A 54,912-nucleotide genomic window follows, 5' to 3' on the forward strand; every position below is an offset into this window, starting at 1 on the left:
CGCGGATGCCACGCCATCGCCACATCGAAGCCGCGCACCGGAAACGGGCAGAGATGCACGTCCAGCGGCACGCGCGCCGCGGACACCAGCCGCTCCGGCATCAACGCGACGAAATCGGTCTGGGATACGATTTCCGGCACCAGCAGGAAAGACGCCACCGACAGCGCCACCCGGCGCGCCAGTCCCCGCTCGGCCAGGGCCACGTCCACCGCCGTGCCGAAATCGCCGCTGCCCAGCGACACCACCACATGCTCCTGCTCCAGATAGCGCGCCAGCGTGACCCCTTGCCGCCAGGCGGGATGATCCGGACGGCTAATCAACGCATAGCGGTCCTCGAACATCGCCTGGGTAAGCAGGCCTGGCGGCGCGCTCTCCTGGCTGATCAAGGCCAGGTCGACCTCGCCGCTTTCCATCTGCCGCTGCAGACGGACCGTCTCCAGATTCCGCACCGCTACCCGGATGCCCGGCGCCGCCACGCGCAACCGCCTGATCAGCGGGACCACCGCCACCGCCTGGGCATAGTCGGTGCACGCCAGTTGCAAGGTCATGCCGGCCGCCGCCGGATCGAAGTCCTGGTGCGTCATCATGGTTTCGCGCACCTGCCGCAGCGAGGCTTGCAATGGCGCCAGCAACTGCTCCGCCTTGGCGGTCGGCCGCATGCCGCGCTGCGCCGGAAGCAACAGCGGATCGCCGAACAGATCGCGCAGCCGCGCCAGTTGGGCGCTGACCGCGGGCTGGCTCAAGTGCAGCCGCTCCGCGGCGCGGGTGACGTTGCGCTCCTCCAGCAGCGCTTCCAGCGTTTGCAACAGGTTCAAATCCAGGCGTCTGGTATCCATGTATTCAATGGCTAGCGAGAAATCTATCGATTTCACTTATTTATCATGCCCGGACAGACTATGGCCATCTCAAACCGATGACGCCGGAGCCATTCATGAGCCGCACCGTCCTGCTGGTCTACGCCCAGCCCGAGCCCACCTCGCTGACCCGCAGCTTCGTCGACGCCGCCGTCGACGCCTTTACCCGCCAGGGCCACCGCGTGCTGCAATCCGACCTCTACGGCATGCGTTGGAAAGCGGTGCTGGACGCCGACGACTTCCCGCAACGCGCCGATCCGCAGCGGCTGTCCTTCATCGAAGAATCCGGCCATGCCTACGCCAGCGGCGCGCAGCCGCCAGACGTGGCCGAGGAGCAGCGCAAGCTGCTGGCCGCCGACGCGGTGATCTTTCTATTTCCATTGTGGTGGTATGGCGTACCGGCCATTCTGAAAGGCTGGTTCGAACGGGTATACGCCTATGGCTTCGGCTATGGCTATCAGGGCCAGGGCAACCGGCTGCGCTACGGCGACGGCGCGCTGAAGGGCAAGCGCGCGCTGCTGGCCGCGATGGTCGGCGGCGGCGAAAAGGATTACGGTCCGCGCGGCATCAATGGGCCGTTGAAGGAACTGCTGTTCCCGGTGGCCCACGGCTGCCTGTTCTACCCCGGCATGGACGTGCTGCCTCTGCACGCGGTGTATGGCGTCAACCGCCTCAGCCGCGAGGAGACCGCGCGGCAGCTGGATGGCTGGCGGCAGCGCTTGGCCGGGCTGTTCGACGAAGCGCCGATTCCGTTCCGCAGCCAGAACGGCGGCGATTATCCGAATGGCCATCAGCTGGCGGCACACGTCGCGCCGGGCGTCGAGGGCATCTGGGCGCATGTGGCCGCGCCGCGCCGCCATGCGCCGCAGCCGCCAGCCGCGGAGCGTGCCGGGCAATAAAAAACGGCGAGGAGACATGCTCCCCGCCGTTTTTGGCTTGCCGATTCAATCAGAAGCCGAAAGCCGCCAATTCCTCCGCGGTCAGATGCCGCCACTCGCCCGCCGGCAGATCGCCCAAGACAATCGCTCCCAGGCTTTCGCGGTGCAGCGCCTCGACGCGGTTGCTGGCCGCCGCCACCATGCGCTTCACCTGATGGTACTTGCCTTCGGTGATGGTCAGCACAATGGTGTGGGCGTCGATCTGTTCGACGCTGTCGGCGGCGAACTCGCGCGCTTCGTCGTTGAGGTAGACGCCGCTCTGCAGCTTGGCGATCAGCTCCGGCGTCGCCTCGTGCTTCAGCGTGGCGCGGTAAACCTTGGGCACCAGCTTCTTCGGCGAGGAGAGCGCGTGGATGAACTGGCCGTCGTTGGACAGCAGGATCAGGCCGGTGGTGTCCACGTCCAGGCGTCCCACCGCGCTGATGTCCAGATTGGAAAACTGGTCCGGCAGCAGCCGGTAGATGCTGGGGTGGCAGTTCGGCTTGTGCGAGGTTTCGTAATTGGCCGGCTTGTGCAGCAAGAGATATAGCGGTCCGCGCACCACCGGCCACGGCTCGTCGTCCACCGTCAGGCTGGCGATGTCAGCCAGCTCGAACTGGGCCCGGTAGTTGTCCACCACCTCGCCGTTCACTTCCACCAGCCCGTATTCGATCAGCTGGCGGCATTCCTTGCGGCCGCCGAAGCCTTGTTGTTGCAACAGTCGATAGAGTTCCATGGCCGGATGGTAGCACGCGCGCCGCGCGCCTGCCCGGCTTGCCTGCGGCGGCGCATGACGCCATAGTCATCGGGAGCGGACTGAACGAAAGACCCGGGCATGCCCTTCCCGAAATACGCGCTGCACAGCCTGGGCTGGATGCGCTATCAGCGGCGGCGCATCCAGCGCGCGGCGCTGTTCAGCGCATTGCTGTTCGCGCCGGCGGCGGCGCTGACCCTGGCCGGCCACGGCGCCGGCGTGTTCCTGTTCGCGCTGGCCGCCAACTACAGCGCGCTGTGCATGATGCTGGCGCGCCGGCTGCAGCCGCTGTCGCTGCTGGCGATACCCGGGCTCTACCTCGCCGGCCGCCTATGCGCCGGCCACCCTGCGGTCATGCTGGCCCTGCTGGCGGCGGGCCTGGCGCTGCAGGCGCTGAGCGCGCGCCGCGGCCTGCACAAGGGCGTGCAGTTCTGGCTGTTCGCGCTGCTGCTGGGAAACATGACGCCGGCGGCGGCGATTCCGCCGTGGCAGGAGGCCGCCTGGATGCTCGCCGGCGCCGGCTACGGCGGCGCGCTGGCCCGATTGGGGCTGCGGGACTGGTTCCGCGTGCTGCCGGCTGCCTCGTCCGCCGACGCGCGGCGCTACGCCTGGCATCTGCTGCCCTGGGGCATCCTCGCCTGGCTGGCCGGCGGCTGGATGCGGGGCGCGCACGCGTGGTGGCTGCCGATCGCCGCCGTCGCCATTCCCGACCCGTCGCCGGACCAGATGCTGTGGCTGGCGCGCGAACGCACGATAGGCACGCTGGCCGGCGCGCTGCTCAGCGGCCTGCTGTACTGGTCGCTGCGCGCGCTGGACGCGCCGCCCTTGTGGCACGTGCTGGCGCTGGCGCTGCTACAGATGGCGATGCTGATCGCGATGCGGCACAGCTTCCGCGTCTTCGTCGCGCTGCTGACCGCGCTGGTGCTGTCCCTGCTGCCGCCCGGCCAGCTGGCCAGCGGCGCGCTGGAACGGGTGGAGGACACCCTGGTCGCCGCGCTGCTGTTCGCCGCGCTGGCGTGGTTCCTGCGGCAACGCGCTCCGGCCGCACCGGACGGCAAGGGCTGAAGCCGGCTTCCGCCGCCTCGCTCGGCTAGCCCCCCGCGTCCGAGCGCTGATCCTCGCCCCGCAAATTCCCGCGCGCGCGCTCCAGCGCCTGCTCCGGGGTCCGGTCGCCCGCCCCGGCCAGGCACAGGCCCGCCCGCAACGCGAGGTAGGCGCCGTCGGGCAGGCCGGCCTCAATCAAGCCGGCGCTCAGCCGCTCGCGGATCCGCGCCAGCACCACCTGCGCCTCGGCCTCGCCGGTCTCGGGCAGCAACAGGCCGAACTCCTGCGGCGACAGGCGGCCGGCGACGTCGCTTTCCCGGATCGCGGCGGCGATGGACTGGGCGGCGATGCGCATCAGCATCTGGCTCACCAGCTGGCCGTAGGATTTGTTCAGCCGGCATAGATCGTCCACCTCCAGCAGCACCGCGGCCAGCGGCTTGCCCTGGCGCAAGGCCAGTTGCATGCATTTGGCGCCGACGTCGAAGAACATCTGGCGGTTGAACAGGCTGGAGGCCTCGTCCGACACCACGATGCGGTACAGGGCCTCGCTGCGGATATGGCGCGCGGTGGTGTCCTGTTGCAGCGCCGCGAAATGGCTGAGCTCGCCGCTCTCGTCGAACAGCGGCAGCAGATGCAAGCGGGCCCAGTACGGGGTGCCGGAGCGGTGGTAGTTGAGCAGCTCCACCGTGGTCTGCCTGCCGTCGCGCAGCGCGGCGCTCAGCTGCAGCAGCGCGGCGGGATCGGTCAGCGGCCCCTGCAGCACGCGCGGCGAGCGCCCCAGCAGCTCGCTGGCGTCGTAGCCGCTCATCCGGCACATCGCCGGATTGACGTAGACGATGATGGGGCCCGGCGGCTGCAGCGGCGCCACCTCTGTCACCATCACCGCGTCATGGGCGTGGTCGACTATCTGGCGGAACAGATTGAGTTGGAATGGCATGGCGGCGGCCCGCGTCGATTGGCGTCATGCTTTATTGATAGCAGCGCCGGCCGGCTCCGGCATCGCGCCGGCTTGTTTATATTATGAGAATCATCTGAACTGCCGGGAGACGGCATGCGCTATCCGGATTCGCACAAGGCCCAGACCCGCCGGCGCATCGTGGCGATCGCCGCGCTGCGCTTTCGCGCCGAAGGACTGGCCGGCGTCGGCATCGCCAACCTGATGGCCGACCTGGGTCTGACCCACGGCGGCTTCTACGCCCACTTTTCCGGCAAGGACGAACTGGTGGCCGCCGCCTGCGGCGAAGCGCAAAAGCAGATGGCGGAACAATGGCGGCCGCTGCTGGAAAACAGCGCGGACGGAGGATGCCTGGCCGCGCTGGCCGACCACTACCTGAGCCCCGCCCACCGCGACTTCCCCGACTCCGGCTGCGCGGCGGCGGCGCTGGCGGGCGAGATCGCGCGCCAGGACGCCGGCGTGCGCCGCGCGTTCGCCGCCGGCCTCGGCCCGCTGCTGGCGCAACTGGAAGACGCCAGGCTCAGGGACGGCGCGGGGCCATCGCCCGAGGCCAGCCTGGCGATGATGGTGGGGGCGCTGCTGCTGGCGCGGGCGGTGCCGGACGCCGAACTGTCGCAGCGGTTTCTGGACGAGGCGCGCGCCGCGCTGCGCGCTCAGGGCGAGTAGGCGCGCGGCTGCAAACAGGCTTCGCGGGTTTCCTGCAGCAAGCGGTCGAAGTCGCCGCTGTCCTGCAAGACCTTCAGGCCGCGGTTGAAGCGCTCCACCAGTTCCTTGCCCTGCGCGTGCTTGCGCCAGATCACCACATGCAGCGGCGCCGACCAGAACGAACGGTTCTGCGCCTCCAGCTGCGCGCCCTGGGCCGGCGGGAAATGATGGGCGATCAGGTAACGGCCCACTTCCAGATCGATGGGAAACAGATCGATGCGGCCGGCCAACAGCTTGCGCAGGTTGACCAGGTCGTCCGGCGCGCTGTCCACCGCCAAGATTCCGTTCTTGGCCTGGGCGTCGAAATCGTCGGAATAGTAGTTGCCGACGGTGATGCCGACGCGGGCGCCCCTGAGCTCGGCCCAGCGGCTCCAGTCCAGCTTGTGGCTCTTGCGCTGATAGAACACCATTCGCGCCGACAACACCGGCAAAGTGTACAGCAGGTCGCGCTTGCGCTCCGCGGTCGGCGCCCAGCCGAAGCTGCCGTCCACCTGGCCGTTGCGGGCCGACTGCAGCGTGCGGTTGTTGGGGTAATAGCGGAAGGCGACATCGACGCCGCCGCGGGCGAAGGCTTCCTTCACCAGCCGCGACAGAATGCCGTCGTAAGGCAGTTCCTGGCCCATGTACGGCGGCCATTCCTGATTGGAGAGAGTGATTTTGAGGCGTTGGGCAGCCTCAACCGGAGCCGCCAGCAGCGCGGCCCAGCTCAGGATACCCAGCGCCAAGCCGTGGTATCGCATCGTATTCCCGATCTTGCAAAATGCCCGGAGCCGTCCTTGTTTTATATGCTGCGGACAGTCTCCAGGCGAGCATAACCGTCAATGCGATATGCATCAATGCGAACCTTTTCGGTGCAATTCACACCGAGCCCGGTTTAGCGGCCTTTCGGCGGGCTGAACAGCGCGGGCTTCGACCCGGACGGCTTGGCGGCGCGACCGCCCTGGCCGGCGCCCTGACCCTGGCGCGGACCGCCGTTGCGGCCATGGCCGGCCGGCTTGCTTTCGGTCTGGTGGCGCGGCTTGGCCGGCGCGTTGCGCGACTGGCCCTGCCCCTGGCCGCGGTGTTGGCCTTGCCCCTGGCCGCCCCGTCCACCTTGGCCTTGTCCGCGGCCGCGCGCGCCGCCGCCCATCGGAATCGGCTCCGGCTTGACGTTGAGATCGGCCTCGAAGCCCGGCACCGTGAAGCGCTCGATCGACATCTTGATCAGCTTCTCGATGTCGCGCAGGAAGCTGAACTCGTCGACGCACACCAGCGACAGCGCTTCGCCCGGGGTGCCTGCGCGGCCGGTGCGGCCGATGCGGTGCACGTAGTCTTCCGATACGTTGGGCAGCTCGAAGTTGACCACGTGCGGCAGCTGGTCGATGTCCAGGCCGCGCGCGGCGATATCGGTGGCGACCAGCACCTGCAGCTCGCCGCTCTTGAAATCGGCCAAGGCGCGGGTGCGCGCGTTCTGGCTCTTGTTGCCGTGGATCGCCGCGGCCGGGATGCCGATCTTGTCCAGCTTCTCAGCCAGGCGGTTGGCACCGTGCTTGGTGCGGGTGAACACCAGCACCTGGAACCAATTCTGCTCGCGGATGAGGTGGATCAACAGATCGGTCTTCTTATCCCGGTCAACCAGGTGTACCTTCTGGGTCACCAGCTCGTTGGTGGTGTTGCGGCGCGCCACTTCCACCAGCTTGGGATTGTCCAGCAGCTTGTCGGCCAGCGTCTTGATCTCATCGGAGAAGGTGGCCGAGAACAGCAGGTTCTGACGCTTGGCCGGCAGCTTGGCCAGCACCTTCTTGATGTCGTGGATGAAGCCCATGTCCAGCATGCGGTCGGCTTCGTCCAATACCAGGATCTCGACGCCGGACAGGTCGACGGTTTTCTGGCCGACGTGGTCCAGCAGGCGGCCCGGCGTCGCCACCAGGATGTCCACCGGCGCGCGCAGCGCCTTGATCTGCGGATTGATGTTGACGCCGCCGAACATCACCAGCGACTTCAACGGCAGGTATTTGCTGTAAGTGCGCACCGACTCTTCCACCTGGGCGGCCAGCTCGCGGGTGGGGGTCAGCACCAGCGCGCGCGGACGGCCGGCATGATGGCTGGGCGAGCGCATCAAGAGCTGCAGCAGCGGCAGCGTGAAGCCCGCGGTCTTGCCGGTGCCGGTTTGGGCTGCGGCCAACAGGTCGCCGCCTTGCAGCACCTGCGGGATGGCCTGAGCCTGAATCGGAGTGGGCGTGGTATAACCGGTATCGGCGACAGCGCGCAGCAAAGGGTCGGCCAGGCCTAGGTCGGCGAAGGTAAGATCGGACATAATATGCTCCTGCGACGGCCTATCGCAGAACTGCGACCAATCCAGGCTGACGGGAAAAAGAAGTTGAACTCGGATGAGAAAGGCGCGCGGGACTGGTACTCGCGCGAAGCGTCGCAGTGTACAGCCAATCGCCGGCATTGGGAACTCGCCGCCGCGAATGGCTGCAGGAAGCCGATGACGCCGCAGCGTACGGCAAACCGGCTCGCTATAATACGTCGTATTCAAGGATAGATTATGCCCGTAGCCCCATCTCGGCTGATAGGCTTGTTTTTGCTGCTGCCCACACTGGCCATGGCCGCCAAGGGCGGCCATGGCCATGCCGGCGGAGAAGGCGTCCCGCCGGCGCCGCCAGCCGCCGTCTTGCCGCCGGTGGCCACCGACTTCCACTGCGACCAACCCGCCAATATGGTGGAAAGCATGGTGTGCCAGGACGATGGCCTGACCCGGCTCGACAACCGGCTGGAGAAAGTTTACGCCCAGGCCCTGAGCCAAGCCGAGCAAAGCCGCAGCGGCGCGCAGGCCAAGCTGATCGCAGAACAGAAGCGCTGGGTGAAAAGCCTGAGGGACTGCATGAAGGACGAAGATCCCCACATGTGCCTGGGGGACACCTACATCCTGCGCATCACCCAGCTGCAAGCCACCTGGAACCTGGCCCAATCGCTGACGCCGTTGCGCTACCTGTGCCGCGGCCAGCCCGGCGCCACCATCCTCGCCACGTTCTACCGCACCCACCCCGCCACCGCCAAGCTGGAGCGCGGCAACGCGCTGGTGATCGTCCACCAGGGGCTCAGCGGCAGCGGCTCGCGTTATCAGGGCCAGGGCGTAGAGTTCTGGATCAAGGGCCGCGACGCCAGCGTCAACTGGCGCGGCGAATCTCTGGAATGCACCAGCCAGCCCTCGCCTTGACGCCGGCCGGCGGTTAGAATCGGACGCCCTGCCGCAATGTCGCGCCGGGCGAACCCGATTCAGCGAAGATCCCCATGGCCCTGACCGCCACCATATACAAAGCCACCCTGACGCTGTCCGACATGGACCGCGGCTATTACGCCACCCACCCGCTGACGCTGGCCCAGCATCCGTCGGAAACCCTGGAACGGATGATGCTGCGCATCGCCGCCTTCGCGCTCAACGCCAGCGAGACGCTGGCCTTCACGCGCGGCCTGTGCGCCGACGACGAGCCGGAGCTGTGGCAGAAGAATTACGCCGACGAGATCGAGCTGTGGGTGGACCTGGGCGAACCGGACGAGAAGCGGCTGAAGAAAGCCTGCTCCCGCTCCGAGCGCGTGGTGCTGTACAGCTACGGCGGCCGCGCCAGCGAAGTGTGGTGGGGGCAGAACGAGGGCAAGCTCGCTCGCCTGGACAAGCTGGAAGTGTTCCGCATCGACTTCGACGCGCTGCAGTCGCTGGCCGCGCTCGCCACGCGCAGCATGCAGCTGACCGCCACCATCCAGGACGGCCAGCTGTGGCTCAGCTGCGGCGATCAGACCATCCTGCTGGAGCCGATGCGGCTGAAGTGACGCGCCAGCCAAGCGCCCAGGCGCCGCAGCAGATTGGAACGGGCAGGCTGGCAATGGCGGCCGGCTCTCATGCCCGCCAGCAGCCGGCGCTGGCGCAGCGTCTGTTCGCCGTCTTTTCTCGCGGGCAGGCGGCTGAGGATCGCCACGCCGGATGCCTCGCGGCAGCTGCGGCGCAGCGCGGTTCTGACGGGTATGGCCATCCAACGTTTCTCCATGCGGCGGAATCACCCGTCCATGCTAGGCGGCCACGGCTCAATTTCCGGCAAAAATCGCCCGCCTCCGCATAAACAAAACCTAAATCTCCATCCTGCGATATGCTGTTCCACGTGAAACCCGCCAAGGAACAGCCCGATGCTCGCCCTCCGCCCGGCCCATGCCGACGACGCGCCCGCCATCGCCGCTCTGCACACCGCCAGCTGGCGCGCGAGCTACCGCGGCATCCTGCCGGACGATTATCTGGACCAGCGCGCCGCTGACGAAAGGCTGGCCTTGTGGCGCAGCCGCTTCGACGCGGCCTCTCCGCCCTGGGTGCGGCTGGCCTGCTGGAATGGCGAGCCGGTCGGCTTCGTCTGCCTGCTGCCAGAGGAAGCCCCCGAGCTGGGCGTCTACCTGGACAATCTGCACGTGCTGCCCGGCCAGCAAGGGCGCGGCATCGGACGCGCGCTAATGGCCGCCGCCGCGGCCGAGGCCTCGCGGATCGCGCCCGGCCGGCCGCTCTATCTATGGGTGTACGAGCGCAATGCCGACGCCTGCGCCGTCTACGGCAAGCTGGGCGGCGAAGTGATGGAGCGCCGCGAGGTGGACACCCCGGCCGGCACCCGCGCCGCCGCGCTGCGCTACAGCTGGGCCGATCCCGCGCGCCTGATCGCCGGCAAGGCTTGAGCGGCGGCAACACGCATCGCCGCCGCGGCCTTACAATATCCCCATGCCCACTCTCAAATACCTGCCGCACTACCCGTCCGCCCTGGTGCAACAGGCGCAGGCGCTGTTCGATTCCGGCGAGCTCGGCGCCTTGCTGCGCAGCAAGTACCCGGACGACCACGACGTGCAGACCGATAAGGCGCTGTACCAGTTCGTCTCCGCGCTGAAGCAGCGCCACCTGAAAAACGCGCCGCTGCCGGCCAAGGTGCTGTACGACAACCAGCAGCATCCGCTCAAGGGCACGCTGGGCACCAATACCACCATCTCCCGAGTGCAGGGAGGCCGGCTGAAGAGCAAGAGCGAGATCCGCATCGCGTCGCTGTTCCGCGAGCTGCCGCTGCCCTTCCTGCAGATGATCGTCGTGCACGAGCTCGCCCACCTGAAAGTGCGCGATCACGACAAGGCCTTCTACCAGCTGTGCTGCCACATGCAGCCCGACTACCACCAGCTGGAGTTCGACCTGCGGCTGTGGCTGAACTGGCGCGAGCAGCGGCTGGATTGAGCAGCCGCGCCATTTATGGCGCAAAAGAATAACAAAACAATTCATTATTATTTTTCAAGCTATTCCGGCCGCGCTACAGTCAGACCATCGTCTCCCGCGAGTCCGCCATGTTCGCCACCCTGCAGCCGTTCGACCTGATCATCCAGCCCGGCTGGAACAATTCCGGGCCGCGCCACTGGCAAAGCCACTGGCAGCGCCGATTAGGCGCCCGGCGCGTCGACAACGCCGACTGGACCCATCCCCTGCTGGACGACTGGCTGGACGGCCTGGACGCGGCGCTGGTGATCGCCCACAGCCTGGGCTGCATCGCGGTCGCCCACTACGCGCGCCAGCGCCCGGAGCGCATCGCCGGCGCGCTGCTGGTGGCGCCGGCCGACGTCGAGCGCGCCTTCGTGCCCGCCGAGCTGATGAATTTCGCCCCGGTGCCGCGCCAAGCGCTGCCGTTCCCGGCCAAGATCGTCGCCAGCAGCAACGACCCGTTCTGCAAGACCGCCCGCGCCGCGCGGCTGGCCGGCTACTGGCAGGCGCCGATCACCTGGCTGCAGCATGCCGGCCACATCAATGTCGACTCCGGGCACCAGCAGTGGGAAGAAGGCTGGCCGCTGCTGCGCCAGCTGGCCTGGCGCGCGCAGCGCCATCTCGAGTCCAGGACAGTCGCAACCGCGACCGGATGAGCTAGACTGATACCAGTCCGACTCCATGCCCAACCCGCCATGCCCCGCATTCCGCTATTCAGCCTCGCCCTGCTCGCCAGCTCCGTTCCCGCCGCCGCCGCGAATCTGTCCCGGATCGGCATTTCGGTCGGCGCGCTGGACAACCCCTTCTACCAGGCGCTGGCGCGCGGCGCGGTGCAGGCCGCCCACCGGCTCAACCCGGCGGTGCGCATCACCTCGCAGTCGGCCAATTTCACGCTGGAGCAGCAACAGGAACAGCTGCGCCGGCTGATCGCGCAGAAAGTGGACCTGATCTTGCTGGGCGCGGTGGACAGCCGCGCGGTGGCGCCGCTGGTGCGCCAGGCGCGCGCCGCAGGCATCACCGTGGTGGCGGTGGATGTCGACGCGCCCGACGTCGACGGTACCGTGAAGTCGGACAACCGCCAGGCCGGCGAGATCGTCTGCCGCTACCTGGCGCAGCGCCTGAACGGCCGCGGCACGCTGGTGGTCCAGGGCGGACCGCCCATCACCTCGGTCAGCGACCGCGCCGCCGGCTGCCACGCCGCGCTGGCCGCCTTCCCCCGCATCCGCGCGGTCGACGACGGCGTCAACGCCCAGGGCTCCAGCCTGGGCGGCCAGCGCGCGATGCAGCAGGCGCTGCTGCGCTGGCCCGATCTGGCCGCGGTGTTCGCCATCAACGACCGCCAGGCGCTGGGCGCCGAGAAAGCCTTGCGCGCGGCCGGCCGCAAGCAGGCGCTGATCGGCTCGGTGGACGGCTCGCCCGACATCGAACGCGCGCTGAAGCTGTCGGGCCAGATCGTCGCCTCCGCCAGCCAGTCTCCATACCTGATAGGCCGCGAAGCGGTGAAGCTGGGCGCCAGGCTGCGCGGCGGCGGTGCCACCACCCGCCAGGTGACCGTGCCGGTGGGGCTGGTCACCCGCGACAACCTCTCCCGCTACCAGGGCTGGCAGGCGGCGATGCCGGCCGGTGCCCAGCCCTGACCGCATGGGCTTTGACCTGGGCACCGGCCGGTGTCACACTGCCGGCTCGACATCCATTACCCGATCAAAGGATTTGCCATGTTTGCTTCCCGCTCGATCAAGGCCGGCATCGCCGCCCTGCTGCTGACCATGCCGCTGCTGGCTCACGCCGACGCCGCCCAGGAAGCCGGAGCCAAGGAACTGGCCGCCACCCTGAATCTAGACAATATGCTGCCGGAACTGGCGCAGCGCACCTCCGCCAGCGCGCTGCCGCTGTTGCAGGAGTACTTCGTCAAGAACAAGATCAAGCTGACCGAAGCCCAGCAGAAGAAAGCGCAAGCCGGCCTGAAGGGCTACGGCGACGGCATCCAGAAACTGGCCGCCGACTACTTCGGCTCCGCCGCGGTCAAGACCCAGTTCGAACAGACCGTGGTGAAGAACTTCAGCGCCCAGTTCACCGCCGACGATCTGAAACAGATCAACGCCTTCTACAAAACGCCGGCCGGCCAGAAGATGCTGAAGCAGCAGCCGCAAATCATCAACGGCATCGCCGGCGAAACGCTGAAGTCGGCCGAAAAGGCGTTGCTGCCCAAGATGCAGGCCTCCGCCGAAGCCTACGGCAAGACCGTCGCCAAGAAGTAATCCGTCCGCCTCAGACCAAGCCGGCGCGCGCGCTCCCGCGCAGCGCCGGCTTGGTCTTGTTCATCCCGCCAGACTCATCGCGCGTTCCGCCCCCCAGGGTCGCCCGCGCCGCCTCCGCCGTCTCCTTCGCCAACGCAAAAGCCACGCCACCGGCCACGCGCTATAACGATGGTATTCCTCTCTCGGAGCATGACCGCGATGCGCCAGTCCATCGCCCGCCGACTGTTGCCGATGCTGTGGTCCGTCAGTTGCGCGGCGGCGCCGCAGACCGTGACCATCCTGACCGACAACGGCTACCCGCCTTACTCGTACGAAGCGGCAGGCCAGGCGCGGGGCATCTACAACGACATCCTGCGCGCCGCCTCCAGCCGCCTGCGCGGCTACCGGATAGAACTGCATCCGGTGCCATGGAAACGCGGGCTGGCGGAACTGGAGGCCGGCCGCGCGCTGGCGCTGTCCCCGCCCTACTTCCGGCCCGGCGAACGCCCCTTCATGCGCCCCTATTCGCTGCCCATGCTGCGCGAAAAAGTCGTGGTCTATTGCCGGCTCCCGGTGATGGCGCAGCCGCGCCCGGCCTGGCCAAACGACTATCTTGGCCTGCGTTTCGGCAACAACGCCGGCTTCCGGCTCGGCGGCAACGCCTTCTGGGCGCTGGTGGACCTGGGACGGATTTCGATGGAGGAAGCGCCGGACGTCCGCACCAACCTGCTGAAGCTGATCCGCGGCCACCTGGATTGCTACCAGAACGACAAGCTGGCGATAGACATGGAACTGGCGAAACTGCAGCGCCAGGGCCTGTACCGCGACGGCCAGCTGGCCGAGGCGGCGACGGTATCGGAGGAGCAGGGTTATGTCGGCTTCACCGACCGCGACGACGGCCGCTTCCCGTACAAGCAGGACTTCATCCGCGAACTGAACCAGGCATTGGCCGGCATGAAGCGGGACGGCACCGTCGACCGCATCGTCGGACGCGCGCTGGACGCCGCGCGCGGCCAAGCGGCGTCGGCCAGTTTTTGACAGCCGGGAAAGCCCCGGCATAGCATGTGCTGTCGCCCTACCCGAAAGACTCAATGGAAAACCGCAAACTGGCGGTGCTGATAGACGCCGACAACGCCCAGTCCTCGCTGATCGCCGAACTGCTGGCCGAGGTGGCCAAGTACGGAACCGCCGTCGTCAAGCGCGCCTACGGCGACTGGACCACCACCCAGCTCAAGGGCTGGAAGGAAGTGCTGCACCAGTACGCGATCTCGCCGATACAGCAGTTCGCCTACACCAAGGGCAAGAACTCCACCGACTCGGCGCTGATCATCGACGCGATGGACCTGCTCTACACCGGCAATTTCGACGGTTTCTGCCTGGTGTCCTCCGACAGCGACTTCACCCGCCTGGCCACCCGGCTGCGCGAAGGCGGCCTGACCGTGATCGGCCTGGGCGAACAGTCGAAGACGCCGCGCCCTTTCATCGCCGCCTGCGACAAATTCGTGTTCACCGAGATTCTGCGCCCGGCGCCGCCGGCCAAGCCGAAACCAGAGACGGCGACGGCGGCGGACAAGCCCAAGGCCCGCAACAGCCGCTCGCGCGCCAAGGCCGCGCCGCACAGGGAAAAACACCCGCTGCAAGACATGTTCACCTCGGCGATCGAAGCCGTGGCGCGCGACAGCGGCTGGGCCGAACTGTCCGCCGTCGGCTCCTACCTCGCCAAAAACGACCCCTCGTTCGACCCGCGCAACTGGGGCCATGGCCGCCTGTCGCAGATGGTGAAGAAACTGGATTTCCTGACGGTGCAGGAGAGCCGGAACGGCTCCAAGCTGCACAGCGAGATCCGGCTGCGCCACGATGGCGAGCCCGCCGTCATCGAGCCGACGGCGCCCGTCGAGACGCCGACCCCGCCCGAGGAAAGCGCCGCGCCGCCGCGCAAGAAGCGCAGCCCGCGCAAGAAAATCGCTCCCACGGGTTGAATATTGGCACGTTAATTGCTCAGGCCTTGGCTCAAGGCCCCGAACGACCTCAAGCAAGGACAGAACATGCAGATTCGTGAAGCCACTCTTGAAGACCTGGCCGCGATACTCGACATCTACAACGAAGTGATCGCCACCACCACCGCCGTCTACAACGACGATCCGCTGACGCCGGGTGAGTTCGCCGTCTGGTTCCAGGACCGCGCCGCCGCCGGCTACCCGGTGCTGCTGGCGGAAGACGAAGACGGCCGCGCGCTGGGCTTTTCCAGCTTCGGCGATTTCCGCGCCCGCCCCGGCTACCGCTTCACCGTCGAACACAGCGTGCACCTGACCGCCGACGCCCGCGGCCAGGGCATAGGCACCGCGCTGGTGCAGGCCTTGCTCCCCTATGCCCAGGCGCTGGGCAAGCACACCATTCTGGGCGCTGTCGACGCCGACAACGAGGGGTCGATCCGCTTCCACGAAAAACTGGGCTTCGTCCAGGTGGGCCGCTTGCCGCAAGTCGGCTTCAAGTTCGGCCGCTGGCTGGATCTGGTCTACCTGCAGCGCTTCATCGACGAAACCAGCAGCAGCGGCCCGGCGCCGGACGCCTGATCTCCGCCTCGTCCTGATACAGCGCGCGGCCGCCCACCCGGCGGCTTATCCTGGCCGCCAGCCATGCGGCCAGCGCCACCGGCGGCAGCATCGCATAGGCGCCGGTCAGCTCCATCAGCATCAGCGCCGCCAGCACCGGCGCGCGCGCGGTGGCCGCCAGAAAAGCGGCCATTCCCACCAGCGCCGCGCCGCCCGCCGGCAACCAGCCCGGCAGCAGGATATTCAGCAAATGGCCGGCCAGCGCGCCGCCGGCCGCGCCGGCGAACAACATCGGCGTGAAAATCCCGCCCACCGCGCCGGAGCCGCTGGTGGCCGCGGTGGCGGCCAATTTGCACACCAGCAGCGTCAGCACCAGCCGCCAGCCGGGATCGCTGACCAGCAGCCACGACACCGTGCTGTAGCCATTGCCCCACATCTGCGGCCAGAACCAGGCCAGGCCGCCCACCACCGCCCCGCCCAGGGCCATCCGCCATGGCAGGCGCAGTTTCAGCCTGCCCAGCGCGCGGCGGCCCAGCTCCATCGCGCCCATGAACAGCGGGGAAGCGGCGCCCAGCAGCAAGGCCAGCAGGCAGTAGCCGGCCAGGGCCAGATGATCGGGAGCGGCCAGAGGAGCGGGCTGGTATAGCGGGGAAAGGCTGAACAGCCTATCCACGGTGAGGCTGGCGGTCAGGGCGGCCAGCAGCAGCGCCGGCAGCGCGCGCCAGTCCAGCCGCCGCCACACCACCTCGCAGACGAAGACTACCGCCGCCAGCGGCGCATGATAAGCGGCGGCCCAGCCGGCGGCGATGCCGCAGGCCACCAGCAGGCGGCGGCGCAGCAAGCCCAGCGACGCCAGCCGGGCCAGCAGCGAACCGCCCAGCGCGGCCAGCGCCACCATCGCGCCCTCGCGGCCGATGGAGCCGCCGCTGGCTACCGTGCACAGGGAAGAGAGGCTGTTGACCAGGGTGCGGCGCAGGCTGAGGCGGCCGTCGCCGACCCGCACCGCCTCCAGGTAATCGCCCTCGGCGGCGCCGCGCAGCAGATGCCTTCCCTGCTCCAGCACCAGTCCGGCCAACAGGCCGCCCAGCGCCGGCGCCAGCGCGCGCTGCCAGGGCGCCAATTGCCGCGCGATCTCGACCAGGCTGCCGCGATGGCCGCTCAGCCCCTCCTCGATTGCATGCAATGCGAATTGAAAACCCAGCACCAGCAAGGCCCCTAGCGCGCCGCAAGCGGCCGCCAACGGCAAGTTCAGGACAAAAGCATGACGCCACCACCATGGCTTCATCGTTTGGCCGCCTCCCGCGACCGCGTCCGGAGACCCGCTCTCCCGCATCAGCCGGTTGCGAGTCGCAAAAAATGAAAAGCGCCGCGGTCTCCCGCGGCGCTTTCCCTATTTTTACAACCACTGTCGAATGCAGTGTTTTCTTGATATTTCTCTATCTCATCCTTTGTACGACTTAGCGCACTTCTGCAACAATATCCCTACTGAACACCTTTTCGCAATACTTGCACTTCATTTTTGTGTCATGCCCCAGTGTTTTTACGTAGAAGACGCTCTTAACCGGCTCATTATGCGAAATGCAGTTGGAATTAGGGCAAGAGAAAATGCCTTCCACCGCGTCAGGCAGGGTCAATTTATGCTTTTTTACAACTTCGAAGTTGTCGATGACGTTTACTGTCGCTTTAGGTGCGAATAGAGCAAGTTCATTGGCCTGTTCCTCGGTCAAGGCTACATTCTCCACCTTGATCAGGTCCTTGCTACCCATGTGGCGGCTGACCAGGTTGAGGCCGACGGTGACGCGCTCGCCGGTTTCGGTCAGCTTGAACAGGCGCAGGATCTTGACGCCTTCGCCGGCCGGGATGTGGTCGATCACGGTGCCTTGCTTCAGCGCTTCCACGGTGCGGGTGTATTGCATGGTCTTTGTCCTTTGCTTGCCTGATTACACGGTTTCGTTCAACACCAGCGACAGCAGCGCCTGGCGCGCGTAAACGCCGTTCTTCGCCTGCTCGAAGTAGTAGGCGTGCGGGGTGGCGTCCACGTCCACCGCGATCTCGTCGACGCGCGGCAGCGGATGCAGCACTTTCATGCCCGGGCGGGCGTTCTTCAGCATGTCGGCGCGCAGCGCGTACTGGCCCTGGATCTTCCGGAACTCGGCCTCGTCGAAACGCTCGCGCTGCACCCGGGTCATGTACAGCACGTCCACCTCGGGAATCACTTCCTCCAGGCTGGCCGCCACCGTGTAAGAAATGCCCTTCTCGTCCAGCTCCTCGCAAATGTAGTCCGGCATCGCCAGCACTTCCGGCGACACGAAGTAGAAGCGCGCGCCGAACAGCGACAACGCCTGCGCCAGCGAGTGCACGGTGCGGCCGTACTTCAGGTCGCCGGCGAAGGCGACGGTCAGGCCGTCCAGCCGGCCCTGGGTCTCGCGGATCGAGAACAGGTCGAGCAGGGTCTGGGTCGGATGTTGGTTGGAACCATCGCCGCCATTGATCACCGGCACCGCCGAGAACTCGCTGGCCAGCCGCGCCGCGCCCTCTTTCGGATGGCGCATCACCACCGCGTCGGTGTAGGAGCTGATGATCTTGATCGAATCGGCCAGCGTCTCGCCCTTCTTGGCGCTGGTGTTGCCGCCGTCGGCGAAGCCGATGATATTGCCGCCCAGACGCTGCACCGCTGTCTCGAACGACAAGCGGGTGCGGGTAGACGGTTCGAAGAAGCAGCTGGCCACCAGCTTGTCCTGCAACAGGTCGCCGCGCGGGGTTTGCTTGAGGCGAGCGGCGGTGTCCACCACCAGTTCCAGTTCCTCGCGGCTGAAGTCGGGTATGGAGATGATGTGTTTCCGGTACAGTGGATTGGCCATGGTCGCTTTCCTCGTGTTGGCGGTTGCGGGCGAAAAAAAAGCCCCTGTCGTCAGGGGCTTTTTCTCGTGGATGCGGGAATGTCGGGAACGGCCGCGCCTCGCAGCAACGCCGCCGCGCCGCCCGCAAGGGTGTCGCTGATGCCGCTTCGCTGCCATGCTGCTTGTCTCATTACATCCGTTCCGAACAAAACTGCGGGAATATATCCCATGATCGCCGCCTTCGGCAAGTCCTCGCCCCCGGAATGAGGCGGCGGCAATCGCCTTCGGCGGCCGGATTCTTGCAAATCCGCCCGCTCCGGCTGATGCTGAAAAAAGACGCCTTGTCCGCCAGGGCGGCGGCCCGATCCGTCGCACCGCGACGATTTGCTGAATTCCACTCCGCGGCAGCAGGCCGCCAAGCGCCATGATCAAGTGCATTGATGTCAGCGAGCTAAAAGTCGGCATGTACATCCACGACCTGAACTGCGACTGGATGTCCCACCCTTTTCTGATCAACCGCTTCAAAGTGAAGGACGACAGCGAGATCCAGAAAATCGCCGACGCCGGCATTCACGAAGTCTACATCGACACTCGCAAGGGCCTGGACCTGCCCTCCGCCCGCAGCGAAGGCGAAGTGCGCAAGCAGCTGGAAAGCGAGCTGCGCGAAATCGCCTCCCGCGAGAGCACGGTGGTCCGCCGCGTGGAGGCGGCCGAGGAGTTCGGCCGCGCCCGGGTCATCCACGACGAAGCCAACCAGATCGTCCGCGACATCCTGCAGGACGTCCGGCTGGGCAAGCAGGTGGAGCTGGAGCAGGTGGAGCCGCAAGTGGAAAGACTGACCGAGTCGATTCTGCGCAACGGCGGCGCGCTGCTGTCGCTGTGCCGGATCAAGGACAAGGACAACTACACGTTCCAGCATTCGGTCAGCGTCGGCGCGCTGATGGTCAGCTTCTGCAACGGCCTGGGCATGAGCAAGGAAGTGATACACCACGCCGGCATCGGCGGCATGCTGCACGACATCGGCAAGATGAGGGTGCCCAACGAAATCCTGAACAAGCCGGGCAAGCTGACCGAGCAGGAATTCCAGGTGATGAAGTGCCACGTGGTGGAAAGCCAGAAGATTCTGCACGCCACCCGCGGCATCTCGGAAACCGCGGTGCTGGTGGCCGGCCAGCACCACGAGCGCCACGACGGCAGCGGCTACCCCGCCGGGCTGAAGGGAGAGCAGATTTCGCAGCTGGGACAGATGGCCGCCATCGTCGATGTCTACGACGCCCTCACCTCCGAACGCTGTTACCACCAGGGCATGTCGCCGACCGACGCGCTGCGCAAGATCTACGAATGGTCGAAATTCCACTTCAACCCGGAACTGGTGCAGGCCTTCATGCGGGTGATAGGCATCTATCCGATCGGCACGCTGGTGCGGCTGGAGAGCGGCCGGCTGGGCGTGGTGATCGAGCAGAACGACAACAATCTGGTCTCGCCCAAGGTGAAGGTGTTTTTCAGCACCAAGAGCAATACCCATATCGCGCCGGAAATCGTCGATCTGTCGCGCAAGATGGGCTTCGGCGGCGGCGACCGCATCGTCAAGCACGAGTCTCCGGAGAAATGGCACATCGACCCGCTGCGCTTTCTGTAGCAAGGACGCACCGCGTTTACAATCAAGCACCGGTCACCCACTCACGGCGACTTGGTCGGTGCGTCGCCCCTTTGGGGTGACGCACCCTACTGGTAATCCCCCCACACCGCCTGCATCGCCGCCACCGCCGCCAGCGCCGCGGTCTCGGTGCGCAGGATGCGCGGCCCCAGCTTCAGCGGCGTCCAGCCGGCCGCCAGCGCCGCGTCTTCCTCCTGCGCGGAAAAACCTCCCTCCGGCCCCGCCATCAGCCAACTGCGCGCCGGCCTGTCGGCCAGTTGGGCCAGGCTCTTGTCGCCGCGCGGCGACAGGATCAGCCGGATATCGGCCTCCTGGCGCTGCGCCAGCCACTCGTTCAGCGTCAGGATGGGCAGCACTTGCGGCACCGTGTTGCGGCCGCTCTGCTCGCAGGCGGAGATCACGATCTCCTGCCAGCGCGCGACGCGCTTGTCGGCGCGCTCGCCGCTGAGCTTGACCACCGAGCGGCCGGCGGCGATGGGCTGGAACACCGACACCCCCATCTCCACGCCCTTCTGCAGCGTGAACTCCATCTTGTCGCCGCCGGAAATGCCCTGGGCCAGGCCCAGCCACAGCGGGGTTTCACGTGAAACGTCGTCGAAGCGCTCGACCACGCATTGCGCGTCGCGCTTCATCACCGCACAGAGCGCGGCCTGGTGCTCGCCGCCGCGGCCGTTGAACAGCGTGATGGCGTCGCCGGCATTCAGCCGCAATACTTGGATATGACGCACCACAGCATCGGGCAGGGACAGGTGCTGGCCGACCGCGAGATCGGCATCGAGATAAAACCTTGGCATCGGATATTGAAAGTCGCTGTTGATACCGGTATTTTGCTAGGTTTGCTCCATTCGGCAAACCGCTTTCGCGCGGAAACCACGCAGGGAGAAAAGGATGCAGGTGCTAGAACAGGTGATGCAGCTGGTACGCGACGTGGCCGCCCGCGAGGTGATGCCGCGCTTTCTGCGCGTCGGCAAGAGCCGCAAGGACGACGGCACCCTGTTCACCGAGGCCGATCTCGCCTGCCAGGAAGAACTGCAGCGGCGTCTGCCCGCCATCCTGCCCCATCCGGTGCTGGGCGAGGAAATGGAGCGCGATGAGCAGGACGCGCTGTGGGCGGCCAACCGCGACGGTCTGTGGGTGGTGGACCCGATAGACGGCACCACCAACTTCGTCAACGGCCTGCCTTATTTCGCGATCTCGGTCGGCCTGATGGTGGACGGCAAAAGCGAGCTGGGCGTGATCTACAACCCGGTGTCGGACGAGATGTTCTACGCCCGCCGCGGCCAGGGCGCCTGGCTGAACGGCCACCGGCTGCCGCTGAAAACCATCAATAACTGCATGGGCGACGCCATCGCCAGCGTCGAGGTCAAATACCTGCGCTCCGGCAAGCTGGCGGCCCGCATCGGCAGCGTGGCGCCGTGCGGGAGCCAGCGCAATATGGGCTCCAGCACGCTGGATTGGTGCTTCCTGGCCGCCGGCCGCTACGACCTCTACCTGCACGGCGGCCAGCGGTTGTGGGACTACGCCGCCGGCGCCGTCATCGCCGAGGAGGCCGGCGCCCGCCTGGCCAGCCTCAACACCGACGACTACTGGACCGACGTGGTGTGGAAACGCTCGGTGATCGGCGCGATCACGCCGGAACTGTTCTCGCAATGGCACCGCTGGGTGCGCGCCAACCAGTAGCCTCCTCGCCATGGACATGCCGCGCGCGCGCAACCGCCTCCCGGCCGCCATGAAACAGCCGCCTCTCCCACTCCCAAGCTCGGCCCGCCTCCGCGCAGGCCGATGCGCGCCGGCGCTTACGACATGACCACGACCATCCTCGCCATCTTTCTCATCGTCTATCTCGGCATGATTCTCGGCGGACTGCCGTTCCTGCAGCTTGACCGCACCGGCGTCGCGCTGCTCGGCGCGATCGCGCTGATCGGCGTCAACGCGCTGAGCCTCGAGCAAGCGGTGGCCGCCATGCATCTGCCCACGCTGATCCTACTGTTCGCCTTCATGGTGTTATCGGCGCAGATGCGCCTCGGCGGCTTCTACGACTGGGTGACCCGCAAATTGGCGACCCTGTCGCTCGGCCCCGCCGGACTCTTGGCGGCGCTGACCGTCGTCAGCGCGGCGTTGTCGGCGGTGTTCAGCAACGACATCGTCTGCCTGGCCGTCGCCCCGGTATTGATCGACGTCTGCAGGCAGCGCCGGCTGGACCCAGTCCCGTTCCTGCTGGCGCTGGCCTGCGCGTCCAACATCGGCTCGGCCGCGACGCTGATCGGCAATCCCCAAAACATGCTGATCGGCCAGACGCTGCGCCTGGACTTCGGCGGCTATTTTCTGGCCGCCGTCATCCCGGTGGGATTCGGACTGCTGGCATGCTGGGCGTTGATCGTCAGGCAGACCGGCGGCCGCTGGCTGGATGCCAGCCCCGCCGAGCCCGCCGCCGAGCCGCGGCGCGAAGACACGCCTTTCGATGGCTGGCAAACTGCGAAAGGCCTCGTCATCGCCGCGGCGCTGCTGGCGGCGTTCCTGGCGGCGCCGTGGCCCAGGGAACACATGGCGCTCATCGGCGCGGGCATCTTGCTGATGAGCCGCCAGCTGCATTCCCGCAAGATGCTGGGGCTGGTCGACTGGGAGCTTCTGGTTCTGTTCATGAGCCTGTTCGTCGTCAACCATGCGCTGCAGCGCACCGGGATCCCCGCGGATGCCGTCGCCGGCCTCGCCGCGCTCGGCGTGCGGCTGGAGCAGCCCGGCCCCTTGTTCGCCGCCACCTTCCTGCTGTCCAATATTGTCTCCAACGTCCCGGCGGTGATGCTGCTGTTGCCCGTCGCCCATCACGAGACGAGCGGCCTGCTGTTGGCGCTGGTCAGCACGCTGTCGGGCAATCTGCTGATTGTGGGCAGCATCGCCAACATCATCGTCGTCGATGCCGCCGCCAGGCGCGGCGTCGCCATCGACTGGAAACGCCACGCCCGCGTCGGCGTGCCGATCACCCTGGCGACCCTGGCCGTCTCCGGCGCGTACCTGGCGCTGCGGTTCCAGCTCGGCTTCTGAATCCGGCCGCGCGGCATTCGAATGCGGCGGGAACCCGCCCTCATCCTCGAAACGACGGCGACAAAAAACCGCATGCCGGCAAGGCATGCGGTTGGCGGATAGCCTCAACTCCGGCGGATCAGCGTCTGCGCGCCTGCGCCGACAGGTTCAGGTTCTGCTGGCGCAGGAAGTCGGCCACCATCTGGCCCAGCAGCACGTGGGTGTGCGTGGTCGGGTGCAGATTGTCCCAGAACACGTAGGCGTCGGCGTTGGCGCACTCCGGCCGCGGCGTCTGCGACGAGATGTAGGGCAGGCTGGCGTTGGCCGCCACGTTCAGGCAGGGCTGGGTGGTGTTGCTCACCTGGTACTTGGCCGGATTCGTCAGCAGGTCGTTGAACATGGCGTAGGCGTCGAACAGGCTGAGATTGAGCGCCGCGCCGTGCTTCTGCTTCAGATTGGCCACCAGCGTCGCCAGCTTGGCGTTGTAGTCCTTCACTTGCTGCGCCAGCTGCGCCGCCTTGCCGCCGGCCGAGCCGGACGGCGTGCGCGACAGGTCGGGCAGCGTCAGCACCACGATGTTGCGGCCGCCGGCGGCGATGATCTTGTCCAGCGCCTTGCCCTGGTCGGCGATCACCTGATCGACGGCGCGGCCGTAATTGAGCAGGTCGTTGCCGCCGATCAGCATGGTGAACAGCGTGTTTTCCGGACGGTAGCCCGGCGCCTTCTGCATGTACTGGGTCCAGGAATCCACCTGCTGCAACAGGCCCGGCACCACCAGGTGGCTATCGGCGGCGGAACCGCCTATCGCCCAGTTGTAGAACGGCAGCTTCAATTGGTCGGCCAGATGCTCGACCCAGACCCGGCCGTTGCTGAAGCGGCCGACATACCAGCTGCTGGCCACCGGCAGCCGCCATTGCGAGGCGCCGTACATGTTCTGGGTGTCGGACAGGCTGTCGCCGAACACCACCATGCGGTTGATCGCATTGCCCTGGCTGGCGCTGTCCAGCGTCCAGATGGTGTGGTTGTACGACATCACGTTGTTGGCGGCGGCGAACAGCGCCAGCGGACGGTTGACGCCCTGCTTGGCCAGCGTCTGCTGGCACACCGAGCGCAGCGTGTCCTGGCTGGTGTCGCTGTAGAACATGTTCTTCAGCGCGACGAAGCTGCCCGACCACCAGTAGCCGTTGACGCGATAGTAGTCGCCGCTGGATGGATCGGTGGCCCACACGTAGTCGGTCTGCGGCTGGTTGGCCGCAGGACTCTTGCGGTAATAGCAGCGCAGATAAGTGTAGGTGGCGCTGCCGGGCTGCGGCTTGGCCTGGCCCGAGGCGGCGCGGGCCTCGCTGCCGGACAAGGGCTTGCCGGCGGAGATCACGCCGTCCAGTTCGTCGCTGGGAGGCTGTTCGGACTGGGCCTGCGCCTGAGCGCAGGCCAGCATGCCCGCCAGCAAGGACAGAACGATGGTTTGTTTCATGTATTCACCCGATACCTTGTTTGTTATGTGTGGAATGCCCGTCGTTTTCATCCGGTCGCGTCTAAGGCTCCGCGCCGGCCGGGGCTTCCTGTCAAACAGAATATCAGCCGTTTACATTTAAAATAAAGTGTTAATTTTAAACAATTAAACTGACTTCACGCTTAGTTGTCTTGTCTCAAACTATGCAAAAAGCCGCGACTGGGTCGCGGCTTTTTTTCTTGATAATGCGTCTCAAACGCTAAGCAAAACGATCTTCAGCGGGGGTTTGCCGTCAATGCTGGGGAAGTCTTCGTCGGGGACGATCCACTCGGCGGCGCGCACTTCGCGGCCGGCCTTGGCGGCGCTGCGCTTCAAACTTTCCAGCCAGGCGTCGCCGTCCACTTCTGCAACATTATTGCAACAAACCAGCATCCCGCCCGGCGCGGTGGCCAGCAAAGCGGGCTTGAACAGCGCCTGATAATCGTTGACCAGGTCCACCACGCCAAACGGGCTCTTGGAGTAGCGCGGCGGGTCCAGGAACACCAGATCGAACTGGCGCGGCTCCAGTTTGGGGAAGGGAGGCATCCTCTTGCCGCGCACGCGGTCCGGCTGGCCGATGCCGGACAGCTGGCGCACTGCGGCGAAGACATCGCTGTGCAGACAGCGCGGCCGGGAGGCCAGCAGGTTCAGCTTGGCGTTGGCGCGGCCGACGCTGAGGCTGGATTCGGCGAAATCCACATTCAGCACAAAGCTGGCGCCGGCCTTGGCCGCCGCCACGCCCACGCCGCAGGTGTAGGCGAACAGGTTGAGCACGCTCTTGCCCTCGGCCAGCTGCATCACGCGGCGGCGCGCGGCGCGCAAGTCGAGGAACAACCAGGGGTCCTGGCCCTTGTGGCGCGCCTGGTAATGGAAGGCGACGCCGTTTTCGCGGATGGCCACGTCTTGCTGGGCCACCGCCTGCTCGGCCAGCGACAGCGCGTTGCTCACGCGCGAGTTGGCGTCGCTGCGGTCGTTGTACACCAGCGCCAGCTCCGGCAGCGCTTCGCGATAATGCGCGCGGATTTCCTCCAGCTCTGCGTCGGTTAGCGGCTTATGGAAGGTCTGCGCCAGGATCTGCTCGCCGTAACGGTCGATGGCGAGGCCGGGCACGCCCTCCACGCTGCCGTGGAACAGGCGGTAACAGTTGGTGTCTTCGGCGGCCAGGCGCTCGATCAGCGCGGCGCGCGCCGCGTCGGCGCGGCGGAGGAGTTCGGTCAGGGTGGACATGGGGGCTTTCGATTACAGTTCGGCCGGGCCGCGGGAAACCCCGCGGCCGGATCAAAACCGAATTGTAAGCCCTGGCGGACGGCGCGCCAAACGCCGTCCGTCCGCGCGTCAGCGCGCCTTGCTCAGCATCGGCATCGCGCCGGACGAGCCGAGGAAGTCGGCCACCGCGTTGCCCAGCAGCAAATGGGTATGGGTGGTCGGGTGCAGCGTGTCCCAGAACACGAAGCTGTCGGCATTGGCGCAATTGGCGCGCGGCGACTGGGTCTGCATGTAGTTCAGCGCCGAGTCGGCGTTGATGTTCAGGCAGGACTGGGTGGTGTTGCTGACCTGGTACTTGCCCGGATTGGTCAACACATCGTTGAACATCGCGTAGCTGTCGAACACCCGGATGTTGACGCCGTACTGCTGGCGCAGCGAGGCGGCCAAGGCGTCCAGCTTCTGGTTCAGGTCCTTCACCTGCGCCGCCACGGTGGCCGCGCCGTCCTTGTACTGGAACACCGGCGCGCGCGACACGTCAGGCAGCTTCAGCAGCAGGATGTTGCGGCCGCCGGCCTTGATCAGATTGGTCAGCGCCTGCTGCTGGCCTGCGATCACCTTGTCCGGCGTGCTGCCGTAGTTGACCAGATCGTTGCCGCCTATCCACATCGTGAACAGCGTGGTGGCCGGGTTGTAGTTGGGCGCCTGCTTCATGTAGTCCTGCCAGGACTGCACCTGCTGCACCACGCCTGGGATCACCAGCTTTTGCGTCGACACGCCGGCGCCGCCGATCGCCCAGTTGTACATCGGCAGCTTCAAACGGCCGGCCAGGTATTCCACCCACACCGGGCCGTTGCTGAAGTGGCCGATATACCAGCTGTTGCGGTTGGGCAGCGTCCATTGCGAGGCGTTGTAGACGTTCTGGTTGTCGGACAGGCTGTCGCCGAAGGCGATGATCTTGTTGATGCCGCTGCCCTGCCCGGCCTTGTCGTTGGTCCACACCGTGTAATTGAACGACATCGCGTTGTCTGCGGCGAACACCATCGCCGGCTGCGACGGCCTGCCCTTCTTGGCCAGCGTCTGCTGGCAGACGGCGCGCAGCGCGTCCTGCGTCACATCGCTGTAGAACATATTCTTCCAGTCGAAGATGCTGCTGGACCACCAGTTGCCGTTCAGGCGGTAGTAGTCGCCGCTGGACGGGTCGAGCGCCCACTCGTAATCGGTGCCCGGCTGGGTGTTGGCGCTGCCGGTGCGGTAGAAACAGCGCACATAGGTATAGGTGGCGGGCCCCGGCACCGACATCGCGGAAACGCGCGCGGCGGCTTGCTGCTTGGGCAGGCCGCGCTTCAGCAGCTCGGCGCGGCTCAGCGGGCCGGACGACGACAGCACGTGGGCATAGCGCGGATCCGGCGCGCCGTCGTCATTGCCGGCCCAGGCCAGCGAGGAAAGGGTCAGTCCCAGCAGCAACCATGACTTCATTCGCACTCCTCCTTGGATTTTCGTGTGTGGATCGCGCCGGTCCAGCGGCGCGTCATTACACACTACGGAGGAAAGATGAAAATTGCATGATTTGAATCATTAAGTTACGACAAATTTAGATCAAACGCTCGAATGATGTGGCGGTATCGCCAGCGCAGCATGATATGCGAGCCGGCGGTTTCCCGCCTGCGCGTATGCCATAGTGAAGTGGTCGCCACTCATGCCGCGAGGAAGCCATGCAAGCCAGCCGCGAACTACTGAAAACCCTGTATACGATGGCCATGCTGGTGGAGGCGCGCGACGCCTACACCGGCGGCCACCTTTGGCGCGTGTCGCGCTACAGCCATCTTCTGGCTTCCGACTTGCAGCTGCCCCAGGCCGAGGTGGAAAGGATCGCGCTGGGTGGATTTCTGCACGATCTGGGTAAGGTGGGCGTGCCGGACGCGGTGCTTAACAAGCCCGGCAAACTCAGCGACGAGGAATACGAGGTGATCAAGACCCACCCACAAGTCGGCGCGGAACTGCTGAAAGACCACCCATTGGCCGAGCTGGTGATCGACGCGGTGCTGCGCCACCATGAAACCCCGGACGGCAACGGCTACCCCGACCGGCTGTCCGGCAAGGCCATCCCGCTGGTCGCCCGCATCGTCGGCATCGCCGACGCCTTCGACGCGATGACCAGCACCCGGCCCTACCGCCAGGGCATGCCGGTGACGCAGGCGCTGTCCATCCTGCGCGACAATCTGGGCCGCCAGTTCGACGCCGAACTGGGAGCGCGCTTCGTCCAACTGGGCGAGGCCGGCCGGCTGGACCACGTTCTGGGCCACAGCGAACCCGGCGTGCCAATGCAGCGCTGCGCGGCCTGTGGCCCCATCATCGCGGTGCCGGCGGCGGCGGACGACGGCGATGAATTGTTCTGCCCGGCCTGCGCCGGCGGCTACCGCCTCAGCCGCCGGGACGGCGCGCTGGCGCTCACGCCCACCGGCGCGAATGACCCGGTGCGCGCCCGCCGGCCGCGCGCCGACAACGCGCTGATAGACCGGCTGCTGGCCAACAGCGGCCGCCTGCGCGCGCGCGGCAAGCCCGGGCTGCTGGACCTGCTGTTCGGCTGAGACAGCCGATCAGGTCATTGCGCTTGCCGTTAAAATGCGAATGGTATAGCCTGATGAATCAACACTTTGCATAGACGGGACAGACCATGCACCGACTGCATCCCAATCTGCGCCCCTGGCTGGCCGAGCTCAACCAACAGACTGCGCAACGCCTGGCCGAAGGCTACAAGCCGACGGCGATAGGCGCGCGGGAAGCGTTGGCGCAGTTGACCGCGCAGATGGTCGCGCCCGGGCCGGACATCGCCTGGGTCAACGACGACCTGGTGCCGGGCGGCGCTTACGCCGTGCCGGTGCGCATCTACCATCCCGCGCCCCAAGAGGCGTTGCCGGTGTTGGTCTTCCTGCACGGCGGCGGCCACATGGCGGGAAGCGTCAGCGTCTACGACGGCATCAACCGCCGTCTCGCCGCCGCCAGCCGGCACATCGTCGTCGCTGCCGAATACCGTCTGTCGCCGGAAAACCCCTATCCGGCCGGCCTCGACGACGCGCTGAGCGTGGCCAGGCATGTGTGGCGAACACTTGACGACCGCGGACTGGCCTACCGGCGGCGCCTGTCGCTGGCCGGCGACTCCGCCGGCGGCGCCCTGTGCGCCAGCCTCTGCGGCCTTGCCGACCCATCGCTTGAGATCTCGCGCCAGGCGCTGATCTATCCCTGCGTCGACTACACGCTGGCGCAGCCATCGGTGGCGGAAAACGGCGAAGGCCTCTTCCTGACCCGGGCCCGCACCGACTGGTATTTCGACAATTACTTCCAGCATGGCGAAGACCGCGGCCGGGCATCGCCGCTGCATTGGGCGCTGGCTGCCCCGCCGCCGGCGACGCTGGTGATCACCGCCGGCCGCGACATCCTGCGCGACCAAGGCCAGTTGTATGCGGAGAAGCTGCAGGCGGCCGGCGCCGAAGTGGAGCGGCTGCATCTGGAAGACCAGGTGCACGCCTTCCTCAACATGGAGGCGCTGGTGCCGGAAATATGCGGCCTGGCTTATCGCCGCATCGGCGCCTTCCTCAACGCCGGCTGAACGCCGGCCCCACGGCCTGCTCGCTGAAATGCGTCAACTTCGGAGACGCGCGCCGCCCGGCGCATGATGCTTCTCAGTAGTTTTCCGGGAAGAAGTGCCGCTCGGTCAGCTCGATCAGGATATGCAGCACCTTGATGTGCAGTTCCTGCACGCGGTCGGCGTAGCTGCCGCCCGGGGTGTTGACGTAGATGTCGGCCAGCGGCTCCAGCTTGGCGCCGGCGCGGCCGGTCAGGATCACCACCTTGACGCCCAGCTCGCGCGCCACTTCGGCGGCGCGGATCACGTTGCGGCTGTTGCCGCTGGTGCTCAGGCCGATCAGCACGTCGCCGGCGCGGGCATGGCTTTCCAGGTAGCGGGCGAAAATCTCGTCGTAGCCGTAATCGTTGCCGACGCAGCTGATGTGGCTGGAATCGCTGATCGCGATCGCCGCCATGCCGCGGCGGTTGCCGCGGTAACGGCCGGTGAGTTCTTCGGCGAAATGCATCGCGTCGCACATCGAGCCGCCGTTGCCGCAGGAAAACACGCGGCCACCGGATTCGAGCGCGCCGATGACGGCCTGCGCCGCCGCCTCCACCGAGGCGAGCGCCTGCGGGTTGGCCAACAGATTGTCGAGCGCGGTCTTGGCTTCGCCCAGACTGGCGCGGATATGGTCTTGCATGATGAATTCCGTTGCTTGGTCAGCCTCTAGTGTACACCTGATGATCCGGCGGCACGGAGCGGCCGGGGTCTGGCCGGGCCCGGCAAGGGGGCATCGATCGCGCAACGGCGGCAGCCGGGAAACCCGGCGCGCGCCAGGATGCGCGCCGACGCGCTCAGGCGATCTGCCGGCCGAACCACACCACCCGTCCGATCACCTCGAACTCGCCGGCGGAGCGGGACAGATCCACGGTGAAAGTTTCATATAAGGGATTGGCGCTCTTCACCTGCACCGCGCCTCCGGGCAAGCGTTGCAGCTGCTTGACGAAGATGTCATCGCCGATGCGGATCACGAACAGGCCTTCGCCGGGATTGCGCTCGGCCGTATTGACCAGGATGGTGTCCCGGTCCTCCAGCACGCCGCTCATGCTGTCGCCCTTGACGCTGATCACCACCAGATCGCGCGGCGAAGCGTTCAAATAGTTCTTCACCCAATAACGGCGGAAGGCCATATAGAACATCGGCTGCTCGCCGGCGGCGCTGGTTCCAAAGCCAGCCGACGCCTTCAGGTTATAACGCGGGATAAAACAGAACTCATCTTGCACTCCGGCAGGAATTTCGTGCTCATCCGCGTCGCCGCGCGCGGGCAAGGACGGCAGTTCGGCCGGTTGCGCGGCCTCCTGCGCCTGCGCGCGCTCGTCCTGCATCGGCCCCTCGCCGTACAGCAGCCACTCGACCCGGCAGCCGCTGCCGGCCGCGATCTTTTGCGCGGTTCCGACCCGCGGAACGCCGCCCTTGTACCACATATTGGTGAACGACCCCTTGTTGAGACCGTGGCGCGCCGCCCAAGCGTAGGGCTTCTCGCTGCCGATCAATAGTTCCAGGCGCTGCCGGAAATCGGTCTGTTGCTGCGAATTTTCCATTTGGAACTCCATCGGAAGTCATGCACGGTTGGAGCGGCGCCCCAGATTACCATCGCATTGTCATTTTGTCGAATGTAACTGACATAAGTAGTGACATCCCGTTGCTTGTTTAGTTCAAAAGCAAGGCATACAATAGCAATCACACTTCATAAGTAGTTCTACTAATTAGCAATGATACTTATAAAAGTGCTAAAATATATGCACTCAACCACTAATGCAGTTCTAATAACTGCCTGCATAAAACCCAGGCGCTCCCTGGTTTAGCCTTGCTCAAACTATAACTCATTTAGAACTATTTGTCTGCCAAGGCCCTTAGAGGGGCTTTCAGGAGCTCACGTGATGAATACCGCCGCGCAATATCCCGCTCTGCCCTCCACCATGCAACTGGTCGCTCAGCTGATTGGCATGCCGCGCACTTTGCAGTTAGTGCAGGCGCTGGGCGGCACCACCCTGCCCTTCTCCAAGAACCAGAGCCGCGCAGGCCAGCTGCGCTTCGCCGCGCTGGTGGAGGTGATCGGCCAGGAGGCGGCCGAGCGGCTGACCGGCCATTTCGGCGGCGACATCCTCTATATCCCGCGCTGCAGCACCGCGCTGCGCCAGGCGCGCAATCAGCAGATGATCCGCGACTTCGACGCGATGCTGGTGGAAGGACTCGGCGCCAACGAGGCGGTGGGCGTGCTGGCGATGCGCTATCGCCTCAGCGACCGCATGGTCTGGCGCGTGCTGAAAACCCCGCCGGCCGACTGCGAAGTGCACTGACCCCCCGGCACGGCGCCGCCGAGGGCCGCCTACCCGCCTCCCAGGCCGAGCAACGCATTTCATCAGGCAAAGGAGACCCCATGGCAAGCCGAGCCATTTCCGATCTGCACCCGCAACTGCAGCCGCTGGCTGAAACCTTTCTGCGCCTGTGCCGGGACCAGGGAGTGGACCCATTGCTGATCTGCACCTGGCGCTCGGCCGCCGAGCAGGAACAGTTGTACCGCCGGGGCCGGGAACTGCCCGGCGTCATCGTCACCTACGCGCGTCCCGGCGAATCGGCCCACAACGCGATGCTGCACGGCAATCCCGCCGCCCGCGCCTTTGACGTGGTGCCGCTGCACGCCGGCAAGCCCATCTGCGACATCGACCACCCTCACTGGCAGGTGATGGGGCGGATCGCCCAGTCCTTGGGCTTGTACTGGCACGGCACGCTGGAAGCGCCGCTGCATGAGATACCCCATTTCCAACTGTCACTGGAGAAATGAGCATGCGCCTCGCCGACCTGCTCCGCCATCCGCGCAGCCGCCGCCTCAGCCACAGCCGGCTGTGGGCCAATATCGCCTGCGCCGCGGCCACCATCATGTTTCTTGTTAATGGCTGGCGCGGCGCGCTGACCGCCGACATCTGGCTGATCTATATGGGCGTGGTCGGCGGCTACTCGGCCACGCTGCGGCTGATCGCCGCCTATCGCGACCGGAGCCGGACATGATCCCCGTCTCCTTCCTGCGCCTGGGCTCCGGCCTGCTGCTGCCGCTGCTCGCCGCCGCCGGCGGTTACGCGCTGGGCCACAGCCAGAGCCGCCAGTACTGGCAAACCAAGCTGCAGGCCACCGTCGCCGAAATGCAATCGGCGGACAGCCGCGCGCAACAACAACGCCAGGCCGCGGCCATGGAATTACAGCGGCAGTGGCGCCAGCGCATCGATCAACTGGAAAGCCGGCTGCTGGAACAACAGCAGGCGCTGCAAGCGCAACAACGGCGACAAGCGCAAAGGATAGACGATGTCACCCGCAACGATGGTCCCCGCTTTACTGGCCTTGGCCCTGACAGCCTGCGCCTCTACCGCCAGCTCCTCGGCTATCCCGACGAGCTGCCCGGCGCCCAGCCCCTACCTGCTGGAGCTGCCGCCCAAGCCTCCGGCGCCGATGCCGGGCTACCGGCGCCCGATCTCCTCGCCCACGCCGCCGACTACGGCGCCTGGTGCCAGCAACTGGAGCAACGCCTTGTCGCCCTGAAACAACTCTACCCTCAACAGGAACCCACACCATGACCGACTTCTTCGACCGGGCCAGCGAGCTGGAAACCGAATTCCGCGAGCAGGCGCTCGCCCGCCACTTCGAGCAATGGCGCCAAAGCGGCCTCAGCCATTGCGAAGACTGCGGCGATCCGATTCCCGGCGCCCGCCGCGCGGCGATCCCCAGCTGCACCCGCTGCGTGCTGTGCCAGCAACTGGCCGAGAAGTGAGAGGTTTCACGTGGAACACGACAACCTGCTGGCCCTGGGCCGCATAGAAGGCAAGCTTGACATGATCGTCGCCCACCTCGCCAAACAGGACAAGAAACTGGAAGAGCTGGACGGCCGTCTGCGCGACGTCGAAATCCAGGCCGCCAAGAGCGGCGCGGTATCCGGCGCCCTGTCCGCGCTGCTGGTCACCCTGGCCGGCGAACTGCTCAAACGCCTAGTGCACTGACACCCCTCAGCTAAGCCCCGGCGCCGCCCGGCGTCACACTCTCCCCATCCTCACCATCGTTCCAAGGAATGACCATGTCCATGCTGATTTCCGTGCAAACCGCCATCGCCGACCGCCTGCGCCAAGGCATGGGCCGGATGGTGCGCGAAGTGGCGGCGGACCTGGACGAAACCGCCCTGTGCGGCCTGCAGCTGGCCCACGGCGACTACGCCAGCCGGCTCACCCCGGGCCAGTCCAGCCCCACCATCAACCCGCAGGCGCTGGCCAGGCTGCCGGCGCTGTGGACCGTGGCCGGCGGCATCACGTCCAGCCAGCCGCAGGCCAGCCAGCGTCTGCGCTACAAGGCCAACGCGCTGTTCACCGTCATCGTCGGCGACCGCTTGCAAGCCGACGCCAATTACGCCGGGGCCGGCGTCTGGCAATTGGTCTACGCCGCGCGCCGCCTGCTGGCCTCGCAGGATTTCGGCCTGGCGGTGAATCCGCTGCTGCCGGAAAAGGTGCGACCGCTGGGCCAGGCCCCGCGCGACGGCCAGCCATGGAGCCTGGTGGCCTGCGACTTCAGCACCTATTGGCTGGACGAGGCGCTGGACAACGGCCACTGGCCGTCGCCGCAGACCGACGCCGACCCGGACGCGCTGTTCCGCGCCTTCGGGGGCCGGCTGGAAGACCCGGCCAAGACTTGGCAGAGCACTCAGCTCAACTACAGCCTGGCCGGCGCCGCCGGCGTCAAGGCCCAGGACGTGGTCGCCAATCCCGCGCCGCAACCCAAGTAACCGCTTTCCCCTCGCCGCGCCAACCGGCGCGGCACCTCCCCAACCGCCACACCAGGAGCCTTTCCTTATGGCTAGCGCCAACATCAGCTTCGACCAGATTCCGGCCTCCATCCGCAAGCCGGGCAAATACTTCGAGTTCAACACCAAACTGGCGGTGCGCACGCTGCCGGGCAATCCGCAGCGCGTGCTGGTGATCGGCCAGCGCCTGGCCGACACCGCCGCGCAGCCGGCGCTGGCCGCGCTGGATGTGTTCAGCGACGACCAAGCCGCCCAGGCATTCGGCCGCGGCTCCAACGCCCACCTGATGGCGCGCGCCGCGATCAACGCCAACCCCTACCTGCAGCTGACCGTCATCGGCGTCGATGACGCGGCCGCCGGCACCGCCGCTTCCGGTTCCTTCACCTTCAGCGGCCCGGCCGCCGCCGCCGGCGTGCTGAGCCTGTTCATCGGCGCCGTCCGCGTCGATGTGGCCGTCGCCGCCACCGACGATCCGACCAAGATCGCCGCCAACGCGCAAGCCGCCATCACCAAACTGACCGACCTGCCGGTAACCGCGTCCGCGGCCAAGGAAGTGCTGACCCTCACCGCCCGCCACAAGGGCAGCATCGGCAACAGCATCGCGCTGAAGGCGCAGGAACAGATCGCCGGCCTCGGCGTCGTCATCGCTCCGATGAAGGGCGGCGCCGGCGATCCGGATCTCGCTCCGGCCCTGGCCGCTGTGGTGAGCGGCGGCCACCAGATCATCGCCAGCCCGTTCACCGGCGACGCCGCGCTGACCGCGCTGCGCAACCACCTGGACTTCGTGTCCGGCCCGCTGGAACAACGCGGCGCCATCGGCGTGATCGCCACCACCGGCGCGCTGGCCGACGCCTCCGCCTTGTCCGCCAAGCTGGACAGCGGCCGCGTCACCGCCGCCTGGTACCGCGGCTCGGCCAAGCTGTCGGCCGACATCGCCGCCGCCTGCGCCGCCGTGATCGCCAGCGAGGAAGATCCGGCCCGTCCGCTGAACACCCTGGAGCTGAAAGGCCTGGACGTGGTGGACCTGGCTTCCCGCACCAGCCGCACCGAGCAGGAAAACGCGCTCTACAACGGCGTGACCCCGCTGGAAGTGGCCGCCGGCGACCGCGTGCAGATCGTGCGCGCCATCAGCACCTACACCAAGGACGCGCAAGGCGTGGACGACGTCTCGCTGCTGGACATCACCACCATCCGCACACTGGACTACGTGCGCCGCGCCTGCCGCGAGCGCATCGCGCTGCGCTTCCCGCGCGAGAAGCTGTCCGACCGCACCCCGTCCAAGGTCCGCTCCGAGCTGCTGGACGTGCTGTACAAGCTGGAAGAGCTGGAAATCATCGAACAGGTGGAAGCCAACAAGGCCGGCCTGATCGTCGAGCGCGACCTGCAAGACGCCAACCGCCTGGACGCCAAGATCCCGGTGGACGTGGTCAACGGCCTGCACGTGTTCGCCGGCCGCATCGACCTGCTGCTGTAAGCGCGCGGCAAGGCGGCTGATCCCGCAGTCCTCGGCCGCCCCGCCTCTCCCCCTTCCTTCAACCTCCCAGCCGGCCGGGCCGCCGCCCGGCCGCCCCATCCCGAATCGAAAAGGAAAGTCTCATGGCTTTGAAAGAATACGCAGGCTCCATCGTCCTGGAAGTGAACGGCCAGGAAATCGACGTCATCGACCTCAACGTCAGCAGCCGCACCGGCCGCAAGGTGGTGAAGACGATGAACTCCAGCGGCCGCGCCAAGGGCTTCGCCCGCGGCATCTCCGAATACGACCTGGCAGTCACCGTCTCCATCCCGCTGACCGGCGACCTGGACTGGGAAGCGATCGAAGGCGCCAAGCTGACCGAATTCCCGCTGGCCCCGGGCGGCAAGCGCACCAGCTACCTGGACTGCTTCACGCTGGAAGTTGGCGAGAAATACGGCGTGGAAAGCGAAGCGCGCCGCGATATCAAGCTGATGTCGCTGCGCAAAGTCGCGGAATAACTCTGCCAAGTCGTTAATCAGTGCTGCCTGTCATATCAGCAGGCAGCACTTTCAACAGGTACGCTGCGATGACTCTGAAGACTCAAAAAACACGAAACGGCAAAGCCAATGCGGGATTCGACCTCATCCAGCACGCGTTGGATTTTCAAGGGAAAGGGAAGATAGTTGGCTTAACTGACGCCGAAACACGTGCATACGCTTCAGCCGTCATGCAAAAGGAAAGCTCGGGCAAACTGAATAGCGACAATAGACAGGGATATTACGGCCAATATCAATTCGGCGCGGAAGCGCTTGTGGAAACAGGATTAGTAGACCGAACGAAATATAACTCGGCGATCGAAACGGCCAAAAAACAATATGGCAAAAACTGGAAAGACTACTGGTACGCAAAAAATACCGGCCTTCACGCTAAATTTCTGGAAAACGAATCCAACTGGAAAGTAGCCGGCGGGTTGAAAAATTTCTTGGGCAATAAAGCGCTACAAGATGAAAAATTCCTTGAGTACACCAACAAGCAAATCAATCAGGGCATCAAGTTGAAGGCCATCGATGCGAATGCGCCTGCGGAAAGAATCGCCGCCTTTGCCGGCGCAGCGCACTTAAGAGGCGTTGGCGGAGCCAGCGCGCTCTTCAAGAAAAACCAAGAAACCCGCGATGGAAACGGCACATCGACTGTCGAGTATGCACAGCGCGCCAAAAACGCCATCAACAATCTAGCCCCCATAGTTACAAAAACTATGCAGGGAGGCCAAGCACCATCCCAGCCACCTGAGGCTGCACAGCCCACTGAGCCGCCGCACCCCACGCCTACCGTTCCCGCAGCCAATGCGCGCCCAGTCCAAACTGCGCCAACGTCCCATGCGCAGACAGCCTCCGGCAAAGGGGCGGGAGGACAGTCCATCCTGGACCAACGCGGCCGCTTCAACGGTTACAAACACCAGGATGGTGCTAACGGGGAAAAAGACGCCAGAGGCGTCAACCGCATCGACTGCTCCCATTTGGTCAATCAAGCGCTGACGGGCGCGGGCTATGCCATCCCTTACCAAACCACAGCGGGCATGGCCAACTCCAAATACTACGAGGAAGTCGACGCCAAAGACGTCAAACCCGGCGACATCGCATTGTGGCGTGGAGAGAAGAACCATACCGGTATTGTCGAGGCCTATGACGCCAACACCGGCAAAGGCAGCTTCTTCGGTGCTCAATCCAAGAAAGGCGCATCCAGCGCCCAAATGGGCAAGGGCGCATGGTGGGGACAGCCGCAAAAATTTTTGCGCCCCAAGGCTGAATATCTGAAAGCGCCTGCGCAAGTTCAAGGGAAGGAGGCCCATGCGCCTGCGGCACAGAAACCCGTAGTCCAAGCCGCGCATAAGCCAGCCAACCAGCCGAAGCCAAAGGCGGCCGCAGCCAACGCAAGCCAGCCTACCCCGCAAACCATCGGGGATGACAAGATCCAACAATTACTTCGTTCTGAAGACAAGACGCGGCAATACCGACTCAATAACGGCACGACTGAAACTCGGACCGGCGGTTCGCGTTCCTGGCGCGACAACAATCCCGGCAATATGAAATTTGGCTTCACCGGCAGCGAGGAGGCCACCAAGCACCTCAAGGTGAGCAAAGCCAAAGCTTTGGCCAGGGCTCAAAAGAAATACCAGGGCGTCGTCGATCTGGACCACAACGGCTACGCCATTTTCCAGAGCCAGGCAGCAGGCCGCGCCGCGCAGGCTCAGCTGCTGTTTCACGATCATGCCAATCATTCGGTGGAAGAAATGTTGCCGGGCTATGCCATGGATGATCACTCCGGCAAGGCTGACCATCAGAAATACGCCGAGATGATCTACAAGACAGCAGCCAAACGCGGTCTGGACTTGCACGGCAAAAAACTGAAAGACATGACGACCGCGGAACGCGACGCACTGCAAGACGGCATGCAAAGAATGGAAGGCTTCAAAGCCGGCAAGGTAGACGTCAGCGGTACGGCCCATCCTGCCGCTCAAGCCCAGGCCGCTCCGCCCGCCGCCCCCGCAGCAAAAGCGCCGGCGCCGGGCCCCGCCGCAGCCAAGCCGCTTCCCAAAGCCGCAGCGTCCGCCAACCAAGCCAAGGCCCAGCCCAAGCCGGCCGCGCCGCCCAAGAAACCCGCCGCAGCCAGCCAAGCGCCCGCGGCGGCAGGCAACGCCGCCGAGGCGCAGCTGTCCGCATTGATCGCGCAGCTCAGCGCCGCGCTGACGCAATTGACCCAACCGCTGCGCGTGGTGGTCGACGTGCAAAACGGCAACATCGTCGCCGCCGTCAACGCCGCCAACAGCCAACAACAAAGGAGGAGCTGATGTTCAGCCTCAATGTGTTCGCCGGCCTGTCCGCCGGCCCCCTGGTGGACGCCAGCTTCCGCGGCGTGCGCTTCGATTGCCTGAAGAGCGTGGACAGCGCGCAGCGCGACCAGGCGATGCACGAATACCCGTACAAGGACGGGGCCGACGTGGAGGATCTGGGCCGCAAGGCGCGCAAGGTGTCGCTGTCGGCCATGTTCTGGGGCAAGGATTACCAGCACCGGCTGCGCCAGTTCGTCGCCGCGCTGGACGCCGCCGGCCCCGGCGAGCTGGTCCATCCGGTGTTCGGCAGCATGCCGCAGGCCCAGGTGGTGGATTACCAGATCAGCCACGACGCCGACGCCACCGACTCCTGCACCGTGGAAATCAACTGGGTGGAAGCCACGCCGGGCAATCCCTTCTTCGCCGCCAAGAAGACGCTGCCGCAGGTGGAAGCCATCTCGTCGCAGGTGGACAAGCTGCGCCAGATGGCCGGCGAGGCCTTTTCCAAGGCCCAGGGCCTGGTGGCCACCGCCAAGGGCGCCCTGGCCCGCGTCGCCGCGCTGCGCCAGCAGCTGACCGCCACCGTCCGCCAGCTCGCCGCGATGGCCAACCAGGCCGTGGCCCAGGCGACCGATCTGCTCGCCTATCCGCAAGCCTTCGTCGCCCAGGCCAAGCAGCTGGTGGATGAGGCGGCCAACTGGCGCTTCGATCTGAAAGCGGAGATCGGCCCGCTGCCGGCGCTGAAAACCGCCGCCGAGATGTCGTCGGCCACGCTGGCCGACTGGAAGGCGCTGCGCCGCCGGCTGGAAGGCTTGCCGGACGCGGTGCGCCAGGGCATCTCGCCGGTGTCCGCCAGCGCCACCTTATCGGTGTGGAGCGACGACCAGCGCCGCATCGACGCGCTGCTGCAGCTCAACGTATCCACCAAGCTCGCCTCCGCCGCCGGCGGCGTCTTCGCCAGCGAATCGCAGAAACCGACGCTGACCCCACCGGCGCTGGAACAGATCGCCGGCGACGTGCGCGCCTCGCTGCAAACCACGATAGACCAGTGGCGCGCCTCGCTGCCGGCCGAGGACGCCTACAAGGTGGTGGACGGCCTGCGCGAGCTGGGCCTGCAGGTGCAGCAAGGCGCCACCGCGCTGATCGCCGCCAAGCCCCCGCTGCTGAAACGCAAGGTGGAATCCGCCTGCAATCTGCGCCAGCTGGCCCACCTGTGGTACGGCGACAGCGAGCGCGCCGAGGAGCTGCTGCGGCTGAACCCGCAGCTGTCCCAACCCAACCATCTGACTCCGGGGACCCTGGTCTATGGCTACGCCCGCTAAGCAAACCGTCAGCCTGCAGATAGGCGGCCGCCAGCACGGCGACTGGACCCACTACTCGGTCGACTCCGACCTGGTCGTCGCCGCCGACGCCTGGCAGGTGTCGCTGGGCCTGCCCGGCGGGGTGTTCCCGCCCGACGTGGAGCCGGGCGCGATGGTCAAGGTGCTGGTCGGCGGCGAAACGGTGCTGATGGGCCGCATCGACGACATCAGCCACAGCGTCGCCTCCGGCAGCCACCAGCTGGCGCTGTCCGGCCGCGACCTGGCCGGCATGCTGCTCGACTGCAGCGCGCCGCTGTTCACCGGCAAGGGCATGACGCTGCAGGACGTGCTGGACAACGTGGTGAAGCCGCTGGGCATCGCCAGCATCCGCGTCGACGCCAAGGCCAAGGGGCAGATCGAGAAGATCAACGTCGATCCCGGCAACAGCGCCTGGGACGTGCTCACCCGCGCCGCCCAGGCCAACGGCCTGACCGCCTGGTTCGACCCGGACGGCACGCTGGTAGTGGGCGGCCCGGACTACAGCCGGCCGGCCAGCGCGCGGCTGATCCTGCGCCGCGACGGCAAGGGCAACAACGTGCTGAGCCTGGCGGAGACCCGCTCCCACGCGCAGCGCTATTCCGAGCTGACGCTGCTGGGCCAGGGCCACGGCCAATCGCTGACGCCGGGCCGCCACGCGATGACACACCACGTCTTCGATTCCGACGTCTGCTACCACAAGCCGCGCATCCAGGTGGAGCCGGACGCCGCCAGCCCGGCCGAGCTGGCCGCCCGCGCCGACAAGATGCTGGCCGACGCCCGGCTGGCCGGCTACACGCTGACCGCCACCGTGGCCGGCCACCGCGACAGCCAGGGCGCGTTGTGGACGCCGGGCCAGCGCATCGAGGTGGAAAGCGAGCCGCACGGCATCAACGGCACCTATTTCCTGATGTCCCGCACTTTCGAGGGCGGCCGCGGCCAGGGCAGCGTCACCCGGCTGACGCTGAAGGAAGACAAGTGCTGGATTCCGGTGATGCGCGCCGGCAAGCAATAAGGAGAAAAACATGTGGCATGAAGTAGACCAACGCATCCGCCGCGCCTTCAGCAATGTGCGCCAGGGCTTCCGCGCGGTGCTCACCCACGTCGACAGCGACGGCGGCGTGCAGGCGGCGCAGGCCGACGCGCTGGCCGGCGAGCGGCTGCAGGACGCCGAGCTGTTCCAGCATTACGGCTACACCTCCAACCCGCCGCCGGGCAGCATGGCCATGGTGCTGCCGCTGGGCGGCCGCACCACCCACAGCGTGGTGATCGCCACCGAGCACGGCAGCTACCGGCTGCAATCGCTGCAACCCGGCGAAGTGGCGCTGTACAGCGACGAAGGCAGCAAGATCGTGCTCAAACGCGGCAGGATCATCGCGGTGGAGTGCGACACCTTCCAGCTCGACTGCAAGACCTGGCAGGTCAATGCCAGCGAACAGGCCAGCTTCACCACGCCCAAGCTGAACGCCAGCGCGCAGTTCATCGCCCAGGGCCAGATCAGCGGCAACGGCGGCCTGGCCATCCAGGGCGGCGGCGGCGCCAAGGTCACCGGCAGCGTCAGCGCCAGCGGCGATGTGAAGGCCGGCGGCATCAGCCTGCAAGGCCACATCCACAACGGCGACTCCGGCGGCGTGACCAGCCCGCCCAAAGGCTGAGCCGGCCCCAGGCCGCGCCTCGCGCGGCCACTGACCCCCGTCCCCTGATCCTCCAACCGCCAAACCCGGAAAATAACGCCATGGACCCACTATTGGACCCCATCACCGGCGACTACGCCGGCGGCTCCACCGACACCCTCGCCAACGCCGTCTACCTGCGCCTGATGACCCCGCTGGGCGGCTGGTGGGCCGACCCGACGCTGGGCTCGCGCCTGCATGAGCTGTCCCGCAGCAAGGACAGCAGCCGCATCGACCTGTTGGCCTGCCAATACGCCGAGCAGGCGCTGCAGCCGCTGCTGCAGGACGGCCGCGCCAGCCGCGTCCAGGTGTCGTCGCAGCGGCAAGGCCCCGGCCGGCTGCTCCTGAACATCGAAGTCGCCGAAACCGGCGGCCACATCCGCCATTTCCAACACCAAGTGAGGATAGCCTGATGCCTCTGTCCACTCCCGATTTCGCCAGCATCCGCGACACGCTGCTGCGCGACCTGCAAAACCTGCGCGCCGACGCCGACATCGCGCCGGACAGCGATTACTTCGTCCGCGCCAGTTCGGTGGCCAGCGCGGTGGAGGGCCTGTACCAGCACCAGAGCTGGATCGCCCGCCAGATCTTCCCCGACACCGCCGACAGCGAATACCTGGAACAACACGCCCGCCTGCGCGGCATCGTGCGCAAGCCGCCTACCGCGGCCAGCGGCACGCTGCGCATCAACGGCACCGCCGGCGCCGTCGTCACCGGCAGCCTGCAGCTACGAGTGGGCGAACAGCTGTACGCCACCCCGGCCGCCAATCCCGACGGCAGCCCGTACTCGGTCCGGCTGGACGACAACAAGCAGGCGGAGTTGCCTGTCTTCGCCAGCCAGGCCGGCAGCGCCGCCAATCAGCCGGACAATCTGCCGGTGGAGCTGATGCAGGCGCCGTCCGGCGTCGGCGCCAAGGCGCTGCTGCTCAGCATGCGCAACGGCGTGGACGTGGAAGACGACGCCGCCCTGCTGGACCGGCTGCTGGAACTGATCCGCCGCCCGCCGGCCGGCGGCAACAAGCACGACTACCGCCGCTGGGCGATGGAAGTGAAAGGCGTCTCCGCCGCCTACGTCTACCCGCTGCGCCGCGGCCTGGGCACCGTGGACGTGGTGATCACCGCCAACGGCGACCTGCCGTCCCAGGAAATCCTCGCCAATGTGCAGAGCCATATCGAAGACCTGCGCCCGGTCACCGCCAAGAGCTGCCTGGTGCTGGCGCCGACGCCGCGCCCGGTGGACATCGATGTGGCGCTCAACCTCGGCGGCGCGAACCTGGACGCGTTCACGCCGCTGTTGCAGCAGACGCTGCAAGCCTACTTCGCCGGCCTCGCCCCGGGCGAGCGGCTGGTCAAGAGCCGGATCGAAGCGCTGATCTCCGACCTGCCCGGCGTGCAGGACCGCCAGCTCAACGGGCCGGCCGGCAACATCGATCCGATATCCGATGAGAAGGTGGTGGAGTGGCTGCGCCTGGGCAAACTGACGGTGAGGGCGCTGCAATGACGCCGCAACCACCCTACCAGGACTTGCTGACCCGGCTGCTGCCGCCGGTCAGCTACCGCCCGGACGGCCCGCGGCTGCAGGCTGAGCTGGCCAGCGAGGGCGCGGCGCTGGACCGTACCCAGAACTCCGCCCGCCAGCTGGCCGGCGCCGTCACCCCGCAGCAGGCCGAAGCCATGCTGCCGGACTGGGAGCGGGTATGCGGGCTGACGCCGCCGCCCGACGCGCCCTACCAGCAACGCCAACAGGCGGTGCTGGCCAAGCTGGCCGAAACCGGCGGCCTGTCCATCCCCTACTTCACCCGGCTAGCCGCCGGCATGGGTTACAAGATTCAGATCGCCGAGCCGCAGCCGTTCCGCGCCGGCGTCAACCGCGCCGGCCAGCAGCTGTGGAGCGCCGACATCCCCTGGGTATGGCAGGTGACGGTGTTCGGCAGCAAGGTGCGCCCCTACCAGTTCCGCGCCGGCCAGTCGCTGGCGGGCGAGCGCTTGTGCGCCTTCGGCGACCCCAGGCTGGAAGAGCTGTTCAACGATCTCAAGCCGGCCCATACCTTCGTCTACTTCGCCTACCAGCCGTAAACCGTCTCCCAACGCGCGCCTCCCGCGCGTTTCTCCCCGCCTTTTCCCTCCCCGGCGCCGATCCTCAATCGGCCGTCCCTGTCCCATCCTTTTCCAGGAGCGCTTCATGCAAGACCCGATCAAGCCCGTTCCCACCCCGGACCAGAAGTTCCACGACGGCAACCCCTCCACCGGCGAGATGGGCACCATCGTCTCCGCCAGCTGGCTGAACACCGTGCAGTCCGCCATCCAGACCACTCAGCAGGAAGTGCTGTCCGTGATCGGCAGCAACAACGGCCAGCAAGCCGATCCGGCGCGCCAGGACCAGCTGCTGCAGGCGATCAAGCAGCTGGCCTGGGGCGGCAATGCCAAACCCACTACTCTGGCGGGCTACGGCATCGCCGATGGCCTGACCCTGCGGCCGCAACTGGGCGACAGGGTCGACTTGAACAACATCGCCGACGACGGCCTGTATCACAATCCCGCCAACGCTTACGCCGCCAACGGCGCCAATTACCCGGCGCCGTACGCCGGCCTGCTGTTTGTCTTTGCCGATGGCGAGATGGTCTACCAACAGTATCAGTGCTACAACAACGCCGGTTGCTGGTACCGCTGCCGCTACCGCGGCAACTGGAGTCAATGGCAGAAGCTGGCCGACGCCGCCACCACGCTGGCCGGCTACGGCATCACCGACGGCGCGACCAAGGCCGAGCTGAAGGCAGCGGTGGACGGGCTGGTCAGCGGCGCGCCGGGCGCGCTGAACACGCTGCAGGAACTGGCGGCCGCGCTGGGCAACGACAACAACTTCGCGTCCACCATCACCAACAAGCTGGCCGGCAAGGCCGACAAGTCCAGCTCGCTGGCCGGCTACGGCATCAACACGCTGGAGCTGTCCACCGGTCAAACTGCGCGGGTCATTAAGACAACAGCCAACAATTACGACAATGGCATTTACACCAACGGCACGCTGGAACTGCGCTCCACCGGCACCGACTTCCCGTCGCTGGGCCTGCATCGCCCCGGCAACAGCGCGGTGGCGCTGGTTCATAAGGGATATGGCGACGATACGCTGATGCTGAAGGAAGCTACCGGCGGCGAATATCGCGTCTGGCATTCCGGCAACGATGGCTCCATCATCAAGAAACGCCGCTATCGCATATGCGTCGACGACAAGACCTCTCTCGACAACGATGTCACCGCCGGCGAGATGGGCTTCAATTACGCCACCTCCAGCGGCGTCAACGGCCCCTATATCGCCTTCGGGGGCTTGGGCGGCAATAGCGACTACTCCTGCCAGTTGACTGCCGACTACATCAACGGCTACGTGATGCGCTTCCGTACCCGCAACGACGACGCCAAACGCTGGAACCCCTGGTATACGCTGATCCATGAAGGCCATTTGACCGGCCAGGTCGCCTTCTTCGCGATGTCCGCTCCGCCGCTGGGCTGGCTGAAGGCCAATGGCGCGGCGGTCAGCCGCAAGGATTATCCGTCGCTGTTCGCCGCCATCGGCACCACCTATGGCGCGGGCGACGGCTCCACCACCTTCAACCTGCCGGACCTGCGCGGCGAATTCATTCGAGGATGGGACGATGGGCGTGGGGCGGATGGTGGACGCGGCTTCGGCACCTGGCAAAACGCGACACGTGTCATCAAGGACTACTGGTCGGATGGAGGCTGGAGCGGTGCGGTACCGGACGTAATGGGAACCGCGGCCGCAGACTGGGATTGGGCAGGTCGCATCTTCGATGGCGTGCAAGGCGCACAAACTCTTGGGCAAGGCACGGCCAACAAACATGTGGATGCCATCCGCGTTCGCCCCCGCAACATCGCCCTGCTCGCCTGCATCAAATACTGAGGAACCCGCCATGTCTGACAACAACAAAACCGTCTACGCCTACCACCCGCAAACCGGCGAATACCAGGGGCCGACTGCGGCCGATCCATCGCCGCTGCAACCCGGCGTCTGGCTGCTGCCGGCTTATAGCACCGAGTTGCAGCCGCCAGTCGCCGCCGAGCGCCAGACTGCCGTCTTCCGCGACGGCGGCTGGACTGTGTCGCCGGACTGGCGCGCCGTAAAACTATGGAGCATCGATACCGCGCAACCCATTCAGGCGCGCCTGGGCGACACGCCAGACAGCCTGCGCGCCACGCTGCTGCAACCCTGCGAATTCCCCACCTGGGACGGCAAAAACTGGAGCATCAACAAAACCGCCCAGGCCGCCGCGCTGGCGGAAAAGACCAACGCCGAGCTGAAGCAGCGCCTGGCCGACGCCTACGCCGCCCGCCGGCCGCTGGAAGACGCCGAGTCCATCGGCATCGCCACCGCCGACGAACTGCAAAAACTGGCCGCCTGGAAACGCTACTGCGTCGACCTGTCCCGCCTGCCGGACCTGGCGATGTGGCCGCGGCTGGTGGACGCCGACTGGCCCAAGCAACCAGGCTAAGCGCAGTTCCAGCAACCCCGAAACGGCAGCCCCGCGCTGCCGTTTTTCGCGATTGCCGCACTGACATCCGCCCACTGAGCCGCCGCCTCCGCCAGCCGCACAATCACCGTCATCCGAATCAGCGACATCTGCCACTAGGCCTGGAGCCGTTTACTCTTTTTACGGGAGGCATTTCCATGCAAGAGCAATTCAAATCCATCACCTGCTCCAGAGCAGTAATACCTAAACAGTAATCCCTATACCGGAGCGCTTGGCACCTTCGTCACATCGGAGTAGCTGAGCGATGTACAGCCGACGGTTTATTCCACGCAGAAAAAGCTGCTGGAATTGTTGCAAGACCGCAAGCCGCAGACCAATACCAATACCAATACCAATACCAATACCAATTGCGACAACCAATTTCTACATGCAGTGTGCAGCGCAACCAAGATCATGATTTATATTAGCGGGTCTTAGCAACGTGCTTTACCTCAAGCGTAAAATAGAGCCTTCCAGCAGTACCTGCCCTTATCAGGGCCTCATTTTGTTATCAGTTCTTGAGTGGATTTTGGAAATACTTCAAATACTCATTACCAAATTTATATGAGGCATAATCATTAAGATGACCGACATCTCTATAAATTGGCACCCCATTGATCTCCGTTTTGCAAGTTCCACCCCTGCATTGAATATCTTTAGGATCAATAACAATTAAGCCTGGGTAATCTTTATTAAGCTTGGAAAATAATATGGAGAACCACTCAGTGTCTTGGTTCGTTCTCGTACTGAAATCACAGTTATCATACCCATAGCTCTGCCTGAGCTTTATATGCTTATAATAACATGCAAAATAGTTTTCAGGCATGCTATAAATTGTCTTCATGATAACAGGCTTCGCTCCAGATTCCTCAATGATATTTAATGCATTCCGCAACGCGGCTTCAACCCTCCCTCGAGACAATGCAACAGAACGCGGATCACCCAGATTATTAATTACGTTATCACCAGAATAATTTATCCAAACTTGACCAATAATAACATAATCAAATTTATTATTTTTAATTCTTTGGAAATATTGCTGAGTATTATTATAGCAGTTTTGATAGACAGTATTTTTGAAGGTCCACCAATCAAATAGATAAATGTTTGGCAAAGTCAAACAAGATGATGTGCCCTGAACAGAAATCGATAGATTAGCATCTTTTGCCAATACATCGAAAAATCCCCAAAAATGATTTGAATGGGAGTCGCCAATTAAAAGTGCTTTCCTTTTCGAAAACCTGTTCCCAATAATGCAGTTAGCGCTTATTCCTGATGCATCTCCATCAATACAAGATTCTCTGTACTTCGACGAATAATCTCTGATCTCAGAGTTAATTCGTGAGTACTCGGCACCAAACCGCTCTGGAAATCCATTGAAGTAACTACTTGCTGTATATAACGCAATAGAAATGAAAATGGGCAAGAAAATCATAGAAAATACCGTCTTCTTTAGCGCCCACTGCATTCTCCGGCATGGCTTCTCAATCAGAGAGTATGAGACAAATGCAACAAAAAACGTCATTAAATAGCAAAAAGCTTTGAATTTGATATTATTTTCAAAACCAATATATTTTCCTGTTGCAAAAATAGGCCAGTGCCATAAATATAGCGAATAAGACATCTTACCTAAATTAACCAAAATAGGCGCAGATAAAACCTTATTAAAAAAACCATTCCCTCCCTCACCTACGAATATCAATACGGCTACAGAAAAGCATACTATTATTGCGTGATAATCAGGAAAACCAATATCTATATTTTTTAATGTGGCGATAAAGATTAAAATACAAAAAAACACTACCCCCAATACTGTCGCCCAAAAACTACTGCTTATTTTCTTACTACCCCCCCAAAAAACAACGCAACTTCCCATCAAGAATTCGAACATTCTAGATGTCAAAAGAAAATAACTCTTGTCTGGATATTTTCTAGAAAAATAAAGAGATAGCAGTACCGCCCCTATAGTAAATCCCAGCACAATATGTTTCACATTTTCATGTGAAAATTTTTTAAATAAAAACACCAAACCAGCAGGTAATATTAAATACCACTGCCATTCAATTGATAATGACCATGTATGCAATAGAAGTAGAAATGATGAATCTGTCGCTGCATAGCTCGTCACGACTCGTGAAAAATGTTGATTAGATATAAATGATGCCGCATATCTTGCACTATTTGCATAGCTAATCAAATCCTCTGGCAAATAATACAGTGCGGCTAAAATAGAGGTGAATAACATTACTGCTATTAAATTTGGCTGCAACCGCCATAGCCGTCTAGCATAAAAATTAGACAGCGAGAATTTATTACTTTTAATTCCAGAATAGCAAATTGCTGTTATTAAATATCCGGAAATCACAAAAAATATATCTACCCCAATAAAGCCAGAAGGAAATAAACTTAGTCCTCCGTGAAAAGATAAAACCAATAAAACTGCAATCGCGCGCAGCCCATCAATATCTGCTCGATACTGGATAGTTTTTTCAACTTTGGGTACCGCTATGCGGTTGGAAAATGGGAAAACAAGCGATGATAGCGACTTCATATTGTGGCAGGGAGAATTAAAAATCTTGAATTAATAAAAAGCAGTTTATATTTCGCACCGAGACAACTAACAATGTCACCATTGCTTATGGTCCAGTTTTATGAAATGATTATTTATCAGCCAATACACATTTACTATAATATCGGCCAGCTTATCACTTATTACAATGATACCATGCAGCGTTGACGCATAGATAATTTATACACCTAAGACCCACTAACAAAATTGGCAAAACAAGTTAGCGATAAGCCTTGTCAGACAAGCATGAGACGTCAACTTCTTACCCAGAAGCTGTAGAAATAGCTACAACTACTGCCTCCCATACCACCTCATCGTCGTGACAAGGGTGTCCGCGCTTGGATGACCTGGCTGTCCAGAACGGCATCCTGTTCGTTCTTACCACTGGTATTCCGTGGGCAGGCCTGCCACAGCAGCTGGGCTTCGGCAGTAGCATGGGCTGCTGGAAACGACTGTGAGATTGGCAACAGCAAGGTCTCTGGGACCAACTCCATCTGGCATTACTCACGCAGCTTAACAGTGCAACCAGATTGATTGGAGCCGCGCAGCATCGATGGGGCGACCCCAGGGGCACAACCCCACCGACCGAGGCAAACTCGACAGCAAACGGTACATAGTCGTAGACCGCCGTTGCCTGCCCTTGGCGCTGTACATTACCAGCGCGAACCAGCGTAACTCGATAATGTTTGAGTCATTGGTCAATGCCATCCTGGCCATTCTCGGCTTGCCGGGCAAACCACGAAAACGACCAGACCGGCTGCATACCGACAAGGGTACGACTACCGCCGTTGTCGGGACTATCTTCGGCGACGGAGCATCCAGGCCCTCATTGTCCGCCAAGGCGTTGAGAGCCGCGAGAGACTAGGGTGGCATCGCTAAGTGGTCGAACAAAAGCATGCGTGGCTGGGTTCGGTAAATTACGCATCCGCTTCAAACAACGGTTCGATACGCATTACGCACTGTTGAATCTAGCTTACTATTTGATTTTCTTGAGATTTACTGAGAAACTTTGTTCGCGACTCTCTATCACAGCAACATCAGCATCACGCACATACAGAAGTCCAACAATATTGGCTTATTGCGCACTGGACTCGTGCGCGGCACTGACACCCGTCCACTGCTCCCCCCGCGCCAACCGCCGCACAATATCCGTCACGTTCAATCAGCGACATCCGTCATCGGCCCTACGGCCGATTTTTCTTTACCCAGCGGGAGGCGTTTTCCATGCAAGACCAGCTCAAATCCATCAGCACTCCAGACAGCCTGTTTCACGATGGCAACCCCGCCACGGGCGAGCTCGGCACCGTCGTCACAGCCGATTGGCTGAACAGCATGCAGTCAGCCGTGCAATCCACCCAGCAGGAGCTGCTGGCCGTGATCAACAGCAACAACGGCCAGAAAGCCGATCCTACGCGCCAGGATCAATTGCTGCAGGCGATGCGCAACATCTCCTGGGGCGGTAACAACAAACCCACCACGCTGGCCGGCTACGGCATCGCCATCGCCAGCCAGGCCGAGGCGGAAGCGGGCACCGACAACGTCAAAGCCATGACGCCGCTGCGCGTCGAGCAGGCGCTGAACGCCTTAGGCCTGTCCGGCTACGCCAAAGTCATCACCAGCGGATCGCTGCAAGCCGTGCGTCCCAATGGCCTTTATCACATAGACAGCAATTTGGTGAGCGGAACCCCGGATAAGAGCAATGGAATGTTGCTGGTCAACTTCCTCAACGACAAATGGGGCAGCCAGGTCTACTGGATGTGGGGCGGCGCCACTTACGAACAGCGGTTGGAGAACGGCAACTGGCAGCCCTGGGTCAAGCTGCTGAAAACCGGACAGCAAAGCACGCTGGCCGATTACGGCATCACCGACGCCGCCAGCAAAACCGACCTGCAAAAAGCGGTCAACGATCTGGTGGCTGGCGCGCCGGGCGCGCTGAACACGCTGCAGGAACTGGCGGCGGCGCTGGGCAACGACGCCAACTACGCGGCTTCGATCACCAAGCAGCTGTCGGGCAAGGCCGACAAAGCCACCACGCTTAGCGGGTACGGTATAAGCGATGCGTTTCCATTACGCCCCCCATTAGGAGCAGGTGTTGACCTCAATACGGTGCAAGATACCGGAATTTTTCACCAACCAAGGAATGCTAATATTTCAACCGGGCAGAACTACCCAGCTGAATTAGCTGGCATGCTAATGGTTTACTCATCTGAGTCAATGGTATATCAAATTTATCTTCCATACGATGGGAGCAATATATCATGGCGAGTTGGGTACAATAAAAATTGGAGCATCTGGAAAAGATCTGTTGATTCGACCTATGTTGACACTAAGGCCAAAACTGAGGCCGATCGAGGTCGAGATGAGGCAATCAAATCCACAAATAAGCACTTCCCCGGTCAGTTAGTTCCCATGTTCACATCCAAGCCGCCGGCTGGACTACTAATCTGCAATGGTGCAGCAGTATCCCGAGATATTTACCCAGATTTGTTTAGCGCCATCGGAACAACATATGGAGCTGGGGATGGCACCAAAACATTCAATCTGCCCAATATACCAGATGGTTTTGCTATGCTGGCCGCAAATGGAACTCCTGTAGGAGCAATAACTCAAGGAGAAATAAAATCACACGCTCATGCAACCAATTCTTCAGTAGATGAGGCTGGGGGGCACCTTCATGGAATGAATTTGACAAGCCAAGGTGGTAATAGCAACCCAGCAGGAGCAGTTGCATCTGCAGGTTACAACTGGACAGGTTATAATCCTAGCCCAATGAACATAGCTGGGGCACACACACATAATATTACAGTCAATATTCAAGCTACGGGCAGCCCCAATAATTACGCATCTGGAATGAAGGTGACTATCTGCATCGCCTATTGAAATATAGGTCTCTCATGTGAAACCGCGCCCTCCTGGCGCGGTTTCACATGGCTCAGCGCAACACCACCAGCGCGGTGCCGGCGCAGCTGACCGCCGCGCCCAGCCAGGCCAGAAGCGGCGGCGGGCGGCGCAATACCACCCACAGCATGGGCAGGATCAACACCGGGCTCAGCGCCGACAAAATGCCCACCGTCGCGACGTTCGCATGCTGCAAGGCCAGCATGATCAGCGTCATGCCCAGGCCCAGCGCCACCAGTCCGTTGAGCGCGGTCTGGCCCAGCATCCGCGGCGTGTACGGGCCGCGGCTTTTCGCCAGCTTCCAGCCGCTGAGCCACAACAGATAGTGCGCGCCGCAGCTGACGCCCATGCGCAAGGCCGACGCGGTCACCGGCTCCAGGCCGGCCGCCATCGCCGGTTTGGCGAAGAAAGTGCCCAGCGCCTGGCACAACCCGGCGGCGAGGCCCAGCGCGACGCCGGCGGCCAGCTTGTCGTTGCGTTCCCACACGTGGGCGTCCACCTCGCGCCGGCCAAAGGCCACCGCCAGCAGCACGCCGCCGAACACCAGCAGGCTGCCCAGCATCGCGCCCGCGCTCAAGCGCTCCGCCAGGAACAGCACGCCCAGCAGCACCGAAAACACCGAATGGGTGGCGAACAGCAACCCGGTGCGGCGCGGCCCCAGCCGGTTCATCGACGCGAACATCACCGTGTCGCCGAGGAAAATGCCGGCCAGCCCCGACAACAGCGCCGGCCACAGGCTGGCCGCGCTGATGGAATGCCAGCCGCCGGACAGCAGGCTGACGCCGCCCAGCACCACGGTCAGCAGCGTCAGCCGCAGCCGGGTGAAGGCGAAGGGACCGAAATGGCGGGAAGGCGTGGCGCCGAGCAGTCCGCCCAGCGCCCAGCAGCCGGCGGCGCCGACCGCGGCAAGGTCATACAGCATCATTGATCCAGTAAATAGATTTCCACCCGTTCCTTGCCCTTGCCGATGTTGCGGCGCTTGAGAGCGATCCGCCCCACCTCGCCGCTGCGCTTGAGGTGGGTGCCGCCGCAGGGCACGCGGGCGAAGCCGGGCAGCTCCCAGTAGCGCCGCCCGGCCGCTTGGTCGGAAAAAGCGCTGACGATGGGCAGGTCGTCGTCGATCAGCCGCTGCGCGGCGGCGGCGATATCGGCCAGCAAGGGCGTGATCGGCAGATCCAGCGCGAAGTCTATCCGCGCCTTGTCCTTGGCGATGTGGGCGCCGATCTTCTCCGCGTCTTCCATCTGTTGGCAGATCACTTCCAGCACCAGTTCGGCGGCGAAATGCAGGCGCATCAGCCGGTAGCGGCGCGGCCAGTCTATCTCCACCGCCACCGCGTCGCCGGCTTGCAGGCCGTGATCCGCGTCCAGCGTGTAGACGATGTCCACCCCCTGCTTCTCCGCCAACCGCACCGGATGGCCGGCGATGCGGCCGCTGTCGCTCTCCTGGCCGCCGGAAAAGGCGTAGAAGATGGTTTCCTCCAGCCACACCCGCTCGCCGTCCACCCGGCTGACGCGGGTAGCGAGCTCGGTCTGGTAGGGGTCATCCCAAAACTGCTTGCGCGTCACCGCCCGCCGCCTTTCTCAGGTATACGTCCTGATCCAGCCTCTCCATCATCCGCTCCGGCCGGTTCAGCGCGGTGAAGCCGTATCGCGCGTACAGGCCGTGCGCGTCGGCGGTGGCCAGCATCATCCGGCGCAGGCCGGCCAAGTCCGGATGCGCGATCGCCGCGTCCACCAGCCGCTTGCCCACACCCTGGCCCTGCCAGCCTTCCAGCACGAACACGTCGGCCAGGTAGGCGAAGGTGGCGCGGTCGGTGATGGCGCGGGCGAAGCCGATCAGCTGGCCGTCGTCGGCATAAGCGCCGAAGCACAGCGAATGATCCAGCGAGCGCTCGAACACCTCGCGCGGCAAGCCGCGCGCCCAGTAAGACTCGCCCGACAAATATTGGTAAATCCTCTCCCGGTCCAGCCGCGCCGGGTCGCTGTCTATCGCCACCGCCATCGCTATTTCTCGCCTTGAGGAAAGTTCCAGCGTAAACAAATGCTCGCCGCCAAACAAGCGTTTGGCATATAAACGGCAAGCAAATGGCTGATTCGGGACGATTTATGGCATTTTCCGCCAGCATCTCGCGCATACTCCCGTTGCCAGCCGCGGCAAAAACTCGCAGGATAAGGGTTTGTCCACGCTAAGCCGCGCCATGTCCCTGCCCTTGCTGAGAAACCTGCTGTTCGCCCTGTTGCTGGCCGTGATCGCGCTGTGGTGCGCCGGCAGCTGGGGCCAGATGCCGCTGTTGACCGAGATCGCCATCTGGCTGGGCGACGCGCTGGTGATGGGTGGAGCCTACCTGCTGCCCACCGTCACCGCCGCGCTGGTGAAAAGCCCGCGGCTGAAGCTGGTGGCTCTGGTCAACGTGCTGGGCGGCTGGCTGATCGTGCCGTGGATCGCGGCGATGGCGCTGGCGCTGAAACGCGACGACCTGGCCTGATTTCAAGGCGACCCGCCGGACTACAGCGCGGGCGCCCGCAAACCAAGAGGAGAAGACTGTGTTCCAACATGTAGACGCCTACGCCGGCGATCCCATCCTGTCGCTGGTGGAAGCCTTCGGCAAAGATTCCCGCGAGACCAAGGTCAACCTCAGCATCGGCCTGTATTACGACGAAGCCGGCCGCATTCCGCGCCTGAAAGCGGTGGAGCAGGCCGAGGCGCTGTTGGCCGCCCAGCCGCAGCCGCCGTGCACCTATCTGCCGATGGACGGCATGCCGGCCTACCGCAGCGCCATCCAGACGCTGCTGTTCGGCGCCGATCATCCGGCGGTGACGGGCGGCCGCATCGCCACGCTGCAGACGCTGGGTGGTTCCGGCGCGCTGAAAGTGGGCGCCGACTTCCTCAAGCGCTACTTCCCGGCGTCCGGCGTCTGGGTCAGCGACCCGACCTGGGATAATCACGTCGCCATCTTCGAAGGCGCGGGCCTGACGGTGGACCGCTATCCCTACTTCGACCCGGCCACCCGCGGCGTGGATTTCGCCGCCATGCTGGCCAAGCTGCAGACGCTGCCGGCCAAGAGCGTCGTGCTGCTGCATCCGTGTTGCCATAACCCCACCGGCGCCGACCTCACCGACGCGCAATGGGACCAGGTGGTGGAAGTGGCCAAGGCCCGCCAGCTGATTCCGTTCCTGGACATCGCCTACCAGGGCTTCGGCGCCGGGCTGGAGGAAGACGCCTACGCGATCCGCGCGATGGCCGACGCCGGCATCGCCTTCCTGGTCAGCAACTCCTTCTCCAAGATCTTCTCGCTGTACGGCGAACGCTGCGGCGGCCTGTCCGTGGTGTGCGAAACCGCCGCCGAGGCGGCGCTGGTGTCCGGCCAGCTGAAGGCCACCGTGCGCCGCAATTACTCCAGCCCGCCGACGCACGGCGCCAAGGTGATCGCCACGGTGCTGAACAATCCGGAGCTGAAGGCGCTGTGGGTATCCGAGGTGAACGAGATGCGCGAGCGCATCCAGGCGATGCGCGGCGTGCTGGTGCAGGTACTGAAGGAAGCGCTGCCCGAGCGCGACTTCGGCTACCTGGTGAACCAGCGCGGCATGTTCAGCTACACCGGTTTCAGCCAGGCACAGGTGGACAAGCTGCGCGAGCAGTTCGCCGTCTACCTGGTGGGCAGCGGCCGCATGTGCGTGGCCGGCCTCAATGCCGCCAACGCGCCCTACGTGGCCCAGGCCTTCGCCCAGGTGCAGTAAG

The 54,912-nt window shown here is 64.3% G+C and carries 59 protein-coding genes (1 of these 59 only partly in view); 40 read left to right on the forward strand and 19 right to left on the reverse strand.

Translation table 11 applies throughout. The features are described from left to right. Nucleotides 1–836, reverse strand: partial view of a LysR family transcriptional regulator gene (locus tag BKX93_RS13495; RefSeq protein WP_070980205.1) — the 5' portion only. 70 nt of this gene lie to the left of the window's left edge; only the first 836 of its 906 coding nucleotides appear in the window; it begins with the start codon at nt 834–836; its stop codon lies beyond the left edge, outside the window. A gap of 95 nt (nt 837–931) precedes the next feature. Between BKX93_RS13495 and BKX93_RS13500 the strand changes: the two genes are divergently transcribed. Next, nucleotides 932–1,753, forward strand: a complete 822-nt coding sequence (locus BKX93_RS13500; protein ID WP_070981832.1) for an NAD(P)H-dependent oxidoreductase — start codon at nt 932–934, stop codon at nt 1,751–1,753. Between the two features lie 49 nt (nt 1,754–1,802). Here the strand turns inward: BKX93_RS13500 and BKX93_RS13505 are convergent, their stop codons facing one another. Further along, on the reverse strand, nt 1,803–2,507 hold the full coding sequence (locus BKX93_RS13505; RefSeq protein WP_070980207.1) for a pseudouridine synthase: 705 nt from the start codon (nt 2,505–2,507) through the stop codon (nt 1,803–1,805). A gap of 99 nt (nt 2,508–2,606) precedes the next feature. On the opposite strand from BKX93_RS13505, the gene BKX93_RS13510 reads away from it, so the two are divergent. Next, the gene (locus tag BKX93_RS13510) at nt 2,607–3,590 is read left to right on the forward strand and encodes an FUSC family protein (RefSeq protein WP_046167727.1); all 984 of its coding nucleotides are present in this window, start codon (nt 2,607–2,609) and stop codon (nt 3,588–3,590) included. Between the two features lie 25 nt (nt 3,591–3,615). Here BKX93_RS13510 and BKX93_RS13515 read toward each other — a convergent pair whose 3' ends face one another. Then, nucleotides 3,616–4,506 (reverse strand): sensor domain-containing diguanylate cyclase, encoded by an 891-nt coding sequence (locus BKX93_RS13515; RefSeq protein WP_046158028.1) that lies wholly within the window; start codon nt 4,504–4,506, stop codon nt 3,616–3,618. Between the two features lie 114 nt (nt 4,507–4,620). Here BKX93_RS13515 and BKX93_RS13520 point away from each other — a divergent pair, with 114 nt between their 5' ends. Beyond that, entirely contained in the window at nt 4,621–5,190 is a 570-nt protein-coding gene (locus BKX93_RS13520; protein ID WP_070980209.1) for a TetR/AcrR family transcriptional regulator, read from the forward strand. On the opposite strand, the gene BKX93_RS13525 is transcribed toward BKX93_RS13520, so the two are convergent. Then, on the reverse strand, nt 5,178–5,969 hold the full coding sequence (locus BKX93_RS13525; protein ID WP_052717525.1) for a substrate-binding periplasmic protein: 792 nt from the start codon (nt 5,967–5,969) through the stop codon (nt 5,178–5,180). The genes BKX93_RS13520 and BKX93_RS13525 overlap by 13 nt on opposite strands. Before the next feature lie 134 nt (nt 5,970–6,103). Next, complete coding sequence (locus BKX93_RS13530) at nt 6,104–7,525, reverse strand: DEAD/DEAH box helicase (protein WP_046158026.1); 1,422 nt, start codon at nt 7,523–7,525, stop codon at nt 6,104–6,106. A gap of 234 nt (nt 7,526–7,759) precedes the next feature. On the opposite strand from BKX93_RS13530, the gene BKX93_RS13535 reads away from it, so the two are divergent. Then, nucleotides 7,760–8,431, forward strand: coding sequence for an MliC family protein (locus BKX93_RS13535; protein WP_083340550.1), 672 nt, complete (start codon nt 7,760–7,762; stop codon nt 8,429–8,431). Between the two features lie 74 nt (nt 8,432–8,505). Then, nucleotides 8,506–9,042 (forward strand): YaeQ family protein, encoded by a 537-nt coding sequence (locus BKX93_RS13540; protein WP_021475672.1) that lies wholly within the window; start codon nt 8,506–8,508, stop codon nt 9,040–9,042. Here BKX93_RS13540 and BKX93_RS13545 read toward each other — a convergent pair. Continuing rightward, nucleotides 9,006–9,242 carry a hypothetical protein gene (locus tag BKX93_RS13545; RefSeq protein ID WP_046158024.1) on the reverse strand — a complete coding sequence of 79 codons (237 nt, stop codon included), beginning with the start codon at nt 9,240–9,242 and terminating at the stop codon, nt 9,006–9,008. The genes BKX93_RS13540 and BKX93_RS13545 overlap by 37 nt on opposite strands. Before the next feature lie 151 nt (nt 9,243–9,393). Between BKX93_RS13545 and BKX93_RS13550 the strand changes: the two genes are divergently transcribed. The 8 genes from BKX93_RS13550 (at nt 9,394) to BKX93_RS13585 (ending at nt 15,293) form a co-directional block, all read left to right on the forward strand. Then, a complete protein-coding gene (locus BKX93_RS13550; RefSeq protein ID WP_070980213.1) occupies nt 9,394–9,924 on the forward strand; it encodes a GNAT family N-acetyltransferase in 531 nt (176 codons plus the stop codon). Nucleotides 9,925–9,967: 43 nt separating this feature from the next. Further along, nucleotides 9,968–10,465 carry a YgjP-like metallopeptidase domain-containing protein gene (locus tag BKX93_RS13555; RefSeq protein ID WP_046158022.1) on the forward strand — a complete coding sequence of 166 codons (498 nt, stop codon included), beginning with the start codon at nt 9,968–9,970 and terminating at the stop codon, nt 10,463–10,465. A 107-nt stretch (nt 10,466–10,572) separates the two neighbouring features. Further along, the gene (locus BKX93_RS13560; protein ID WP_070980215.1) at nt 10,573–11,139 is read left to right on the forward strand and encodes an alpha/beta hydrolase; all 567 of its coding nucleotides are present in this window, start codon (nt 10,573–10,575) and stop codon (nt 11,137–11,139) included. Nucleotides 11,140–11,178: 39 nt separating this feature from the next. Next, nucleotides 11,179–12,120, forward strand: a complete 942-nt coding sequence (locus tag BKX93_RS13565) for a substrate-binding domain-containing protein (RefSeq protein WP_070980217.1) — start codon at nt 11,179–11,181, stop codon at nt 12,118–12,120. A 78-nt stretch (nt 12,121–12,198) separates the two neighbouring features. Then, nucleotides 12,199–12,741 (forward strand): DUF2059 domain-containing protein, encoded by a 543-nt coding sequence (locus BKX93_RS13570; RefSeq protein ID WP_070980219.1) that lies wholly within the window; start codon nt 12,199–12,201, stop codon nt 12,739–12,741. A gap of 198 nt (nt 12,742–12,939) precedes the next feature. Next, nucleotides 12,940–13,758 (forward strand): substrate-binding periplasmic protein, encoded by an 819-nt coding sequence (locus BKX93_RS13575; RefSeq protein WP_046167745.1) that lies wholly within the window; start codon nt 12,940–12,942, stop codon nt 13,756–13,758. 53 nt (nt 13,759–13,811) lie between these two features. Beyond that, a complete protein-coding gene (locus tag BKX93_RS13580; protein ID WP_046158018.1) occupies nt 13,812–14,699 on the forward strand; it encodes an NYN domain-containing protein in 888 nt (295 codons plus the stop codon). A 66-nt stretch (nt 14,700–14,765) separates the two neighbouring features. Next, a complete protein-coding gene (locus BKX93_RS13585) occupies nt 14,766–15,293 on the forward strand; it encodes a GNAT family N-acetyltransferase (protein WP_046158017.1) in 528 nt (175 codons plus the stop codon). Here the strand turns inward: BKX93_RS13585 and BKX93_RS13590 are convergent. The 3 genes from BKX93_RS13590 to pyrB form a co-directional block, all read right to left on the reverse strand. Continuing rightward, entirely contained in the window at nt 15,250–16,557 is a 1,308-nt protein-coding gene (locus BKX93_RS13590; RefSeq protein WP_186009423.1) for a chloride channel protein, read from the reverse strand. The two genes, BKX93_RS13585 and BKX93_RS13590, sit on opposite strands and share 44 nt — an antisense overlap. 172 nt (nt 16,558–16,729) lie before the next feature. After that, nucleotides 16,730–17,188 (reverse strand): aspartate carbamoyltransferase regulatory subunit, encoded by a 459-nt coding sequence (gene pyrI, locus BKX93_RS13595; RefSeq protein ID WP_021477474.1) that lies wholly within the window; start codon nt 17,186–17,188, stop codon nt 16,730–16,732. 24 nt (nt 17,189–17,212) lie between these two features. Next, on the reverse strand, nt 17,213–18,133 hold the full coding sequence (gene pyrB / locus BKX93_RS13600; RefSeq protein WP_046158015.1) for an aspartate carbamoyltransferase: 921 nt from the start codon (nt 18,131–18,133) through the stop codon (nt 17,213–17,215). Between the two features lie 403 nt (nt 18,134–18,536). Between pyrB and BKX93_RS13605 the strand changes: the two genes are divergently transcribed. Beyond that, entirely contained in the window at nt 18,537–19,751 is a 1,215-nt protein-coding gene (locus BKX93_RS13605) for an HD-GYP domain-containing protein (protein WP_046158014.1), read from the forward strand. 86 nt (nt 19,752–19,837) lie between these two features. On the opposite strand, the gene BKX93_RS13610 is transcribed toward BKX93_RS13605, so the two are convergent. Continuing rightward, nucleotides 19,838–20,563 (reverse strand): 16S rRNA (uracil(1498)-N(3))-methyltransferase, encoded by a 726-nt coding sequence (locus BKX93_RS13610; RefSeq protein ID WP_046167722.1) that lies wholly within the window; start codon nt 20,561–20,563, stop codon nt 19,838–19,840. A 94-nt stretch (nt 20,564–20,657) separates the two neighbouring features. Between BKX93_RS13610 and BKX93_RS13615 the strand changes: the two genes are divergently transcribed. Together BKX93_RS13615 and BKX93_RS13620 are read left to right on the forward strand one after the other, a co-directional pair. After that, nucleotides 20,658–21,449, forward strand: a complete 792-nt coding sequence (locus BKX93_RS13615; protein ID WP_046158012.1) for an inositol monophosphatase family protein — start codon at nt 20,658–20,660, stop codon at nt 21,447–21,449. Between the two features lie 123 nt (nt 21,450–21,572). After that, nucleotides 21,573–22,811 carry an anion transporter gene (locus BKX93_RS13620; RefSeq protein ID WP_070981833.1) on the forward strand — a complete coding sequence of 413 codons (1,239 nt, stop codon included), beginning with the start codon at nt 21,573–21,575 and terminating at the stop codon, nt 22,809–22,811. 118 nt (nt 22,812–22,929) lie between these two features. On the opposite strand, the gene BKX93_RS13625 is transcribed toward BKX93_RS13620, so the two are convergent. The 3 genes from BKX93_RS13625 to BKX93_RS13635 all read right to left on the reverse strand — a co-directional run bounded on the left by BKX93_RS13625 (nt 22,930) and on the right by BKX93_RS13635 (nt 26,964). Beyond that, on the reverse strand, nt 22,930–24,264 hold the full coding sequence (locus BKX93_RS13625) for an SGNH/GDSL hydrolase family protein (RefSeq protein WP_244887180.1): 1,335 nt from the start codon (nt 24,262–24,264) through the stop codon (nt 22,930–22,932). Between the two features lie 231 nt (nt 24,265–24,495). Further along, a complete protein-coding gene (locus BKX93_RS13630) occupies nt 24,496–25,509 on the reverse strand; it encodes a class I SAM-dependent rRNA methyltransferase (protein WP_046158011.1) in 1,014 nt (337 codons plus the stop codon). A 108-nt stretch (nt 25,510–25,617) separates the two neighbouring features. Next, complete coding sequence (locus BKX93_RS13635; protein WP_244887181.1) at nt 25,618–26,964, reverse strand: SGNH/GDSL hydrolase family protein; 1,347 nt, start codon at nt 26,962–26,964, stop codon at nt 25,618–25,620. A gap of 236 nt (nt 26,965–27,200) precedes the next feature. Between BKX93_RS13635 and BKX93_RS13640 the strand changes: the two genes are divergently transcribed. Both BKX93_RS13640 and BKX93_RS13645 read left to right on the forward strand, forming a co-directional pair. After that, entirely contained in the window at nt 27,201–28,076 is an 876-nt protein-coding gene (locus tag BKX93_RS13640) for an HD-GYP domain-containing protein (protein WP_070980223.1), read from the forward strand. Between the two features lie 86 nt (nt 28,077–28,162). Continuing rightward, nucleotides 28,163–29,095: an alpha/beta hydrolase gene (locus BKX93_RS13645; RefSeq protein ID WP_046158009.1), complete on the forward strand. Its 933-nt coding sequence runs from the start codon at nt 28,163–28,165 to the stop codon at nt 29,093–29,095. Between the two features lie 73 nt (nt 29,096–29,168). Here BKX93_RS13645 and gmhA read toward each other — a convergent pair whose 3' ends face one another. Both gmhA and BKX93_RS13655 read right to left on the reverse strand, forming a co-directional pair. Continuing rightward, nucleotides 29,169–29,753, reverse strand: coding sequence for a D-sedoheptulose 7-phosphate isomerase (gene gmhA, locus BKX93_RS13650; RefSeq protein ID WP_082107180.1), 585 nt, complete (start codon nt 29,751–29,753; stop codon nt 29,169–29,171). 154 nt (nt 29,754–29,907) lie between these two features. Beyond that, entirely contained in the window at nt 29,908–30,654 is a 747-nt protein-coding gene (locus BKX93_RS13655) for a S24 family peptidase (protein ID WP_052717522.1), read from the reverse strand. 339 nt (nt 30,655–30,993) lie between these two features. On the opposite strand from BKX93_RS13655, the gene BKX93_RS13660 reads away from it, so the two are divergent. The 18 genes from BKX93_RS13660 (at nt 30,994) to BKX93_RS13745 (ending at nt 45,688) form a co-directional block, all read left to right on the forward strand. Continuing rightward, nucleotides 30,994–31,413 (forward strand): Mor transcription activator family protein, encoded by a 420-nt coding sequence (locus BKX93_RS13660; RefSeq protein ID WP_021475235.1) that lies wholly within the window; start codon nt 30,994–30,996, stop codon nt 31,411–31,413. An 80-nt stretch (nt 31,414–31,493) separates the two neighbouring features. After that, the gene (locus BKX93_RS13665) at nt 31,494–31,898 is read left to right on the forward strand and encodes a M15 family metallopeptidase (protein ID WP_021475234.1); all 405 of its coding nucleotides are present in this window, start codon (nt 31,494–31,496) and stop codon (nt 31,896–31,898) included. Between the two features lie 2 nt (nt 31,899–31,900). Continuing rightward, nucleotides 31,901–32,122: a hypothetical protein gene (locus BKX93_RS13670; RefSeq protein WP_046167721.1), complete on the forward strand. Its 222-nt coding sequence runs from the start codon at nt 31,901–31,903 to the stop codon at nt 32,120–32,122. Continuing rightward, a complete protein-coding gene (locus BKX93_RS13675) occupies nt 32,119–32,682 on the forward strand; it encodes a hypothetical protein (RefSeq protein ID WP_046167720.1) in 564 nt (187 codons plus the stop codon). Before BKX93_RS13670 ends, BKX93_RS13675 begins: the two co-directional genes overlap by 4 nt. Next, a complete protein-coding gene (locus BKX93_RS13680; RefSeq protein WP_021475231.1) occupies nt 32,679–32,876 on the forward strand; it encodes a TraR/DksA family transcriptional regulator in 198 nt (65 codons plus the stop codon). The genes BKX93_RS13675 and BKX93_RS13680 overlap by 4 nt, the downstream gene beginning before the upstream one ends. A 10-nt stretch (nt 32,877–32,886) precedes the next feature. After that, on the forward strand, nt 32,887–33,102 hold the full coding sequence (locus BKX93_RS13685; protein WP_021475230.1) for a hypothetical protein: 216 nt from the start codon (nt 32,887–32,889) through the stop codon (nt 33,100–33,102). 74 nt (nt 33,103–33,176) lie between these two features. Beyond that, entirely contained in the window at nt 33,177–33,875 is a 699-nt protein-coding gene (locus BKX93_RS13690) for a DUF1834 family protein (protein ID WP_070980225.1), read from the forward strand. Between the two features lie 67 nt (nt 33,876–33,942). Then, nucleotides 33,943–35,367: a phage tail sheath subtilisin-like domain-containing protein gene (locus BKX93_RS13695; RefSeq protein ID WP_070980227.1), complete on the forward strand. Its 1,425-nt coding sequence runs from the start codon at nt 33,943–33,945 to the stop codon at nt 35,365–35,367. Nucleotides 35,368–35,489: 122 nt separating this feature from the next. Then, nucleotides 35,490–35,864 (forward strand): phage tail protein, encoded by a 375-nt coding sequence (locus tag BKX93_RS13700; protein WP_070980229.1) that lies wholly within the window; start codon nt 35,490–35,492, stop codon nt 35,862–35,864. A 68-nt stretch (nt 35,865–35,932) separates the two neighbouring features. Further along, a complete protein-coding gene (locus tag BKX93_RS24730; RefSeq protein WP_145929319.1) occupies nt 35,933–38,194 on the forward strand; it encodes an NlpC/P60 family protein in 2,262 nt (753 codons plus the stop codon). Next, a complete protein-coding gene (locus BKX93_RS13710; protein ID WP_070980233.1) occupies nt 38,194–39,498 on the forward strand; it encodes a DNA circularization protein in 1,305 nt (434 codons plus the stop codon). The genes BKX93_RS24730 and BKX93_RS13710 overlap by 1 nt, the downstream gene beginning before the upstream one ends. Next, nucleotides 39,482–40,528, forward strand: coding sequence for a phage baseplate assembly protein (locus BKX93_RS13715; RefSeq protein WP_070980235.1), 1,047 nt, complete (start codon nt 39,482–39,484; stop codon nt 40,526–40,528). Before BKX93_RS13710 ends, BKX93_RS13715 begins: the two co-directional genes overlap by 17 nt. A 10-nt stretch (nt 40,529–40,538) precedes the next feature. After that, complete coding sequence (locus BKX93_RS13720; protein ID WP_046157999.1) at nt 40,539–41,168, forward strand: phage baseplate assembly protein V; 630 nt, start codon at nt 40,539–40,541, stop codon at nt 41,166–41,168. Nucleotides 41,169–41,248: 80 nt separating this feature from the next. Next, entirely contained in the window at nt 41,249–41,599 is a 351-nt protein-coding gene (locus BKX93_RS13725) for a phage GP46 family protein (protein ID WP_031295414.1), read from the forward strand. Continuing rightward, nucleotides 41,599–42,687: a baseplate J/gp47 family protein gene (locus tag BKX93_RS13730; protein ID WP_070980237.1), complete on the forward strand. Its 1,089-nt coding sequence runs from the start codon at nt 41,599–41,601 to the stop codon at nt 42,685–42,687. Before BKX93_RS13725 ends, BKX93_RS13730 begins: the two co-directional genes overlap by 1 nt. After that, the gene (locus BKX93_RS13735; RefSeq protein ID WP_031295412.1) at nt 42,684–43,262 is read left to right on the forward strand and encodes a YmfQ family protein; all 579 of its coding nucleotides are present in this window, start codon (nt 42,684–42,686) and stop codon (nt 43,260–43,262) included. The genes BKX93_RS13730 and BKX93_RS13735 overlap by 4 nt, the downstream gene beginning before the upstream one ends. 106 nt (nt 43,263–43,368) lie before the next feature. Then, complete coding sequence (locus BKX93_RS25760) at nt 43,369–45,099, forward strand: tail fiber protein (RefSeq protein WP_244887182.1); 1,731 nt, start codon at nt 43,369–43,371, stop codon at nt 45,097–45,099. Nucleotides 45,100–45,109: 10 nt separating this feature from the next. Beyond that, a complete protein-coding gene (locus BKX93_RS13745; RefSeq protein WP_070980239.1) occupies nt 45,110–45,688 on the forward strand; it encodes a tail fiber assembly protein in 579 nt (192 codons plus the stop codon). Between the two features lie 529 nt (nt 45,689–46,217). On the opposite strand, the gene BKX93_RS24010 is transcribed toward BKX93_RS13745, so the two are convergent. After that, nucleotides 46,218–48,257, reverse strand: coding sequence for an acyltransferase family protein (locus BKX93_RS24010; RefSeq protein ID WP_083340555.1), 2,040 nt, complete (start codon nt 48,255–48,257; stop codon nt 46,218–46,220). 356 nt (nt 48,258–48,613) lie between these two features. Here BKX93_RS24010 and BKX93_RS26000 point away from each other — a divergent pair, with 356 nt between their 5' ends. Both BKX93_RS26000 and BKX93_RS25765 read left to right on the forward strand, forming a co-directional pair. Continuing rightward, complete coding sequence (locus BKX93_RS26000; RefSeq protein ID WP_425304925.1) at nt 48,614–48,733, forward strand: transposase; 120 nt, start codon at nt 48,614–48,616, stop codon at nt 48,731–48,733. Between the two features lie 766 nt (nt 48,734–49,499). Further along, on the forward strand, nt 49,500–51,155 hold the full coding sequence (locus tag BKX93_RS25765) for a tail fiber protein (protein WP_070980243.1): 1,656 nt from the start codon (nt 49,500–49,502) through the stop codon (nt 51,153–51,155). A 52-nt stretch (nt 51,156–51,207) separates the two neighbouring features. On the opposite strand, the gene BKX93_RS13760 is transcribed toward BKX93_RS25765, so the two are convergent. Genes BKX93_RS13760 through BKX93_RS13770 form a run of 3 tightly spaced genes read right to left on the reverse strand, consistent with a single transcriptional unit; the run spans nt 51,208 to nt 53,175 of the window. Continuing rightward, the gene (locus BKX93_RS13760; RefSeq protein WP_070981838.1) at nt 51,208–52,095 is read right to left on the reverse strand and encodes a DMT family transporter; all 888 of its coding nucleotides are present in this window, start codon (nt 52,093–52,095) and stop codon (nt 51,208–51,210) included. Beyond that, a complete protein-coding gene (locus BKX93_RS13765; protein ID WP_070980244.1) occupies nt 52,095–52,739 on the reverse strand; it encodes an alanyl-tRNA editing protein in 645 nt (214 codons plus the stop codon). Before BKX93_RS13765 ends, BKX93_RS13760 begins: the two co-directional genes overlap by 1 nt. Beyond that, the gene (locus tag BKX93_RS13770) at nt 52,714–53,175 is read right to left on the reverse strand and encodes a GNAT family N-acetyltransferase (RefSeq protein ID WP_070980246.1); all 462 of its coding nucleotides are present in this window, start codon (nt 53,173–53,175) and stop codon (nt 52,714–52,716) included. Before BKX93_RS13770 ends, BKX93_RS13765 begins: the two co-directional genes overlap by 26 nt. Nucleotides 53,176–53,350: 175 nt before the next feature. Here BKX93_RS13770 and BKX93_RS13775 point away from each other — a divergent pair, with 175 nt between their 5' ends. Then, nucleotides 53,351–53,659 (forward strand): superinfection immunity protein, encoded by a 309-nt coding sequence (locus BKX93_RS13775; RefSeq protein ID WP_144408818.1) that lies wholly within the window; start codon nt 53,351–53,353, stop codon nt 53,657–53,659. A 58-nt stretch (nt 53,660–53,717) separates the two neighbouring features. Then, on the forward strand, nt 53,718–54,911 hold the full coding sequence (locus BKX93_RS13780) for an amino acid aminotransferase (protein WP_070980248.1): 1,194 nt from the start codon (nt 53,718–53,720) through the stop codon (nt 54,909–54,911). Nucleotide 54,912: the final 1 nt, after the last annotated feature.

The sequence above is a fragment of the Chromobacterium vaccinii genome (assembly GCF_001855275.1).
In the GTDB taxonomy this organism is placed as follows: domain Bacteria; phylum Pseudomonadota; class Gammaproteobacteria; order Burkholderiales; family Chromobacteriaceae; genus Chromobacterium; species Chromobacterium vaccinii.

Excerpts from the sequence above, each read along its gene's own strand:
- BKX93_RS13590 (WP_186009423.1), bottom strand. The coding sequence starts at position 16,557 with ATGAAGCCATGGTGGTGGCGTCATGCTTTTGTCCTGAACTTGCCGTTG.
- BKX93_RS13525 (WP_052717525.1), bottom strand. The coding sequence starts at position 5,969 with ATGCGATACCACGGCTTGGCGCTGGGTATCCTGAGCTGGGCCGCGCTG.
- BKX93_RS13695 (WP_070980227.1), top strand. The coding sequence starts at position 33,943 with ATGGCTAGCGCCAACATCAGCTTCGACCAGATTCCGGCCTCCATCCGC.
- BKX93_RS13500 (WP_070981832.1), top strand. The coding sequence starts at position 932 with ATGAGCCGCACCGTCCTGCTGGTCTACGCCCAGCCCGAGCCCACCTCG.
- BKX93_RS13510 (WP_046167727.1), top strand. The coding sequence starts at position 2,607 with ATGCCCTTCCCGAAATACGCGCTGCACAGCCTGGGCTGGATGCGCTAT.
- BKX93_RS13550 (WP_070980213.1), top strand. The coding sequence starts at position 9,394 with ATGCTCGCCCTCCGCCCGGCCCATGCCGACGACGCGCCCGCCATCGCC.
- BKX93_RS24730 (WP_145929319.1), top strand. The coding sequence starts at position 35,933 with ATGACTCTGAAGACTCAAAAAACACGAAACGGCAAAGCCAATGCGGGA.
- BKX93_RS24010 (WP_083340555.1), bottom strand. The coding sequence starts at position 48,257 with ATGAAGTCGCTATCATCGCTTGTTTTCCCATTTTCCAACCGCATAGCG.
- BKX93_RS13745 (WP_070980239.1), top strand. The coding sequence starts at position 45,110 with ATGTCTGACAACAACAAAACCGTCTACGCCTACCACCCGCAAACCGGC.
- BKX93_RS13665 (WP_021475234.1), top strand. The coding sequence starts at position 31,494 with ATGGCAAGCCGAGCCATTTCCGATCTGCACCCGCAACTGCAGCCGCTG.
- BKX93_RS13675 (WP_046167720.1), top strand. The coding sequence starts at position 32,119 with ATGATCCCCGTCTCCTTCCTGCGCCTGGGCTCCGGCCTGCTGCTGCCG.
- BKX93_RS13505 (WP_070980207.1), bottom strand. The coding sequence starts at position 2,507 with ATGGAACTCTATCGACTGTTGCAACAACAAGGCTTCGGCGGCCGCAAG.
- BKX93_RS25765 (WP_070980243.1), top strand. The coding sequence starts at position 49,500 with ATGCAAGACCAGCTCAAATCCATCAGCACTCCAGACAGCCTGTTTCAC.
- BKX93_RS13580 (WP_046158018.1), top strand. The coding sequence starts at position 13,812 with ATGGAAAACCGCAAACTGGCGGTGCTGATAGACGCCGACAACGCCCAG.
- BKX93_RS13725 (WP_031295414.1), top strand. The coding sequence starts at position 41,249 with ATGGACCCACTATTGGACCCCATCACCGGCGACTACGCCGGCGGCTCC.
- BKX93_RS13620 (WP_070981833.1), top strand. The coding sequence starts at position 21,573 with ATGACCACGACCATCCTCGCCATCTTTCTCATCGTCTATCTCGGCATG.
- BKX93_RS13570 (WP_070980219.1), top strand. The coding sequence starts at position 12,199 with ATGTTTGCTTCCCGCTCGATCAAGGCCGGCATCGCCGCCCTGCTGCTG.
- BKX93_RS13710 (WP_070980233.1), top strand. The coding sequence starts at position 38,194 with ATGTTCAGCCTCAATGTGTTCGCCGGCCTGTCCGCCGGCCCCCTGGTG.
- BKX93_RS13520 (WP_070980209.1), top strand. The coding sequence starts at position 4,621 with ATGCGCTATCCGGATTCGCACAAGGCCCAGACCCGCCGGCGCATCGTG.
- BKX93_RS13770 (WP_070980246.1), bottom strand. The coding sequence starts at position 53,175 with ATGGCGGTGGCGATAGACAGCGACCCGGCGCGGCTGGACCGGGAGAGG.
- BKX93_RS13515 (WP_046158028.1), bottom strand. The coding sequence starts at position 4,506 with ATGCCATTCCAACTCAATCTGTTCCGCCAGATAGTCGACCACGCCCAT.
- BKX93_RS13690 (WP_070980225.1), top strand. The coding sequence starts at position 33,177 with ATGTCCATGCTGATTTCCGTGCAAACCGCCATCGCCGACCGCCTGCGC.
- BKX93_RS13670 (WP_046167721.1), top strand. The coding sequence starts at position 31,901 with ATGCGCCTCGCCGACCTGCTCCGCCATCCGCGCAGCCGCCGCCTCAGC.
- BKX93_RS13530 (WP_046158026.1), bottom strand. The coding sequence starts at position 7,525 with ATGTCCGATCTTACCTTCGCCGACCTAGGCCTGGCCGACCCTTTGCTG.
- BKX93_RS13635 (WP_244887181.1), bottom strand. The coding sequence starts at position 26,964 with ATGAAGTCATGGTTGCTGCTGGGACTGACCCTTTCCTCGCTGGCCTGG.
- BKX93_RS13585 (WP_046158017.1), top strand. The coding sequence starts at position 14,766 with ATGCAGATTCGTGAAGCCACTCTTGAAGACCTGGCCGCGATACTCGAC.
- BKX93_RS13565 (WP_070980217.1), top strand. The coding sequence starts at position 11,179 with ATGCCCCGCATTCCGCTATTCAGCCTCGCCCTGCTCGCCAGCTCCGTT.
- pyrI (WP_021477474.1), bottom strand. The coding sequence starts at position 17,188 with ATGCAATACACCCGCACCGTGGAAGCGCTGAAGCAAGGCACCGTGATC.
- BKX93_RS13545 (WP_046158024.1), bottom strand. The coding sequence starts at position 9,242 with ATGGCCATACCCGTCAGAACCGCGCTGCGCCGCAGCTGCCGCGAGGCA.
- BKX93_RS13645 (WP_046158009.1), top strand. The coding sequence starts at position 28,163 with ATGCACCGACTGCATCCCAATCTGCGCCCCTGGCTGGCCGAGCTCAAC.
- gmhA (WP_082107180.1), bottom strand. The coding sequence starts at position 29,753 with ATGCAAGACCATATCCGCGCCAGTCTGGGCGAAGCCAAGACCGCGCTC.
- BKX93_RS13605 (WP_046158014.1), top strand. The coding sequence starts at position 18,537 with ATGATCAAGTGCATTGATGTCAGCGAGCTAAAAGTCGGCATGTACATC.
- BKX93_RS13625 (WP_244887180.1), bottom strand. The coding sequence starts at position 24,264 with ATGAAACAAACCATCGTTCTGTCCTTGCTGGCGGGCATGCTGGCCTGC.
- BKX93_RS13700 (WP_070980229.1), top strand. The coding sequence starts at position 35,490 with ATGGCTTTGAAAGAATACGCAGGCTCCATCGTCCTGGAAGTGAACGGC.
- BKX93_RS13680 (WP_021475231.1), top strand. The coding sequence starts at position 32,679 with ATGACCGACTTCTTCGACCGGGCCAGCGAGCTGGAAACCGAATTCCGC.
- BKX93_RS13560 (WP_070980215.1), top strand. The coding sequence starts at position 10,573 with ATGTTCGCCACCCTGCAGCCGTTCGACCTGATCATCCAGCCCGGCTGG.
- BKX93_RS13540 (WP_021475672.1), top strand. The coding sequence starts at position 8,506 with ATGGCCCTGACCGCCACCATATACAAAGCCACCCTGACGCTGTCCGAC.
- BKX93_RS13760 (WP_070981838.1), bottom strand. The coding sequence starts at position 52,095 with ATGCTGTATGACCTTGCCGCGGTCGGCGCCGCCGGCTGCTGGGCGCTG.
- BKX93_RS13555 (WP_046158022.1), top strand. The coding sequence starts at position 9,968 with ATGCCCACTCTCAAATACCTGCCGCACTACCCGTCCGCCCTGGTGCAA.
- BKX93_RS13535 (WP_083340550.1), top strand. The coding sequence starts at position 7,760 with ATGCCCGTAGCCCCATCTCGGCTGATAGGCTTGTTTTTGCTGCTGCCC.
- BKX93_RS13575 (WP_046167745.1), top strand. The coding sequence starts at position 12,940 with ATGCGCCAGTCCATCGCCCGCCGACTGTTGCCGATGCTGTGGTCCGTC.
- BKX93_RS13640 (WP_070980223.1), top strand. The coding sequence starts at position 27,201 with ATGCAAGCCAGCCGCGAACTACTGAAAACCCTGTATACGATGGCCATG.
- BKX93_RS13655 (WP_052717522.1), bottom strand. The coding sequence starts at position 30,654 with ATGGAAAATTCGCAGCAACAGACCGATTTCCGGCAGCGCCTGGAACTA.
- BKX93_RS13715 (WP_070980235.1), top strand. The coding sequence starts at position 39,482 with ATGGCTACGCCCGCTAAGCAAACCGTCAGCCTGCAGATAGGCGGCCGC.
- BKX93_RS13615 (WP_046158012.1), top strand. The coding sequence starts at position 20,658 with ATGCAGGTGCTAGAACAGGTGATGCAGCTGGTACGCGACGTGGCCGCC.
- BKX93_RS13735 (WP_031295412.1), top strand. The coding sequence starts at position 42,684 with ATGACGCCGCAACCACCCTACCAGGACTTGCTGACCCGGCTGCTGCCG.
- BKX93_RS13630 (WP_046158011.1), bottom strand. The coding sequence starts at position 25,509 with ATGTCCACCCTGACCGAACTCCTCCGCCGCGCCGACGCGGCGCGCGCC.
- BKX93_RS13720 (WP_046157999.1), top strand. The coding sequence starts at position 40,539 with ATGTGGCATGAAGTAGACCAACGCATCCGCCGCGCCTTCAGCAATGTG.
- BKX93_RS13660 (WP_021475235.1), top strand. The coding sequence starts at position 30,994 with ATGAATACCGCCGCGCAATATCCCGCTCTGCCCTCCACCATGCAACTG.
- BKX93_RS13730 (WP_070980237.1), top strand. The coding sequence starts at position 41,599 with ATGCCTCTGTCCACTCCCGATTTCGCCAGCATCCGCGACACGCTGCTG.
- BKX93_RS25760 (WP_244887182.1), top strand. The coding sequence starts at position 43,369 with ATGCAAGACCCGATCAAGCCCGTTCCCACCCCGGACCAGAAGTTCCAC.
- pyrB (WP_046158015.1), bottom strand. The coding sequence starts at position 18,133 with ATGGCCAATCCACTGTACCGGAAACACATCATCTCCATACCCGACTTC.
- BKX93_RS13610 (WP_046167722.1), bottom strand. The coding sequence starts at position 20,563 with ATGCCAAGGTTTTATCTCGATGCCGATCTCGCGGTCGGCCAGCACCTG.